The sequence below is a fragment of the Dehalococcoides sp. genome (assembly GCF_041654235.1).
Lineage (GTDB): Bacteria > Chloroflexota > Dehalococcoidia > Dehalococcoidales > Dehalococcoidaceae > Dehalococcoides > Dehalococcoides mccartyi_B.
Window position 1 is genome coordinate 1 of sequence record NZ_JBAZDW010000003.1, and the last position, 52,847, is coordinate 52,847.

48 protein-coding genes and 2 pseudogenes are annotated in these 52,847 nt (G+C 43.6%); 37 read left to right on the forward strand and 13 right to left on the reverse strand.

Translation table 11 applies throughout. The features are described 5' to 3' along the window. Positions 1-2,022 (reverse strand): PAS domain S-box protein (locus tag WC259_RS00645; RefSeq protein WP_372642778.1); only part of this gene is annotated, 2,022 nt, incomplete at its 3' end. Between the two features lie 332 nt (positions 2,023-2,354). Between WC259_RS00645 and WC259_RS00650 the strand changes: the two genes are divergently transcribed. From WC259_RS00650 to WC259_RS00675, 6 genes are all read left to right on the forward strand, one after another. Beyond that, the gene (locus WC259_RS00650; protein WP_372642783.1) at positions 2,355-3,959 is read left to right on the forward strand and encodes an ATP-binding protein; all 1,605 of its coding nucleotides are present in this window, start codon (positions 2,355-2,357) and stop codon (positions 3,957-3,959) included. Then, positions 3,934-4,611, forward strand: coding sequence for a response regulator transcription factor (locus WC259_RS00655; protein ID WP_322354556.1), 678 nt, complete (start codon positions 3,934-3,936; stop codon positions 4,609-4,611). Before WC259_RS00650 ends, WC259_RS00655 begins: the two co-directional genes overlap by 26 nt. Before the next feature lie 300 nt (positions 4,612-4,911). Continuing rightward, a complete protein-coding gene (locus WC259_RS00660) occupies positions 4,912-6,399 on the forward strand; it encodes a reductive dehalogenase (protein WP_011309950.1) in 1,488 nt (495 codons plus the stop codon). 29 nt (positions 6,400-6,428) lie between these two features. Then, on the forward strand, positions 6,429-6,698 hold the full coding sequence (locus tag WC259_RS00665; RefSeq protein WP_015407998.1) for a hypothetical protein: 270 nt from the start codon (positions 6,429-6,431) through the stop codon (positions 6,696-6,698). Between the two features lie 74 nt (positions 6,699-6,772). Continuing rightward, a complete protein-coding gene (locus WC259_RS00670; RefSeq protein ID WP_011309949.1) occupies positions 6,773-7,348 on the forward strand; it encodes a YkgJ family cysteine cluster protein in 576 nt (191 codons plus the stop codon). A 4-nt stretch (positions 7,349-7,352) separates the two neighbouring features. Continuing rightward, positions 7,353-7,802 carry a hypothetical protein gene (locus WC259_RS00675; RefSeq protein WP_011309948.1) on the forward strand — a complete coding sequence of 150 codons (450 nt, stop codon included), beginning with the start codon at positions 7,353-7,355 and terminating at the stop codon, positions 7,800-7,802. A 317-nt stretch (positions 7,803-8,119) separates the two neighbouring features. Here WC259_RS00675 and WC259_RS00680 read toward each other — a convergent pair whose 3' ends face one another. Continuing rightward, a complete protein-coding gene (locus tag WC259_RS00680) occupies positions 8,120-8,596 on the reverse strand; it encodes a MarR family winged helix-turn-helix transcriptional regulator (RefSeq protein ID WP_058316884.1) in 477 nt (158 codons plus the stop codon). A 231-nt stretch (positions 8,597-8,827) separates the two neighbouring features. On the opposite strand from WC259_RS00680, the gene WC259_RS00685 reads away from it, so the two are divergent. The 4 genes and pseudogenes from WC259_RS00685 to WC259_RS00700 form a co-directional block, all read left to right on the forward strand. Beyond that, positions 8,828-10,345: a reductive dehalogenase gene (locus tag WC259_RS00685; protein WP_011309940.1), complete on the forward strand. Its 1,518-nt coding sequence runs from the start codon at positions 8,828-8,830 to the stop codon at positions 10,343-10,345. A 27-nt stretch (positions 10,346-10,372) separates the two neighbouring features. Continuing rightward, positions 10,373-10,660: a hypothetical protein gene (locus WC259_RS00690; protein ID WP_010937193.1), complete on the forward strand. Its 288-nt coding sequence runs from the start codon at positions 10,373-10,375 to the stop codon at positions 10,658-10,660. Between the two features lie 377 nt (positions 10,661-11,037). Next, complete coding sequence (locus WC259_RS00695) at positions 11,038-11,892, forward strand: glycine zipper 2TM domain-containing protein (protein ID WP_061977541.1); 855 nt, start codon at positions 11,038-11,040, stop codon at positions 11,890-11,892. 114 nt (positions 11,893-12,006) lie between these two features. Then, positions 12,007-12,405, forward strand: a pseudogene (locus WC259_RS00700) (adenosylcobinamide amidohydrolase); the annotation flags it as partial. 132 nt (positions 12,406-12,537) lie between these two features. Here the strand turns inward: WC259_RS00700 and WC259_RS00705 are convergent. Then, the gene (locus WC259_RS00705) at positions 12,538-13,050 is read right to left on the reverse strand and encodes a MarR family winged helix-turn-helix transcriptional regulator (protein ID WP_011309920.1); all 513 of its coding nucleotides are present in this window, start codon (positions 13,048-13,050) and stop codon (positions 12,538-12,540) included. Positions 13,051-13,714: 664 nt separating this feature from the next. Here WC259_RS00705 and WC259_RS00710 point away from each other — a divergent pair. From WC259_RS00710 to WC259_RS00725, 4 genes are all read left to right on the forward strand, one after another. Beyond that, positions 13,715-14,407, forward strand: a complete 693-nt coding sequence (locus WC259_RS00710; RefSeq protein ID WP_011309919.1) for a winged helix-turn-helix domain-containing protein — start codon at positions 13,715-13,717, stop codon at positions 14,405-14,407. A 177-nt stretch (positions 14,408-14,584) separates the two neighbouring features. Then, a complete protein-coding gene (locus WC259_RS00715) occupies positions 14,585-15,226 on the forward strand; it encodes a response regulator transcription factor (RefSeq protein WP_011309918.1) in 642 nt (213 codons plus the stop codon). A 97-nt stretch (positions 15,227-15,323) separates the two neighbouring features. Beyond that, entirely contained in the window at positions 15,324-16,850 is a 1,527-nt protein-coding gene (locus WC259_RS00720; protein ID WP_011309917.1) for a reductive dehalogenase, read from the forward strand. 20 nt (positions 16,851-16,870) lie between these two features. Further along, on the forward strand, positions 16,871-17,140 hold the full coding sequence (locus WC259_RS00725; RefSeq protein WP_011309916.1) for a hypothetical protein: 270 nt from the start codon (positions 16,871-16,873) through the stop codon (positions 17,138-17,140). 564 nt (positions 17,141-17,704) lie between these two features. Here WC259_RS00725 and WC259_RS00730 read toward each other — a convergent pair. Both WC259_RS00730 and WC259_RS00735 read right to left on the reverse strand, forming a co-directional pair. After that, on the reverse strand, positions 17,705-18,370 hold the full coding sequence (locus tag WC259_RS00730) for a response regulator transcription factor (protein ID WP_059279984.1): 666 nt from the start codon (positions 18,368-18,370) through the stop codon (positions 17,705-17,707). Then, positions 18,363-19,448: an ATP-binding protein gene (locus WC259_RS00735; RefSeq protein ID WP_059279985.1), complete on the reverse strand. Its 1,086-nt coding sequence runs from the start codon at positions 19,446-19,448 to the stop codon at positions 18,363-18,365. Before WC259_RS00735 ends, WC259_RS00730 begins: the two co-directional genes overlap by 8 nt. 416 nt (positions 19,449-19,864) lie before the next feature. On the opposite strand from WC259_RS00735, the gene WC259_RS00740 reads away from it, so the two are divergent. From WC259_RS00740 to WC259_RS00795, 12 genes are all read left to right on the forward strand, one after another. Beyond that, positions 19,865-21,274: a reductive dehalogenase gene (locus WC259_RS00740; RefSeq protein ID WP_059279986.1), complete on the forward strand. Its 1,410-nt coding sequence runs from the start codon at positions 19,865-19,867 to the stop codon at positions 21,272-21,274. Between the two features lie 20 nt (positions 21,275-21,294). After that, positions 21,295-21,582 (forward strand): hypothetical protein, encoded by a 288-nt coding sequence (locus tag WC259_RS00745; protein WP_059279987.1) that lies wholly within the window; start codon positions 21,295-21,297, stop codon positions 21,580-21,582. A gap of 68 nt (positions 21,583-21,650) precedes the next feature. Then, positions 21,651-22,103: a hypothetical protein gene (locus WC259_RS00750; RefSeq protein ID WP_059279988.1), complete on the forward strand. Its 453-nt coding sequence runs from the start codon at positions 21,651-21,653 to the stop codon at positions 22,101-22,103. Between the two features lie 292 nt (positions 22,104-22,395). Next, positions 22,396-23,841, forward strand: a complete 1,446-nt coding sequence (locus WC259_RS00755) for a reductive dehalogenase (RefSeq protein WP_152638896.1) — start codon at positions 22,396-22,398, stop codon at positions 23,839-23,841. A 24-nt stretch (positions 23,842-23,865) separates the two neighbouring features. Next, a complete protein-coding gene (locus WC259_RS00760) occupies positions 23,866-24,138 on the forward strand; it encodes a hypothetical protein (RefSeq protein WP_059279990.1) in 273 nt (90 codons plus the stop codon). Between the two features lie 524 nt (positions 24,139-24,662). Next, positions 24,663-26,054: a reductive dehalogenase gene (locus WC259_RS00765; protein WP_015407327.1), complete on the forward strand. Its 1,392-nt coding sequence runs from the start codon at positions 24,663-24,665 to the stop codon at positions 26,052-26,054. Between the two features lie 13 nt (positions 26,055-26,067). Then, positions 26,068-26,346 (forward strand): hypothetical protein, encoded by a 279-nt coding sequence (locus WC259_RS00770; protein ID WP_015407326.1) that lies wholly within the window; start codon positions 26,068-26,070, stop codon positions 26,344-26,346. 1,006 nt (positions 26,347-27,352) lie between these two features. After that, complete coding sequence (locus WC259_RS00775; RefSeq protein WP_372642796.1) at positions 27,353-28,801, forward strand: reductive dehalogenase; 1,449 nt, start codon at positions 27,353-27,355, stop codon at positions 28,799-28,801. A 36-nt stretch (positions 28,802-28,837) separates the two neighbouring features. Continuing rightward, positions 28,838-29,110, forward strand: a complete 273-nt coding sequence (locus WC259_RS00780; protein WP_015407324.1) for a hypothetical protein — start codon at positions 28,838-28,840, stop codon at positions 29,108-29,110. A 337-nt stretch (positions 29,111-29,447) separates the two neighbouring features. Continuing rightward, positions 29,448-29,783, forward strand: coding sequence for a hypothetical protein (locus WC259_RS00785; protein ID WP_015407323.1), 336 nt, complete (start codon positions 29,448-29,450; stop codon positions 29,781-29,783). 93 nt (positions 29,784-29,876) lie between these two features. After that, positions 29,877-30,317: a MerR family transcriptional regulator gene (locus WC259_RS00790; protein ID WP_015407322.1), complete on the forward strand. Its 441-nt coding sequence runs from the start codon at positions 29,877-29,879 to the stop codon at positions 30,315-30,317. A gap of 139 nt (positions 30,318-30,456) precedes the next feature. Then, positions 30,457-31,860 carry a reductive dehalogenase domain-containing protein gene (locus WC259_RS00795; protein WP_015407321.1) on the forward strand — a complete coding sequence of 468 codons (1,404 nt, stop codon included), beginning with the start codon at positions 30,457-30,459 and terminating at the stop codon, positions 31,858-31,860. Positions 31,861-31,895: 35 nt separating this feature from the next. On the opposite strand, the gene WC259_RS00800 is transcribed toward WC259_RS00795, so the two are convergent. Then, a complete protein-coding gene (locus WC259_RS00800) occupies positions 31,896-32,834 on the reverse strand; it encodes a bile acid:sodium symporter family protein (protein WP_034376116.1) in 939 nt (312 codons plus the stop codon). Positions 32,835-33,123: 289 nt separating this feature from the next. On the opposite strand from WC259_RS00800, the gene WC259_RS00805 reads away from it, so the two are divergent. The 3 genes from WC259_RS00805 (at position 33,124) to WC259_RS00815 (ending at position 35,410) form a co-directional block, all read left to right on the forward strand. After that, complete coding sequence (locus tag WC259_RS00805; RefSeq protein ID WP_059279991.1) at positions 33,124-34,488, forward strand: reductive dehalogenase; 1,365 nt, start codon at positions 33,124-33,126, stop codon at positions 34,486-34,488. A 32-nt stretch (positions 34,489-34,520) separates the two neighbouring features. Beyond that, positions 34,521-34,829: a hypothetical protein gene (locus WC259_RS00810; RefSeq protein WP_152551318.1), complete on the forward strand. Its 309-nt coding sequence runs from the start codon at positions 34,521-34,523 to the stop codon at positions 34,827-34,829. A gap of 236 nt (positions 34,830-35,065) precedes the next feature. Further along, positions 35,066-35,410: an ATP-binding protein gene (locus WC259_RS00815; protein WP_227028558.1), complete on the forward strand. Its 345-nt coding sequence runs from the start codon at positions 35,066-35,068 to the stop codon at positions 35,408-35,410. Between the two features lie 117 nt (positions 35,411-35,527). On the opposite strand, the gene WC259_RS00820 is transcribed toward WC259_RS00815, so the two are convergent. The 3 genes from WC259_RS00820 to WC259_RS00830 are packed head-to-tail and all read right to left on the reverse strand — an operon-like array spanning position 35,528 to position 37,816. Further along, positions 35,528-35,776 (reverse strand): ATP-binding protein, encoded by a 249-nt coding sequence (locus tag WC259_RS00820; protein WP_081091218.1) that lies wholly within the window; start codon positions 35,774-35,776, stop codon positions 35,528-35,530. Further along, on the reverse strand, positions 35,767-36,513 hold the full coding sequence (locus WC259_RS00825; RefSeq protein WP_015407315.1) for a response regulator transcription factor: 747 nt from the start codon (positions 36,511-36,513) through the stop codon (positions 35,767-35,769). Before WC259_RS00825 ends, WC259_RS00820 begins: the two co-directional genes overlap by 10 nt. A 1-nt stretch (position 36,514) precedes the next feature. After that, complete coding sequence (locus tag WC259_RS00830; RefSeq protein ID WP_372642802.1) at positions 36,515-37,816, reverse strand: ATP-binding protein; 1,302 nt, start codon at positions 37,814-37,816, stop codon at positions 36,515-36,517. A gap of 613 nt (positions 37,817-38,429) precedes the next feature. Here WC259_RS00830 and WC259_RS00835 point away from each other — a divergent pair. After that, positions 38,430-38,701: pseudogene (locus WC259_RS00835) on the forward strand (dehalogenase). A 227-nt stretch (positions 38,702-38,928) separates the two neighbouring features. Here the strand turns inward: WC259_RS00835 and WC259_RS00840 are convergent. The 4 genes from WC259_RS00840 to WC259_RS00855 form a co-directional block, all read right to left on the reverse strand. Beyond that, positions 38,929-39,726, reverse strand: a complete 798-nt coding sequence (locus tag WC259_RS00840) for a hypothetical protein (RefSeq protein ID WP_015407312.1) — start codon at positions 39,724-39,726, stop codon at positions 38,929-38,931. A 138-nt stretch (positions 39,727-39,864) separates the two neighbouring features. Next, on the reverse strand, positions 39,865-42,030 hold the full coding sequence (locus WC259_RS00845; RefSeq protein ID WP_372642805.1) for a DEAD/DEAH box helicase: 2,166 nt from the start codon (positions 42,028-42,030) through the stop codon (positions 39,865-39,867). Between the two features lie 100 nt (positions 42,031-42,130). Continuing rightward, the gene (locus WC259_RS00850) at positions 42,131-43,111 is read right to left on the reverse strand and encodes a helix-turn-helix transcriptional regulator (protein WP_372642808.1); all 981 of its coding nucleotides are present in this window, start codon (positions 43,109-43,111) and stop codon (positions 42,131-42,133) included. Between the two features lie 113 nt (positions 43,112-43,224). Further along, complete coding sequence (locus tag WC259_RS00855) at positions 43,225-43,695, reverse strand: hypothetical protein (RefSeq protein ID WP_010937189.1); 471 nt, start codon at positions 43,693-43,695, stop codon at positions 43,225-43,227. A 147-nt stretch (positions 43,696-43,842) separates the two neighbouring features. On the opposite strand from WC259_RS00855, the gene WC259_RS00860 reads away from it, so the two are divergent. The 7 genes from WC259_RS00860 to cas3 form a co-directional block, all read left to right on the forward strand. After that, positions 43,843-45,165, forward strand: coding sequence for an AAA family ATPase (locus tag WC259_RS00860; protein WP_372642811.1), 1,323 nt, complete (start codon positions 43,843-43,845; stop codon positions 45,163-45,165). Beyond that, on the forward strand, positions 45,162-46,268 hold the full coding sequence (locus tag WC259_RS00865) for a zinc ribbon domain-containing protein (protein ID WP_015407308.1): 1,107 nt from the start codon (positions 45,162-45,164) through the stop codon (positions 46,266-46,268). Before WC259_RS00860 ends, WC259_RS00865 begins: the two co-directional genes overlap by 4 nt. A gap of 137 nt (positions 46,269-46,405) precedes the next feature. Further along, positions 46,406-47,884: a DUF2779 domain-containing protein gene (locus WC259_RS00870; RefSeq protein ID WP_015407307.1), complete on the forward strand. Its 1,479-nt coding sequence runs from the start codon at positions 46,406-46,408 to the stop codon at positions 47,882-47,884. A gap of 46 nt (positions 47,885-47,930) precedes the next feature. Continuing rightward, on the forward strand, positions 47,931-48,542 hold the full coding sequence (locus WC259_RS00875) for a hypothetical protein (protein ID WP_012984527.1): 612 nt from the start codon (positions 47,931-47,933) through the stop codon (positions 48,540-48,542). A 121-nt stretch (positions 48,543-48,663) separates the two neighbouring features. Next, a complete protein-coding gene (locus WC259_RS00880) occupies positions 48,664-49,002 on the forward strand; it encodes a hypothetical protein (RefSeq protein ID WP_011309892.1) in 339 nt (112 codons plus the stop codon). Positions 49,003-49,444: 442 nt separating this feature from the next. Next, positions 49,445-50,245, forward strand: coding sequence for a DUF4328 domain-containing protein (locus WC259_RS00885; protein ID WP_015407305.1), 801 nt, complete (start codon positions 49,445-49,447; stop codon positions 50,243-50,245). 221 nt (positions 50,246-50,466) lie between these two features. Further along, positions 50,467-52,847: CRISPR-associated helicase Cas3' (cas3, locus tag WC259_RS00890; protein WP_372642815.1), on the forward strand; the 2,381-nt coding region annotated here is incomplete at its 3' end.

Sequence of the window (52,847 nt, forward strand, 5' to 3'; positions counted from 1 at the left end):
ATAATATTCACTGGATTCCACGTGCCGGGATTCAAGTGTACGGGCATGGGGACACATCGGATGGGGCTGGTTCATGCCGTGTACAACCTGATAACAGTATTTACCCACAAGGTCATTGGGTTTGAGCCCCAGTGCGCTGGCAAAGGCCAGATTTACCCTGATGACCATATGTTTCGGGTCAACTATCGCTATCATGTCTTTAATGGAATCAAAGGTAGTGCGCCATTCTTCAGCGGAATGGGTGAGAGCAGCCTCTGCCTGTTTTCGGGTGGTTATATCATGGGCAATGGTAATGATAGTATCAGTCCCTTTGTATTTAAATAATCTGGCATTTATTTCCACCGGGATTTCATGGTGGTCTTTGTGAATAAATATGCGTTCGGCTTGAACTTTTCCGGTTCGCCGCAGGGATTCTATTGCTTTTATAACCGGGTGTTCACCATTTTCATCACGTTTCGTTATATCAAAAGGCGAGAGTTTTAGCAGTTCTTCCCGGCTGTAACCTAAGAGAGTGCTGGCGGCGTCATTGGCTTCCATAAAGGTCCCGGGTGTCAATTCCCCCTTCGGCTGATGGACCAGAATGGCGTCATTATTGGAATTGAATAGTGCCTGGTATCTTTCTTTGTGCTCTCTGGTTGCTTCTTCGGCCATATAGCGTTCGGTTATATCCTGAATAATGCAGTGGGTTTGTTTAAACTCACCTTTAGGCGTGTAGGCAATTCGGCCTTCAAAGGTAACAATGCTTATTTGCCCGTCTTTTCGTTTCATCTTAAAATCTACATGAGTAGATCCGGCTTTGACAAAAAGCGGGAAATTCTTTTTAAACTTATCTAAATCCTCGGGTGCTACAAATTCGCCAAACCAGTGCCCGATTACCTCTTCTTTCTGGTAGCCCAAAATATCCAGCCAGATTTGGTTGACCTCCACGAAAATCCCGTTTTGGTCAAGAGATTGGTATCCTGCGGGTGATTGTTCGTATAGTTCGCGGTAGTGTTTTTCATTTTCTGCAAGAGATATTTTAATCTGTTCGCGTTCGGTGGAATCTTCCACTTGAGACATTGTGGATATCATTTTGCCGTTGCTGGCGTATAGTGCTGAGTTATACCAGGTGCAGTAAATAACCCGCCTGTCTTTGGTATAGTTGCGATTAAGAAAAACAACTTGGCTGCTGATGCCTTCTTTGAGTGTTTTAATAGTTTGCTCAACAATGGGTGCATCAGGTTCGTAAATTATATTAAGGTCATAGATTGATTTGCCAATAGTTTCGTCAGAGTTCCAGCCGAATATATTAAGAGCCGCACCTTCCCAGCGGGTGATAATAAAATCAGCGTCCCATTCTATGGTTGCCAGAGGTGAATTTTGGGTATGCAGGCGCAATTTTTCGTTACCCTCTCGTATGGTATCCAGAGCCGTTGTTAATTTGCGTTCACTAAGTGACAATTTGGAGATTGTTGAATAATACGATTCCTGGTCAATGAACAACAAACAGACAACCAAACCGGCAAGGGGGAAGATAGTAAGCACCGGAAGTGCAATGTCACTGATGACTGTGGACGAGAGGCCGCCGGGAAGAGCCAACATCAAACTCAGCATTCCGGCATGTACAATAAGGCTGAAGGAGAGTAATAACAGGGGGTTTGTAACTTTGGGATAACGCTGTCTCAGGTAGTAGTAGGCCAGACCGGCCATGGCTGCCCAGACAATCACACTTGAGCCTACAAGTACGCCGTCACCCCCCAGTGAGATTCGGTAAATAATGGCGATAACTGAGGATATTAAGGCTATGACCGGGCCGCCTATAAATGCACCTGCGCTAATGAGTACGGAACGGCCGTCAAAGAAAACCCCGGGTGCCACGCTTACGGCATTCATCATACCCAGTACAGTAGCTGCCCCAATAACCGCACCTAGAATAATTTTACTGTTTCGGGTAAAGTGGCCGCTATGGCGCATTATCAAGTCTATTATGACAACTACAAATATCAGCAGGGCTATATTGTAAAATAAATCGATGTTGATCATATGGTAAATCCTTTATTGGTTCACCCAGAATAATATCGATTAGTCACTGTGAAATACTCTAATTCCATTATACACTCTTTGCTACCTGGCAGTAATGATATCAGCCGGTTTAAGATACTACCCTTTTATATAGAAAGGTTCAGGTGTATGCCCCGCTGTTTTGGCTGGATGTAGCTGGCTGTAGTGGCGAGAGGCTTGTCCTGTGCTCAAATCCTCTCCTTTCTTTTACACGGATATCTTCAGACAGGTTGGGGTTTTTGTCTGATTGTACTTGGGTTTTTGTATGGTAATATTAATACAAGTATTATGGTTTCGGCGGGGAAACTCTTTTAATGATTGATAGCTTGGATACAATCCAGATAGATGCTTTGCCTGTAGGCATTGTGGTTATAGATGTTTTATCCAGAAAAATTGTGAATATAAACAAGGCTGCCCAAAAGCTGATTGGGGCGGAAGCATCTGAGATTATAGGCCATTCCTGTCACAAGTTTATTTGCCCGGCGGCAGAAGGGAAGTGCCCTATACTGGATATGGGGCAATCAGTGGACAATGCCGAAAGGCAACTGCTGACCAGCAGCGGCAAGCTGATTACCATTTTAAAAACCGCCAACAAGGTAACCATAAACGGACAGATGTTTCTGTATGAAGTATTGCAGGATGTAACTGATCCGGTTAATCTTCGTAAACAACTTCAGATACAGGTAGCGGAGCGTACAAAAGAGCTGGCCGAAATAAACAGCAAGCTGGTTCGGGAAATAAAGAACCATGAGAAAACAGAACTGAAATTAAACGAACTGTTTACCCGGTATTCCATGTTTTTCAATAACTGCAATGATGGTTTAACTCTGATTGATTTTTCAGGTTCAATACCACCCGGTAAATATATTGAAGTAAATAAAGCCTTTTGCCAGATGGTAAATTACTCACGGGAGGAGCTTCTTCAGTTAACACCGCTTGACCTTACCGCTCCGGATATGAAAGATTATGCGCTGGCGAATACAAAGCTGGTGCTGGAGTCTGAATATGCGGTACTCCGTTTCCCGAACGTGTATATTACCAAAGATGGCAGAAGGCTGGATTGCGAAATAAATGCCAGCTTTGTTTATTTAGCCGGCAGGGAAGTGGCGGTGGTAGTTTACCGTGATATTTCAGAGACCAAGCGATTGGAACAGAGCCTTCGGGAAGCATATGAAAGTGAACTCCAAGCTCATGCAGAGGTTGAAGACCAGCTGAACCAGCGCAATTACTTTATGCGGGCACTGGTGCATGAACTCAAAACACCCCTGACACCCCTGCTGGCATCCAGTGAATATTTGGTATCCGAGCTTTCGGATAGTACCTTGCTCGGGTACGCCAGAAATATGCAAAACGGGGCTATCAATCTGAATAACAAGATTGATGACCTTATGAACTTGGCAAAGGGAGAAATCGGCCAGCTGCAAATAGACCCTGAGTATGCCGATATAAGAAAAGTAATTGGTGACTGTATAGATTACCTTCAGCCTCAGGCCCAGAAGATGCAAAAGCGGATAGTACTGAATTTTGACGGGGATATTCCCTTGACCTTATTTGATAAAACAATGATCCATCAGGTGGTGCTTAACCTGCTTAGCAACTCGCTTAAATTTTCACGTATTGGCAGTGAAATTTGTATTGCGGCCCTGAAATCAGGGGATAATATAAGGGTTTCGGTCAAAGACCAGGGTACGGGTATACCAAAGGGCAAACAGCAGGGGATTTTCACCCCTTACTATCGCATCAAGACCAAAAGGGACAGGTACGGCGGTTTGGGTTTGGGATTAGCCCTTTCCAAGATGATTGTGGAACTGCACCGGGGCGAGATATGGTTTACCAGCGAATATGGCCACGGCAGTACTTTTTACTTTACATTGCCGATAAGGAGCGAATGGGATGAAGACACTGATAATAGAGGATGATTTATCCATAATTGATCTGGTGGCCCTCACCTTTTCGGTAGCCTGGCCGGATATCCAGACAGTCAGAACCCAGCTGGGCAAAGAGGGCATAGAGCTGGCTGAAACTGAAGCACCGGATTTTATCATACTTGACCTTGGTCTGCCGGATATGAGCGGAGTAGAAGTCCTGCAGGAAATACGCAGTTTTTCCAAAGTGCCTATCATCGTGCTGACTGTGAAAAAAGACGAAATGGATGTGGTTGTAGCGCTCAGCAAAGGTGCTGATGAGTTTATCAGTAAACCCTTCCGCCAGATGGAGCTAATCTCCAGAGTAAAAAATGTTTTGAGGCGTTCACACCCTTCGGAGGGTGAAGTATATGCTATGGGCAATCTGACCTACTATCCCGCCCTGAACAAAATAGAATCCAACGGCCGTGAGCTTAAACTTTCGCCTACTGAGAATATTATATTCCTTCATCTGGCTAATCAACGGCCAAATTATGTCACCTACCGGAGTCTTGCTTCGGTTATCTGGGGTGACGAGTATCCGGGTTGCCATAAGGCTATCAGGGTACTCGTTAACCAATTGAGGGAAAAACTGGCGTTAGTTCTGAACCAGCCTGATTTGATAGTAACCAAGTACGGGTTAGGTTACTATCTTGGTAATGGCTGAATGCCCGCTTTAAAGCCTATTCCCCCGGTTTTACCCATGCAATACTTCGGTTTTATCTCCATATAAGTAAATTCTAATGCATTTATAAGTAAACTCTTATTTTTTCGGGCATTCGTTTATGCGAATGCTTACTTGTGTTCCCTTATTATTTAACTGTCATTCAGAGCCAAGTTTATTGGCTTTTCTCACGTGTACAAATGTCTTTATCCGCTGTGTTTGATTAAAAACTGAAAGGAGGAGGCAGAAACCCAAAACAGAAGTGAATACATTCCTGCCAAGTAATCATTAGAGGAGGAAAACATGTTGAATTTTCACAGTACACTTACCCGTAAGGATTTCCTGAAAGGAATAGGTCTGGCTGGAGCTGGATTGGGTGCCGCATCAGCTGTAACCCCCATGTTTCATGACCTTGATGAACTCGTAGCTTCAACACCCAGTACCCGCAATTTACCCTGGTTTGTTAAAGAGAGGGAGCATGGTGACCCTACCACCCCTATAGACTGGAGTATGATTCAAAGACGCCCTTACACTTGGGCGCGCATGGATCCCAGTCTACCGGTGTATGATAACCTGAAGGCCATCGGTGCGCCTGTGACCAGATGGCTGGACTGGGCTGACAAAAAGGCCGAAGATGAAATACTCTTTGCCAAAGCCCGTGAGGAATTCCCCGGTTTTGAACCGGGCATAGATGGTTTTGGAGATCTCAGAACCACTGCTCTCACCCATGCATCTGAAATGTTTGCCTTCGGGCAGTTTCCTCAAAAGATGAATCTGGGTGGCAATATGGTAGATCTGGTACCTGCAATCAGAGCCGCAGGCGGATATCTGGGTAGTACAGACAGTTATGCCGGCCCTAAAATAGTTCATACTCCGGAAGAAATGGGCGGCACCAAGTATCAGGGTACTCCCGAAGATAACCTCCGAACCCTGAAAGCCGGTATCCGCTACTTCGGCGGTGAAGACGTAGGTGCTCTGGAACTTGATGACAACCTTAAGAAATTAATCTTTACCGTTGACCAGTACGGGAAAACCCTTGAATTCGGGGACGTTGAGGAATGTGTAGAGACTCCCCGGCAGGTTATCATTCCTAACAAGTGCAAATATATTTTCCTGTGGACTATGCGTCAGCCATACGAATGGACCCGCCGCCAGTCCGGCAGGTTTGAAGGTGCGGCTACCGAAACCAGTTACGAACGGGCCTACAATACCAAAGCCCACTTCCAGGATTTTGCCCGCGGTTTGGGTTACCAGATGATAAGTGCCGGCAACAACAGCCTTTCTCCGGCTGGTGCCTGGGCAGTTCTGGGCGGCTTGGGTGAACTGTCCCGTGCTTCATATGTAAACCACCCGCTTTATGGCATTACTGTCAGAGTTACCTGGGGTTTCCTGACCGATATGCCACTTCCTCCCAGCCGCCCCATTGATTTTGGTGCCCGCAAGTTCTGTGAAACCTGCGGTATCTGTGCCGAGGCTTGTCCTTTCGGCGCTATCAACCCCGGTGAGCCCACCTGGAAAGATGATAATGCTTTCGGCAATGCTGGTTTCCTGGGCTGGCGCTGTGACTATACCAAGTGCCCCCACTGCCCCATCTGCCAGGGTACCTGTCCCTTCAATTCCCACCCCGGTTCGTTCATACACGACATAGTCAAGGGGACTGTTTCCACCACACCTGTATTTAACAGCTTTTTCAAGAATATGGAGAAGTCCTTCAAGTACGGACGGAAGAACCCTGCTACTTGGTGGGATGAAGTGGATGACTATCCTTACGGGGTCGATACCAGTTACTAAGAACAACTTTGGTATAGGAGATAAATAAAATGATTTATTGGATTGGCGTACTTTCGGGCGTAGGTTTAGCCCTTTTGGTAAACTGGCTCAAGAAAAAGACAACTGTCAGGTGGTATGAATGGCTGATAGGTGCACTGGGATTGCTGTCAGGTATTGGTGCAATCCAGCATTACTTCGGGTCTCTGGTTGAAAATGAACCCGAATCAGCCTGGATGGGCTTCCTGGTGTTTTTCATCCTGGCCGTAGTCTTATTGGCTACCTCCTGGGCGCTGTTAAGGCGTCACCCGCAATCTGGTTAATACCATTATTTGTGATAAGGGGGGATACTTTAGGGTATCCCCCCTTAGTTTAATATCTGACCCGGAGAAGAAATATGCAAGAGCCTCGCTCATTTATACATGGTCTTTCTTCCAGCGATGTTTCAAATTACCGTGCCCTGACGGCTGAATATGAAAAGTATTGCCGTGAGCAGATTGCCAAGCACTTCATGGCTTCCAAGTTCAACTTCAAAAAGTGCCAGTGCTGCGGATATTGCTGTATGTGTTATCCGTGTATGCCCCGCCCGGATGAGATACCCCCGGTAGCCAAATATCTGGCTATTTCGCTGAAAGAGCTGATTGACAGGTATATGGTGGCAGATACGGCAGACTGCCAGACCTTTTTTCTCAGGTGGGCTAAGGAAGGGCAGGAAGATATAACCGGTGCCCGCATACCGCCCAGGCGCACTTATGATAAGGGTTACTGTATTTTCTTTGATAAAGAGAAGAAAGGCTGCCGGATTCACCCGGCCAGACCGGACGAAGCCAAGATAATAAAATGCTGGGATGACCGCCAGAGCCGGGATAAGAAACTCTGGGGTATGAGTGCCTGGACGCAAGATGATATCTACCGGTTTTTACCGGACTTCAGCAAAGAATACTTCAGGAATTCCGGTGATACCAGGATATAGATATATGAAATCTGTCAGGTTTATAAATATAGGGTTAATGCCGGTACTACTTAGCGGGATAATGCTGTTTGGAAGTGGCTGCGGTGATACAGCTAAAGATACCGAGACAGTTCCCTACACACTGGATTACGCCAAGATATTTAATGCCTATACTTCATCTGCCATAGATGGTGAAGGCATAGCAGCAGACCGCTGTGATACGTTTACTTCCGATATACCGGTTATATATTTCAGCTGGCAGCCGCGTTCACTGGATGTGTGTTGTGCCGCAACCAGTGTGGTCTGGTTTTTTGAGGGAGAGGAGATATCAAGTATATCGCTTATTGATTCCTCTACCTGTGTGCATACGGCCTCTCTGGAAAGACCCGAAGGCGGATTTTTAAAAGGTAATTATCAGGTAGTGCTTTACATAGGCATAAGCGAATACTTTAAGCTGGACTTTACAGTGATGTAGTTTAGTGGATTTAATTGCGTTTAATCTCCCCTCCAAATTTCTACGTTCAAATGCCCCGCCCTATCAATTTCAAGTCACATTAGTTGCTTTGGCGAAGATCGGGGGGAGGGTTGGTCTCTGTCGAAACACGGAAACTGGTGTTTGTTAATAAGCCGATTAAGTGCGAATGATTTACCCCGCTCCTTTTCCAGTCTGACATGAAACGGGACTCATTTTAGGGGGGCAGGTCAAGGGCTGCTTCTGCTGATTAGTCATATCTTGTCTTAAATAGGCGGTACAATTCAATTCTGTAATCAAAAACGAGTATAAGGGAAATACTACAAATCAATTGTGTCTTTTATCTTTAATTTTTTCATACTTGATACCAAAAGTTTCTCCAAAATACCCTTAAACTGGTCAATTTCCTTTTCGTTCAGATCCTGAAATACTTCTTGGAAAAATTCAGGGTTAAAAGATTCCTCACAAATTTGCCGGCCTTTGTCAGTCAGATTAACTCTTATTCTGTTTTTCCATTCTGAATCCTGCTCCAGAGTAACCAGCCCCCTGCTTTGCATTCGTTTCAAATTTACAGCAATGGTGTGCGGTTCTCTAAGGAGCTGGCGGGATATTTGGATTGGAGTTGGAGCTACGGGACTATTTTTTACAACCATAAGAATAGTTGACTGTTCCGGGCTTATATCCAAACGATGCAGGTTTCGCTTAGAGAGTTTGTAGAGAATATTTCTGGTTCGCATGATTATGCCGAACAACTCAATATTTTTATCTTCAAAATCAAAAAGGAAAAAATTAGACATATTCTTAACTCCTTATGATTCTAATTTTAACTGTTAATTTTCTTATATTCAAACTCACTATCCTATTGACTAAGGTGATATAATTTATCTATATAGTAAAACCACATAGATAAACTGCTTCAAAGGTTTTACAGGCAGCCAAATTTGTGGCTGCCGATGCAGATAAGGAGGTGAAAATAAGCCAAATCAGTTTGGTATTTCCTACCTAAATAATATGAATGGAGTGTAAATATGAATCAATTCCATAGCACAGTAAGCAGACGTGACTTCATGAAGGGCCTTGGTCTTACAGGAGTAACCTTGGGTTCTGCCAGTGCCTTAAGTCCTCAATTTCGTGATCTGGATGAACTTGCGAACTCAGCTAAAGTAGTTAACAAACGTGGTTGGTGGGTCAAGGAAAGAGACTACGGTAATCCCACCATAGAAATAGACTGGAACTTGATGAAACGCCGTGATTTACGCGGTTTTTCAAACTGGGATTATGCAAGTTTGATGATGGCCTTTCCCGGAGGTCCGCCGGCGTTTAAAGCAAACACTCCGAAACAGGCAGCCGCTGTAACCGCAAAAGCAAAGGAAATCTGGCCTGACTATGCAGGTCCGACTATCCGGGATAAGGCTTTATCAAGTTCTTTTTGGGCATCCGCCTACGGTCATTCCGGATATTGCCGCAGTCAAAATCAGCACGGTATGCCAACGGAAATACCTGCACCCCGTCCCAGTGCAATAAACACACCTGCATGGGAGGGAACACCTGAAGAAAATGCAGCCATGCTCAGGGCTGTTTTCAGTCTTGTCGGGTTGGGGCCGGTAATAGGCACTACTATGCTGGACGAAAAATCCCAAAACTTTATCTGGGAGTATTCCGGTGTAAGCTGGACAGGTGATGAATCCGTTCCAGGCAATAAGCATATTGTTTTGGATTCAGGTATAACCGAATCCTATGTGGATGCGACCAGTTTCCACATCCCCACTTCGCAAAAGTACGTCATCGCAACTCACAATATTTCATGTGACGGGTTTCTGCGCCGCTCTATGGCGGGTGCAGGTTTTTCCAGCACCGAAGAAATGTCTTATGTCCGGGTTGCCTATGCAAAGAGTATTGTGGAGCAGTTTATCCGCGGGTTAGGGTACAACGTAACCTACGGGCATGATCTGCAATCAGCTGTGGCTTGGGATATGTGGAGCGGTGTTGGTGAACATTGCCGTATGGGTCAGGTTATCGGTTCTCCTGAGTATGGCGGTTTGCTGCGCACCCACGCTGTTTTTTATACTGATTTGCCGTTGCCGGTAACCAATCCGATAGATGCCGGGTTCGTCAAATTCTGCGAAACCTGCGGTATCTGTGCTGAAACCTGCCCTGTAGGTGCAATACAGGAACGTGGTATTGATCGTAGCTGGGATAATAATTGCGGCCAGAGCTGGGCTGATGACAAACAGGCCGGCGGCAGCAAGGTAATGTATAACATTCCCGGTTATAAAGGCTGGCGTTGCAACCTGTTCAGCTGTGCATTTACGCCTTGTGCCAGCGCCTGTAAGAGTAACTGCCCGTTCAACGCCATTGGCGACGGAAGCTTTGTACACAGCATAGTAAAATCAACTGTTGCCACCAGCCCGATATTTAATAGCTTCTTTACCAGCATGGAGGGTGTTCTGCACTATGGCAAGCAGGATAAAGATCCCGCATCATGGTGGAATAGCCCTGATGAATGGTTTATCTATGGCACTCATCCCAATCTGTTGAGACAGTAAGCTACTTAAAAAAAGGAGAAAATTGATATGGAGTATTTCATACCCCTTATGCTGGTCGGGGCTGTTGTTGCAGCGGCTCTTTTCGGTATTACCAACTGGCTGCGTAATCGGAATCTAAAGGTAAGCTGGTACGAATGGCTGATAGGCGGCATAGGATTTGCTCTGCTTCTACTGGCTATCCAGCACTTTTTTGGAGCTATGGAAGAGATCTTCCCGTTTGCAGCTTGGATGGGGCTTGCGATTATAGGTGTACCAGCCTTGATACTTATGCTGGTTGCCTGGCAGCTGGTAGCCAGAAGAGCTAAACAATCCTAGTTTAGGCAAATTGTATTCGGTATTTTGAGGGAGGGGAAGCTAAGCTTCCCCTCTCGTTTTATTTATCTCAGTGAGATAAGGATTTATGAAAATTTGGACGGGGAGTCCGAATTCTTACATACAAATGCCCCGCCCTATCAATTTCAAGTCACATTAGTTGCTTTGGCGAAGATCGGGGGGAGGGTTGGTCCCTCCTTGAAACAGAAGACTGGAGTGGATCTCTACAGATAATTCATTTTTTAGTCTAGCGTGAAACTGGTGGCACCAATGGGGGGCGGGCATTAATCAATCTAAATATAATAATATAAATGTATACAATATCTATCGTAAGTACAAAGAAGGGAATATAATAACCAAAAGTAACTTTAAGGAGCATTATGGCTGATATTAAAGGTTATATTATTGCTGCCAAAAACAACATTTCATCTCCAAATATTAAATATGGTGTAGTATTTCTTGCTGATAGAATGCTGTTCATCAAGATAGATCAGTCAATGCTGACAGAAGTTTTATCAAGTGAGAAATGGTTACAACTGATTATTTTCGGGGCAATGTTTGGGGCATCAGGCAGCATAATTGGTGCGCTTATTTTTGAAACGCCTGAATGGGCATTGCTTGGGCTAGCTATCGGGGCTTTGGTCGGGGTGTTTATCGGGAATAAGGTTAGTCAGTATATGAATAAGAAAGAAGGAATAACAGAAAATACAATTTTGCAAAGATTGATTGATTTGTCTCCGGAAGAACTGTTAAAACTGAATAAAAGAAACTTTGAAGTTTTATATGAAAAGATAAGAAGTGCTGATTATACCCGTTCGAATTTCCACCTTTTGTACGTGAATTCCCGAAGTGGAATACTCACACTGAATTTAGAGGGCTTTGAATCAGAAAGATACGATATATCTGCTAAGAGCAGTTTTGATGAAACTTTGGAACTGCTAAGGAAAATGCTTCCATGTAAGGTGTCTAAATGGGAGTATATAGGTATACCTAAAATACCTCTTGCAGTTGATATATTGGCAAAGATGGAGAGAGGAACCCCCAAAGAAAAAATCCTTGATTATATACGTAAAAAAGGCATAAACGAAGCTGATGCGGAAGATTTATTATCTGAGGCATCGACAAACCTTATTGAAATACGGAAAACAGTTAAGGCAGCAAATGCCAAAGTTCTACTACTTATTGGTGTGTGTTTTGCGATTATGATAGGCATTGCGCTTTATACCATTTCCTGACCGATAGCTAAGGGTTTTCCGGTATTTTGAGAATTTATTCAGTTTAATATAATAAGCTTTGGTATAGAGGTGAAAAGGAAGTTGATCCAAGCCTCGGTGAGGGTATCGGGATTCTTCTGGGTGCTGACCTTTGCCACCGCCGGGGTTAAGACCAATGCCATGCGGATAGGCTGTGACGAAGCCAGCGGCATGGAGCGTAACGGCAAGTTTGAGAGGATAGGCACGATTAATGTTATCCTGCTGACCGGCTCAAGCCTTGAGACACCCACTCTTGCTTCGTCGTACATTACCCTGACCGAAGCCAAGAACGTAGCCCTGCAGGAGCTGGATATACGGAGTGCAGCTCACCCAGACTGGCAGGCAACCGGTACGGGTACAGACCAGATAATCACTGTATCAGGCACAGGGGATAAGTACACTTATGCAGGCGGGCATACCAAACTGGGTGAGATGATGGCCAGAGCGACCACCAGAGCCGTCAAACAGGCTTTCAGGAACTGCTGGGGGTACTAAAGGAGTGGGCTAGCGAATGTGAAAATCAGAGTTTTGCTATCACTATAGAACACCAGTTGGTAAAGCCAGGGTATAAACAAGCAGAATTTATCAGAGGTCATTTGAATTGAAATGGATACTCAATTATATCTGTTATTCGTATTTAAAGGGTGTTAGATTTTTTCTCTTCGCTGCAGAAACAATTGAATAATCACGTAACCGGGATATCGATTCTAACAACCCAATCCCATCTTCTTCAGGGATATCTCCCATAATGTCCTTAAATAATTCTTGGCAGATCTTAATAGCCTTTGGGTAGAGTTCCCTTGATTTATCAGTCAGAGAAACCCTTACCATATTTTTTTTAGCTAAATCCTTTGTTTTTAATATGAACCCTTCACGTTCCATACGGCTAAGCAGTGCCGAAATGGAATGGGGTTCATATACGAATCGCTTTGAGAGCCTGTATGGAGTAGATTCTCCGCCCAGATATACTAACTCATGGATAACTGCCCATTTTTCCCGGGTCAAACCGATTTTCCTGAGTTCTTGAGAAAATGATTGCCCTACTATATGTTCAATCTGGGTTATCATTATCCAGAGCAGATGATGCTTCGTTAAATGACTGGATTTATCCATGTTATCTTCCCAATGAATTTTAATCATCTGATAATTCCTAACCGCTATATATTATCATAGAACATACATTTTATATAACTTTTGCTCACTTATTTGTGCGTGTCTAGCCCAGATATGAGACCAAGTTGAGATTGAAACTGTTTTATTTCATCTAATCCAGTCTGATATCTTGGGTCAGGTGAATCCTTCGTCTTCGGGGGGTCTTTGTTAGATTAATCCGAAAGCATACTCATTAATATTCACCGTACCAAATTTAAAAGGTATTGACATCCGTATTTGCAGGCCATAAACTATCAATATAAAGATAGTCTTAGTAGATAATCTCATTATATACTATTAATAGCTGATTATAAATACCGGAGGTGGGAAAATTAAAATAGCAAACTGACAATGTATCGTTAAACATTCACAATATTAAACTAGATTTCCAGTAGAATAAACCTTTTTAAGCACAATATTAACCTGTTTCTACACTTTTGTATGTTAAATTTAATTATTAAAAATCTTGAATCTTCCCGGCATTTTCAAAACTAATATTAGGATAACAGGAAGGAGTACCAGATAATCATGTGGACGACAAAATAAAGCTAATGACTACATGCTAATTTTATGTATCCCCCCGACATGCGGACTGATAGCTTTGCTTATTCCGTATTGGAGATTAATCTGAGATAAGGAAAATCAGCATGCAATGAAAATATTAATAATGTGCGGTGATCCCCAAGTATTAAAAGACCTGGTGTTGTGCCTCAAAATCCGTTACCAAAATCTGGAATACACAGTATCTGACAATATTACCGAAGGGACAGGGTTAATTGAAACACTATCGCCTGACCTTATCATTCTGGATTCCTATTTATTGGATTCAACAACCCAAAATATAATTATTAGTATTCGTGAATTCTCTGATATACCCATTATTATCCTTAATACGATTGGAGAAATCGGTAGTAAAGTCCAGTTTTTGGAAGATGGGGCAGATGAATGTATAGAAAAGCCAATTAACGGTATTGAGTGTCAAGCGGTTACCAATGCGCTTTTACGTCGTAATATGAATCTGGGATTTAAAGCTGAAAGCACCATCCCTATCAGCAATGGTCTGGAAGTAAATTTTAACAGGCGGGAACTTACTCAATCCGGTATCCCTGTTCATCTGACACCTATTGAATTTAGCTTATTAGCCCTGCTTGCTAGAAACAGCGGGCAGGTGCTCACCTACAGGATGCTATTAGAAAAGGTATGGGGAACAGAATATAGCGGAGATTTGAATCTCTTGAAAAAGCATATCCATAACCTGAGAGCCAAAATAGAGGTAAACCCGGAATATCCTAAAATTATTGTTACTGAAAGAGGATTAGGTTACAGCCTGATAAGGCAATTCTAATCTGGTATATTTCCCATTGGATCAAGTAGGTGAATTATTGATTGATACCTAAATTATATCGTCATAAGTTCACTAAATTAAACCGAATCTTCATTAAATATACTCACAAAAAGTATAGTCTCCACCTGTTTCGATACCTTGGCGTGATATGGTTTTGAAATAGGTTGGAGTTTGAAGATGGCAAAAGAATGTATCCTTTTAATAGATGATATAACTGACACAACTGCTATTGTTTCTTTGCTAAAAGCCGCTGAGTATCAAATTATTCTGGCCAAAAATGAAACTGACGGGCTTAAAAAAGCTTCTCAATTTCATGCGGATTTAGTAATAGTAAATCAGACTCATATCAAATTACTTCAACACGAATTATCACTTCTGATAAGGCAATTATCCTATATGCCAATACTGGTACTGGGGAGCCAAAATGAAGCTGCTGAAATTCTTGAACTTGGAGCAGATTCATTTATATCTTCACCCCCTAATCCAAGAGAGCTAAAAGCCAGGATAAATTCTATTCTCCGACCTAAACGTAAATTACCACCACATAAGATAGATGGCAGCAATAACGAAAGTAATAGCAATACGCTTAATCTCAAAACCTCATATAAGCTCACTCCTACCGAAAACCGGCTTGATTCTTGCTTAAAACAAAATCAAGGGCACTTAATAGAATACCAAAGCCTTATAAATGCAATATGGGGTGAAGATAAGATTAGGCTGGATACACTGCACTATTATATGCGACGGCTTAAGTCTAAAGTATCTTTTCCCCGGATTATTCAACAAAGGGGTATAGGTTATCTGCTCGATAGAAGTTAGTTTGTATGTTAGGAGGTGAACTTAAAAATGACGTTCGGGAGAGACCGGAAAATACCCTAGAGCCAGCTAAAAACAAGTAAAATAAGGAGAAGTCTGTATGTCAAAGCTTCACAGTACACTATCACGACGTGACTTTATGAAAGGCCTGGGTCTGGCCGGAGCCGGACTGGGCGCGGTTGCCGCATCAGCACCGGTATTTCATGACGTGGATGAATTAACATCCCTGGGTTCAAATGTTAATAGATACCCTTGGTATGTTAAAGAGAGGGAATTTAAGAATCCGACAGTAGAAATTGATTGGAACGTGCTGTCTCGTCAAAACGCCAACAATTTTAAATCCCATGCCAAGCCTACCCCGGCTGATTATGATGCGGCTGGTGTGGTTGGTCGCTATATGTACGACCTGGAAACACCTGCAGAAGCCTTGATCCTCTATGACTATTGTGAAAAAGAATTCCCCGGCTGGGACAAAGGTTGGGGCGGTTCAGGAGATGTTCGCACTACCGCTTTGGATAATGCCTGCAAATTTATGATGATGGGTATGTGGCCGGGAGATATGTATCAGGGCGGCAAACGCATAAACGTTCGCAATGCTATCATCGCCGCCGGCGGTACCGGTTCTTACAGTTCATTCCTGGGGCCGCAGTGTTTCTCAATCCGCCCGCAGGATGTGGGTGCTTCCCGTTGGCAGGGTACGCCGGAAGAGAACTACAAAACCGTGCGGAATGCCTTCCGTTTCCTGGGTGCCCAGGATGTAGGCTGTGCTGAAATAGACAGCGATACTGTTAAATTCTTCCACAGGGCCAAAGGCGGTGCCAGTGGCATGTTTGCCGGGCAGGGAGATGCAGGCGGTAAACAGGTTGCGTTCAAAGACATAGATGTACCCTACGAAACAGGCGACGAGTATGCCATACCCAACAAATGCAAATATATTATTACCTTTACTGCCCGCCAGAGTTTTGAAGGTACCCGCCGTCAGGCCGGCATTACAGAAGGTTTTGCGGTCTGGTATTCTTATGCCCGCTATATAAAGATGATGTGCCATATGCAGGAGTTTATTCGTGGCCTTGGTTACGATTGTCTGAATATGAGCGGTTTGTGTTTCTCAAATCCTCTGTCAGCCATAACCGGTTTGGGTGAGCATGGGCGGATGTCTTCTCCGACTATTCACCCCAAAAACGGCACTACTAACCGGGCCAATGGTTGGGCCTTCCTTACCGATATGCCTATAGCTCCCACCAAGCCCATAGACTTTGGGGCATACAAATTCTGTGAGACCTGCGGTATCTGTGCAGATTCCTGTCCCTTTGGCATTATCCAGAAGGGGCCTTCTACTTGGGAAAACCCTGATGCTGCCGGTAACGGTTTGGCGCAGGGTCAGTTTAGAGGTTGGCGTACTGACAATGTAAAATGTCCGCATTGTCCCACCTGTCAGGGTACCTGTCCCTTTAACTCCACATCGGAGTCCTTTATCCATGATATGGTCAAAGTTACTACTACCAATCTTCCCCTGTTTAACGGGTTCTTTGCCAACATGGAAAGGTTTATGGAATATGGCCGGAAACCGCAGTGGGAGTTCTGGGATATAGAACAGCCCACCTATGGTTTTGATACCACGGCCTAGTAAAGTGAAAGGATAAGAATATGTATTTTATAGGTTTAGCTGTTGGAGCTGTATTTGCCCTGTCTATTTACTGGCTCATCAAGCAAAATAAGAAGATTACCTGGTGGCAATGGCTGATTGCCCTTATCGCTACGATTGCCCTATTTGCGGCAGTCCAGCATTTCTACGGCTCGCTGGCCGAAAATGATACCAAAGCTGCTTGGGTAGGCATGGGTATCTTTGGCATTATTGCAGTGATTTTAGGAGTGGTTGACTGGCGTCTGATAGCCGGAAACAAAGAAAAAGTTTAATCAAAAGTCTTTCGGGTTCAATAAGCGGGGGTATTAATACCCCCGCTTATTTATTTGTAAAAAATGTAGCTTAGACACTGAGGCAAGAGTTTATCAGATACCTCGAACTCCCCGTCTAACTATTTACGTACAAATGGCCTGTCCTATTAAAGGCAAGCCACATTATTAACTTTGGTGGAGACGGGGGGAGGGTTGATCCCTCCTTGAAACGCGGAAACTAGAGTTTGCGAAAGGTTGATTGGTATTAATCCAGTATATTTGATGAAGTAAAGTTATCGCTGGGGATTAGAAGTAGGGATTGTGGTCAAGAATATTTTTATTATCGACTTCAATAATAGAGACATCTCATCCACCATTGGGGGGAAAAGATTGGATCAATACGCTGCGTTGATCTTTTTATAATCGGTTAGTATATTTTCTCTCGATCTTTTGTATGGTATTTGTATAGTCTAAAAAAATACGTAGCAAGTAATCGATGCTTACATTTTGGTGAGAGGTATCACGGATGGGGGGGCAGGTCAGAATAGGCTTTGCACTCCATGCATAGCAGAAAATATTATGCTTCTATTCTAAACTAAGTCTGCTTATGACCATTGCCAGTTTCATTCGGTTATCAACATGCAGTTTATTCATAATATTTTTAAGGCTCTTTTTTACGGTAACATCAGATAATCCCAGTTCATGAGCGATGGCTTTGTTGGTATTGCCTTTCAGCAGGAATTTAATTATCTCTTTTTCCCGGGGCGTGAAGTTGGGAATAGCCATAGCGGTGTCTATACTTGTGGTTGAGGAGTAATGTGATATCGCCAGACTGTCATAGGTGTTTTTCAACAGTTCCATGGGCCAAACGCTATGACCGTCAAAAGTCAGGCGGATGGAATTTACAATCACTCTGCCGGGGCTTTCTTTGGATAAAAGACCCGCTGCCCCATTTTCTATTGCCTTGGATAAATAAAACTCATTGTGAAAGCCTGTAATCATAATGAATGGTATTTCAAATCCTGCCTGACAGCTTTGTTTTATCAGGTCAAAACCGCTTTCGTCTCCAAGGCGTATATCCGCCAGTACAACATCCGGGTTTAGTTTTTTTATCAGGGTCAAAGCGGAATCCAGATTTGTAGCACACCCTACTATTTCCATGTCCGGTTCGTCAGAAACAATATTTACCAGCCCCTGGCAAACTATGTCATGGTCATCGCATATCAGTACTTTTATCTTTTTCTCAAGCATGATTTTTGTACCCCACCGAAAACGGGATAAAAGCTTCAATAGATGTACCCTTGTCTAGCTCACTTTCAATATTAAAACTGCCGTTCATCAGTTCGGCCCGTCTACGCATGCTCTTAAGCCCGCCAAACTTGCCTGATTGCAGAACTTTATATGGGTTGAACCCGTACCCGTTATCAATCACCACCAGCCTCACACCGTCTTCCACCAATTTCAGTATAACATCAATATGACTGGCCTTGGAATGTCTCTGGGCGTTCCACACAGCCTCATGAAATATCCGGTAGATTACCTCGGCAATGGGCTTGGATATCTTGTCAACCTTATCTGTTATCAATTCGGTGGAGATACCGTTTGGTTTTAATGCATTCAGCTCCTCTGTGATAACCGATACTAAGCCGCCTTCTGATAAAACAGACGGATATAGCTGTTTGGTTATCAAGCGGCATTCTGCGATGGTTTTTAATATAATATCGTTGATTTCGGTCAGGGATTTACGGGTTTTTTCTGAATTCGTATCATCCTGTTTGGCATTTTCAACCAGTTGGCATGATCTCATTAGAAGCTGGATTACTCGGTCATGCACTTCACAGGCAATCAGTTCTCTTTCGTTTTCTTGGGAACTTACATAGGCTGAAGCGAGCTCTTTTAGCCGGATTTTATTGCTTTTGAATTCCCGCTCAAGTTTATATTGGTCAGTGATATCCATTACGATAATCCCCAAGCCATCTCGTACAGGGAAACGCATTGAATTTATATATTTGTTTCCCCCTGCAGTTGGCCAAGCCTTGATATTGAGGCTTATCTTGGGTATGCCAGTCTTCAGTACCTGTTTATAGCTATGTATATGAATGGGGGGTATACCGGGGGCAATATCTATTATGTTTTTGTTCAGGACTTCTGCACGGGACTTTTTACCCAGCAATTGAATCCCTTTGGTATTTGCCTCGATGACCCTTAGATTTTTATCCAGTAGATAAAAGGCAATCGGAGCTGCATCCAGCAGTTCCTTAGCGCAGTCATCTAAAATAGGCGGACTAGCACTATTATCTGTGTCAATGTTGCTTTCTTCTCTCAGCATAAACCAACCTAACTAATAATATTATACTCGAAAATAATAGCTTTGGTAGATACCGCTGTAAATCCGCTTTAACAACTAATATGCTTATTTCTGTCTACGCATTTTGGGTGCACCTGTCGGGCAAAGTGAGTACCTAAAAGTCCAGTAAAGATACGTGTTCTGTACAATTACGCAATAGATTGGGGAGTGTTAGCCTAAGTTGCCAATGGAATCGGGATCATACCTTTAGGGTTGCTCATCTTTTTAATGGGTGAGTATTCTATCCGTCTGAATAAACCGGTGGCCTATTAGACAGGCCGCCTGAAAGGTGGGTGGTCAAAGCATATAAGATTGGCAACCAATCTATTCTCGCCTTCCTCGGTACAATTTATCAGAATCCTTGTTAGTATCAAATATATGTTCAGGAGGTAATACACATGCATAGTTTTCATTCAACAGTAAGCAGAAGAGATTTTATGAAAACTCTCGGTTTGGCTAGTGCCGGTATTGGTGCAACGGCAGCAATATCCCCGGTGTTTCATGACATGGATGAAGTTATAGCGTCTCCTACCGCAGGTTGGAAGCGGGCCTGGTTTGTAAAAGAAGTTGATGAGCCCACTTTGGAGATTGATTGGAATCAGATCCACAGGATGGACAGACGCGGGCAACCCGGCCGTGATGTAATGGCCGGCAGGTCAGACGGATATTACAGTTACTATCTGGAAATTGAAGAATTTGTTAAGAAAGAATTTCCTGACTGGAAAGGTACTACTCTGCGTGACCGTGCCCTTAACGAAGCCTGGTACTCTACCTGGATGGGTACCCAAACTGTCAGAACCCCTGCACCTACACCTGACCAACTTTCCGGCAACACCTCAATAGGTCCTATGCCTAAATGGCAAGGTACCCCGGAGGAAAACCTGCGTACCATTCGTGCTGCTTTCCGCAGCTTTGGTGTTAGCTCTGTAACTGTTGCTCCGGTGGATGAAAAGACTCGTAAATTGTTTTACTCTTATGTGGGAAAGCAAAAAGTTACGTTTGAGGATATAGATTTATTTGAGTCAACTGCGGACAGATTTGCTATTCCCAACAATTGTCAGTGGGTAATTCACTGGACAAACTTGCAGGATACCGAGCTTACCTCCCGCATGCCAAGCCATGTGGGCAGGGCGGGTTTCCCCATGGCTTATACCCATGTAAAGAGGATAGATCTGCTTATTGAACAGTTCCTGCGTGGTTTGGGTTATCAAAGCATAAATGCCGGTAACTATTGCCCGTCAGCCGCTTTTGGCATTATGACCGGCGTTGGTGAGCATACACGCATGGGCACTACCCTCAATTCTCCCGAATACGGTTCACATCTTAGGGGACAGTATCGTGTGGTTACCGACCTTCCATTGGCCATTACCAAACCTATAGATGCCGGCATGGAACGCTTCTGCGAAACCTGCGGTGTTTGCGGAACCCAATGTCCGTTCGGGGCTATTGCTATGGGTGATAAATCATGGGATAACGCCTGTGGTCAAGACTGGGCTTCCGACCAGAGTGTTGGTGGTGATACTTGTATGTGGAACATCCCCGGCTATAACGGCTGGAGATTGGATTACCGTAAGTGCATGGGTAACTGTTGTTCCTGTATGGGTGCGTGTCCTTTTGGCACGGCTGGTGCTTCCATAATTCATGAAGTTGTTAAGGGCACTATGTCTGTTACACCTGTTTTTAACAGCTTTTTTAGGAGCATGTCTGAAACTTTTAACTATGGTCACAAAGAGCCTGAATCGTGGTGGGATCTTCCGCTGGAGCAGATTCCTGCTTACGGCGTCAATCCGGCATTGCTGGTCAAATAAACTTAAGGGGTGCGTGAATAATGTTTGATTTTACTGCAGTTTTGATTACCGGAGCCATTTTGGGAGCGGCAATAACTTTGTTGGTAAACTGGCTTCGCTCCAAGAATATCGGGCTAAAATGGTATGAGTGGCTAATGAGTCTGATTGGTTTGGCATTTGTGATCATGGCCATACAGCACTTCATGGGGTCACAGATTGAAATGTACATGACAGCCGGTTGGTTTGGTTCACTGGCTCTGGGTGCTCCGGCTATTATTCTTTTTGTTATAGTCTGGCGTTTGATTGCAGGCAGGCAGAAAGCCAGTTAACAGACTAAAACCAATATTTGGGGGGGCGTGATTCCCCCCCCCTCTATTTTTAATGAATGGGGCAACTAATGAAAAGCAGGGTGGTTAGTTTAGTAGGCATATTTGTTGGGTTAAACCTGCTGATTACTGGGTGTACGAATGAACCAAGTGTCAAGCCGCCTATTGATGATATATGTCCTGATACTTATGTAAGGATAATTAAAGGTGAGGTATCTGCCGAAATAGCTGATAGCGGTTTACCTGTCAACCCTACTGATACCTTCGGAGCCGGGACTGAGGTAATAATCTTGACTTACTGGATAACCGATGAAATATGCTGTCATGACCTGGCTATAGTTTTGGAATGCAACGGCGAAATAATCTTTACTTATACTCAAACTGTGGGTGAGAGTGATTTGAAAAACCCGGATAATATTGCATTTTATCCGCAACAGGAAAGCGGCTTTTCAGCCGGCAGCTATACCGCAATTGTCTATCTGGATATCTCCGAATTGATACGGGTTTCTTTTAGGGTAATCTGATTTTTATTTTGCTTCCCTAATATTCAAAATATTAGACAATTACAATGTTTAAAGGGGCTTATTGTATTAATTCCAAATCTTAAACTATTATCCCTGAAATAGTACGGTGATGATATTTTATGTAAATAGGTTATCCATGCGAGTTTGTCTGCTTTTCCCTAAGTAGTTTGGGTGCACCTGTATGTGCTAAAAGATATCCAAAAGTCCCAAAAGATTAACTATTGGGTACGATGTAGGTTTTTGTTTTTGTACTTATAATGCAAATCAATACTTGGGAAGGGGGTACATAATTGTGGGAAAATTTCATAGCTCGGTAAGTAGGCGGGACTTCATGAAAGGACTGGGGCTGGCAGGTGCTGGTTTGGGAGTTGCCAGTTCGGCCTCTCCGGTATTTCACGACATGGATGAGGTGATATCCTCTGTTACTTTGCGCAAACTGCCCTGGTATGTCAATGAGCGGGAGGCTGAAAACCTCACAGTTGAAGTGGACTGGGACAAGAAAGAGCGTTATGACAAACGCAAATTCACGGTAGTCAGTCCTACCGAAGCCGAAAGGCGGGTTCAGATTCAGCTGGAGAATATAAAGGCCAAATGGACAACTCCTAATACCGGCATGACAGCCAAGGATTACGCCTTCTTTGCGGGGTCGGCTTCAGATGCCATCGGGGCTAGTGTGCCGCTGACTAAGGGAGATGCCACCCTGATGTATACCTTTGGCGGTACTACCCAGCCGGGCGGGTATAACTACAAGCAACTGGGGCTGCCGCGCTGGTCAGCCACTCCCGAAGAAAACCTGAAAATGGTTACGGCTGTGCTCCGCTTCTGGGGAGCGCAGGATGTGGGTGCTCATGAAATTAATGAAAAAACCCAGAAAGTATTCTATTCAGCAGATACCGGCGGCCGTCCTTATACCTTTGCTGACGTGGATAATGCTTCTTCAGACAGCAGTCATGCTTGCCTTATTCCTAATAAGGCTAAAACCGTTTTGACATGGGTAGTACCGATGTCTAGAGTGGGTCAGTACAGTGCCCCCGATGGTTTCAATATCCTTAACAAGGTTAGCATGGGTATTGGATATTCCATGGGAGATATTATCCAGAACCGGATCCTTTCCTTTCTGGGGGCTTTGGGGTATCTATCTATAAGCCGTAACTGTGGCGGGATGAATGTAGCTCACGGCAATCTGGCCGGGCTGGGTGAACACGGGCGCTTAGATTATCTGGTGAATATGGATTATGGAGCTAATGTGCGATACACAGATTTTGTGGTTACTGACCTGCCTATAGCTTCTACCAAACCTATAGATGCGGGTATTTGGAAGTTTTGCCAGACCTGTAAAAAATGTGCTGAAATGTGCCCGTCCGGAGCTATTCCCATTGAGGGGGATCCGTCTTATACCATTGAGCATCCGGAGTCTAACGGGTACGGATTGAAATCGTACCATGTTAATTACGATAACTGCCATCCTTACCGGGGTAACCCCGGCAGTGTGGTAAACGGCGGATGCGGTATCTGCCAGAATGTTTGTGTTTTCTCCAAGATGGAGGGCGGGAATATTCATGAGGTTATCAAGGCTACTGTAGGTACTACTGACGTGTTCAATTCCTTCTTCCGTCAGATGGACGATTTCTTTGGCTACGGGGAATTCAAACAGGCGGACGAATTTTGGGACACTATGCCTAATACCTATGGTACTTTTGTGCCTTGGGGTCGGGGCAATTCCATGCCGGGTAAATAGGTGTAGGAAAGGAAGTACTAAAATATGTGGTTTATAATCGGTTTAATAGTAGGCGGGTTGGTACTGGGGTTTCTGTGGTTGATGAACCGCAACAACTTTAGCCTTAAATGGTACGAATGGCTTATCGGCCTTGCCGGGGTGGTACTGCTGCTTTTCACCATTCAGAATTTCTTTGGCAGTTTGGCCGAAATAGAAAGCAAAGCAGCCAGTATGTTTTTGCTGGTAACCGGACTTCCTTCAGTTATATTGCTGGCATTAACCTGGCAATTGGCCAGTAGGAGGCTAAAGAAAGCCTAAGGTAAACTTGATAATAGGTTTAATTAAGGGGGAGATGCATCTCCCCCTTAATTAATTTCATCCGGTCATTACCGGTGCTTTGCGTATAAATGCTTCATCAAATACAGGCCATACTTACCGGGCTAAGAGCATTCTACCCGGAGATAATAGCTCTGTAGGCGCGATTGCAGATACATCTTTGTAACTTACCTGTTTATTTCTGTCTACGCATTTTGGGTGCACCTGCCGGGTAAAGTGTGTACCTGAAAGTACAGCAAAGATACGTGTTCTGTACGATTACGTAACAAATACAGGCGTGTTAACCTTAATTATCAATAAAATCTAGCTTATACCTTTAAGAATACTCACCTCTTTGCTGGGTGAGTATTCTATGTTGTTTGAGTAAATTGGTGGTCTATTTGTAGGTTACCTGAAAGGCGGGTGGTTAAAGCACATAATACAGGTAGCAATCTATTCTTACCTTCCCCGGTCTATTTTATCGGGATTATTGTTAGCATCAAATATATATTCAGGAGGTAATACCCATGCACGGTTTTCATTCAACAGTAAGCAGAAGAGATTTCATGAAAACTCTTGGCTTGGCTGGTGCTGGTATTGGTGCAGCGGCAGCAACACTTCCAGTCTTTCATGACCTGGATGAACTTATGTCTGCATCGCAAGCTCAACATAAACAACCTTGGTTTGTTAAGGATGTTGATAAGCCAACTATAGATATTGACTGGAGCCAAGTTGTCCGTTCCGACAAGAGGATAAATGGCCATGATGGTATACCCTACCTTGCCCCTAGTGGTGGTTGGCATGCCACAGGTGACAGAATTGCATCGTATCCCGGCGGAGATGCCAATAGAAAACCAGCCGAGGATTATATCAAGAGCAAATTTCCCGATTGGAAGGGTGACACCCTTAGAGACCAGGCACTGCGCCAAACGGTCTGGACAGTCAAAAGAACCCCGACCCCGTTTGTGTGCAGTAAGCTGACTTACTCTCCGGAAGAATATGGTCTGCCCCGCTATGAGGGTACTCCCGAAGAGAACTATATCATGATACGAAACCTGCTTCGGTTTTGGGGTGGTGGCAAGATTGGTGTTATCAAGTTAGACCAGGACACCCGTAAAGTGTTCAATGCCAATTCAAGTAATAAAGATATTGTCTTTGAAGATGTTGATGAGGCTTATGAGACCACTACTAAAACAGTGGTACCGAACAAGAATGAATATCTCATAGTCGCCCTTTTTACCGCTCAAACTGTTTTAGGCCGCCGCTGGCCTTCACTCCAGAGTAATGCAGCTGTAATGGGGGTCTATAACTTCCTGAGCTGGGCAGAAGGGAATTTGCAGGAGTTCCTCCATGGCATTGGCTATGAGGCTAATATCGTGGATAACATTACGAATTCCGAACCCTGCGGCTTAATGGCCGGAGTAGGGGAAAATGTCCGTATGGGATATACTGTAGTATCTCCTGAAACTGGTGCTATGGCAAGGTGTGTTTTGCGAGTAATTACCGATCTGCCTCTAGCTACAACTAAGCCGGTAGATGCGGGTCTCAACCGCTTCTGCAATACCTGTAAGATATGCGCTGAAGCCTGCCCCTATAATGCTATTGTACTTGATGATGCTCCCTCTTGGGACAACGCGGCTATCCCGGGAAGCCCTCCCGGATTTAATGGTTGGCGCTTGAAGGCGATGTCATGTGCCCACTGCGGTTCAGCCTGTCAGGCAGTCTGTCCGTTTAATGCACCCAGAGAGACTTGGATTCACTCTCTTGTGGCGCCGACCGTAACCGTTACGCCCGTGTTCAATAAATTCTTCGCCGATATGGAAAGAACATTCGGATTTGGAATGTGGGAACCTGAGTCCTTCTGGACTGAAGAAGAACAGCCTATATTTGGTTATATAGGCGGAATACTAGGTAATTAAAGGAGGTCATAATATGCTTTGGTTTTTTGTTGGATTTATTGTGGCGGTAGTGGTATTGCTGCTTGTTTCCTGGCTAAAGAATAAAAATATCAAATTAGTTTGGTATGAGTGGGTCATCGGTATAGTTGGGTTACTATTAATCTTAGCAGCAATTCAGCATTATGCCGGCGCATTACGTGAAGGTTTTGCCAAGGCGGCATTGTTGGGTAGTTTGTCTTTTGGTATACCGGCAATAGTCTTGTTTGTTGTAGTTTGGCAGCTTATTTCTAGAAGACGGCGCGCTCAGACCTAAAGCTACCACATTTCTGCTGACTTTTTGGTTACTAGCCTTATGCCAGCGGCTGTTATTTGATAGATGATAGCTAGGAGAACCGAGTAGTAGCAATTTAGGTAGTACTACTGGGGGTTTATTAAGGGGGAGATGCATCTCCCCCTTAATTTTATTTCCCCTAGCTTTGTTGGAGACGTGGGAGGGTTGATTAGGGCCTGAGTGGTGGCTGGAGTTTATATAATCATGACGGATTCTTATACTACTTGTGTTTTAAAATTATTCCCATTCCTTTCCATCAATTGCTCTATCAATATCCTCTGCAGCATCAATCTTAACGTTGCCGGTTATAACTCTTGTATCAAATCGTTTGGATCCTCGGATTGAATATTTAGATTTTTTAATATATTCAGTCAAATAAAAATTATCAACGAAGTAAAAAGTGTGTTTTTTGCCTACCGCCCAACCATGTTTCAGACCATGTTTGCAGGCTCACGCTCACTTTTCGGACCATATCCCCTATTTGATAAAATTCTTGTATATTCGTATAAGTACTTTCCATAAGTGCAATTATAATACCATCAAAATGATAAAATAACTAACATTACGTAATAGAATAACATGACAGATAGTATTGACAGTTACGTAATAATATTTTACACTTAATTTGTAGTTTAGATCTTTAGAAAACCTTATTAACTCTGCCGTATTGACTAAGGCAGCTTGTTTATTGGATAGCACTTTATTATCTCTGGGTATGACCAAAAAGTGAATGGTTTTAGTTCTGAATATTATGAATAGTTAAAAATGCATGATTAATGTTTAGTGGCAATTTGGTGTCTGACTGGTTTGAGCATTTTCATAGAAAAGTATCCATGAATATTGCCTTTACTATATCTGTTTAATCTAAGGTGATATTGCCGTAAAAGGAGGTGACCGGGCTGGGGATTTAAATAACAGTTTCCTTTAAACTTTCTGAATAGCGTTGTCATTATTAATCAGTTTTAAAATTGTATAAAGAGGTAACACAATGTCTAGATTTCACTCTTCGGTGAGTCGCCGGGATTTCATGAAAGCCTTAGGTATAACAGGTGCCGGGATAGGTACAGCGGCCGTAGCCTCTGCCACATTTAATGATATCGACGGGATGATAACTTCTGGTGCTGCGCCTAAAAGACCTTGGTGGGTTAAAGAAGCAGATAAAGCAACTGTCGAATATGACTGGAGTCAGATTGAGCGGTTTGACGCCCGTAAGGTTATGAACAGTCCCATGGGACCGCCCCAATGGGTAAGCACTGAAGAATGGGCACGGGTACAGAAAATTGCGGCGGATAATCAGGCTGACTGGATAAAAGCCGGCAAGCCGGGTTATACCCTGCGTGACCATGCCTTGTATAAGGGAGCGATAGGTGGCGAAGGAAGCCCCGGGGTTACAAATTACTCTTGGTTGGGTCCTCAGAAATCTCCTACCCCCGAAAAACTGGGTACAACATCCTGGCAGGGTACTCCTGAAGAAAATACCGCCATGCTCCGCACAGCCTTGCGCTTTTTCGGGGCGGCTGATATAGGTATACTGGAGCTGGATGAAAACGTAAGGAAGCTGGTTTATACCTATCCGAGAGTAGCCCCTTACAAGCGTTATGAATTTGAAGAAGTAGACAAGGGATATGAAGATGACGAGAAGTGGGTTATTCCCAGCAAGAAAAAATTATATGTGGTGACCATAATAAGCCAGTCATCTATAGATGGCTATACCACTACTCCTTCATGGATTCAACGAGCTGCTTCAGATAATACTGTCAGACTCAATGCCGGCATACTGGCCGCCACTCAGGAATTTTTAAGGACTTTGGGTTATCAGGCTATGGCTGGGCATGAACGAAATGCCATTGGGCCTGCTCCGGCTTTTGCGGCTCTTTCCGGCTTGGGTGAGCTATGCCGCAATACTCAGGTGCTTACTCCTGATTATGGCCTTATGATTAGGGCAGTCAGACTGATAACTGATCTCCCCTTAGCCCCGACCAAACCTATTGATGCCGGTATCTGGCGGTTCTGCCATGACTGCGCTAAATGCTCTGAAGCTTGTGTCTCACAGGCTATACCTCACGACAAAGAGCCCTCATGGGATGTTCCGGGCGGCTGGAATAATCCCGGCAAGAAAGTTTGGTATGTTAATGCGGTGAAATGCCAGAGTACCCGTGAAATGTTAACCCGTGACTGTGGTTTATGCATGACTGCCTGTGTGTACACCAAGAAGGATTATGCCGGTATCCATAAGATTGTTAAGAGTACCATTTCTACCACTGGGCTTTTCAATGGTTTCTTCAAAAACATGGATGACCAATTTGGTTATGGTACTGAATTCGGGCCTGACCATAATCCCCTGCAGGGTGATTTTAACGAAGGTGCCGAAGATTTCTGGGTTAAAAATATGCCCCAGTTTGGTGTTAACAGCATGATAGGTCTTAAGAATAGGTAATAGCTGTTCTGAGAGAATAAAGGAGTTTAAAAGTCTATGTGGTTTATTATTGGTTTAATCGTGGGCGCTCTAATTTTGGGCTTAATCTGGCTCTTTCGGAAGAGTAATTTTAACCTTAATTGGTACGAATGGATTATTGGGCTTATTGGTTTGGCTTTAATTCTTTTCACCATCCAGAATTTCTTCGGGAGTCTGGCCGAGATGGAAAGTAAGGCAGCTGCCATGTTCTGGCTGGTAACCGGCTTGCCCGGCCTTATCCTGTTGGCGGTAACATGGCAACTGACCGCCCGAAGGGCTAAGAAGGCCTAGAAGCAGATTAAGTTCAGTCTTCAGAAGGGGGGAAGAGTCAAACTCTTACCCCCTTCCTTTAGCTAAGATCTTGCTGTTTTTTGTCTGTCTCTTGAGTAATATTACGTAAGTGTATATATTGATAGTCACGTAACGATATGTAATACTGCAATACTAATCAGGGTTATCGGTAGTTAATTTTTCTGGTCGTTTTACTGCTTTGGGTTAAGGTAACAAATTATTAGGGAGGACAGAAATGGCTAGGTTGTTAGTAGTTTACCAGAGTTTCGGCGGTCATACTAAGGCTTTGGCTGAAGCAGTGGCTGAAGGTGTGGCTGCTTAGGGAGTCAGGATAGTAGTGAAAGATGTAAATTCGGCCAGTGCGGCTGATCTGTTTGGTATCGACGGCTTTGTTTTGGCCACTACTCAAACCTTCCAATCCGTGGCCGGTGCTACCAAGAAATTTTTGGAAAAGCTTTGGATAAACAAAGATAGAATCGCCAAGGGTGAGCTTTTTGCTTCGATGATATGTTATAAAAATGACCCCAGTGCCACCCAGACCAGCCTCAAGAATATTGCCGGTTACCTTGGCTTTACTGATGCTATTAGCGGTGTTAATATAAATCTGGATGAATTTGAAGCCGGCCAAATAAAAGCTCGTCAGCTGGGTCTCAGTTTGGCAAAGGTGCTTTAGTCCGGCCGGGAACGGTTATTCATAGCTAAGACGAAAGAATATGGAAGTCGTATTTGTCGGCAATACCAGTATTCTGTTAGAATATTAAGCAAAATGGAAAAAGAAAACATAACATCCTTTCTTCAAATAGGGGAAGTTGCCAAGCGGATTGGTATCAGCCAGCGTTCGGTGCGTTATTACGAGGAAGAAGGGTTGATAATCCCTTCGGGCAGTACTTCTGGTGGTTTGCGGCTTTATAACGAGGCTGATGTTACCCGTTTGCTTTTTATCAACCGCCTGCGCCTGCTGGGGGTAAGTTTAGACGATATTAAAATCTGCTTAGGTATTGAGAAACCACCCCCGGGTAACCGCCATGAACGGATAGAGCGGACTTTGCAAGCCCTTGTTTTTACCCAGACGAAAATTGACGAACATTTGAATTTATTCCAGCAAATGTATTCTGATAACAAGTGCGTGTTGGAGACGGTACAGGCCTGTCTGAAGTGTGATAAACCTAACTGCGCCGGTTGTCTAAAGAAGAAATATCTAATCTAAATAACAGGGTTTGGGAGGTCAACTTTGATGTTCCCAATTCATTTTTGGCGGTTTTGCCTTCGTTTAATCCCCTTTCCCCTTTTTTGCTTGATCTCCACCGGTAAGTTTAAAAACTAAGACATCAAATGTGAAACAGAATGTGCCAAGATTCCATACAATTGTTGACCGCCGAGATTACCTGAAAAATCTGGGCTTATGGGCTTTCGGCTACTCGGATAACGCTCTTAGTCTTTCCCTCTTTCATGACATAGACGAACTAATTTCCTACAGGGATTCTCATGTTTGTGACTGGCCTTGGTGGGTACGGGAATTGGATTACAATAAACCAACCACCGAAATAGACTGGAATAAGGCAAGCAGGTTTGATTTTCGCCATCTGCCCCAGTGCATCTGGCAAGGGGAGAGGGAAACGGCGGCCTGGGTTGACCTTAGGGATGGTGATGGTACTTCAGACCGATTGATGCGGGATTTTGGCCGGCGGCTGAAGTATGTGGCTCATCAGAACAGCCAGCGTTATGTCTTAAGAAACAGGGCATTGACTGAGGCTCTGTTTAATCCTTCGGTAGGCAAATTCGGCCAGCCGGAGGTGGGTTTCAAAGGCCCGGCAGTGCCTGTACTTGCCCAAGCCAGAGTTAACAAGTGGAGCGGTACTCTGGAAGAGGCCTCTACCATGCTCTGGCAAGTTTGTATTTTATTTGGGGCTTCAGATGTTTCCTTGGTTGAATTAAACCCGGCTACTACCCGTAAACTGGTGGCCAGCCATGAGTTTCATGACGGTAAGCCCTATGTGTTTGAAGATGTGCCCCAGGCCTATGAAACAGGCGCTACCAGCGTGGAACGCAAACCCCAGGAAGGCAAAAGAGTTATCCCCGAACGCTGTCGCTGGCTGATCCATTTCTCGTTGAACGAAGTGTATGAATGGCCTTATGTCTTTTCGGGTGATAGCTGGCTCAGATACGCTGAAGCCAGGCAGATTCAGTACCGTCTCCAGGCCTTCATCAAGGGGCTTGGTTATCAGGCTATAGGCCCATGTAATTTTACCAATAATATGACAGAAAACATAGCTTTAGCCGTTTTGGGTGGGGAAGCCGAATTGGGCCGAAATAACATGGCCATATCTCCCTTGCTAGGCACGTCTTGTGGACAGTATTCCAGCATCATAACAGACTTACCCTTGGCCCCTTCCAAGCCGGTAGATGCCGGAATCCACCATTTTTGTCATACCTGCCAGCAGTGTGCCGAAGCCTGTCCGGGTGGGGCAATTTCCCGGGCTGGACAGCCAGGCGGGGAAATCAAAAAATCCCCTGCCTGGGAAGGTTTTGGCCCTTTTCATCGTTGGAATAAACGTTCAGAATTTGAATCTAAAACTGGAAATGTTTCTCGTTGGACGAAAGGGCTTGATCAGGACACTTTTTACAGGCACTGGTACTTTTCCGCCCCGGATTGCAAATCTGCCTCTGATCTTTGCGGTACTTGGGGCTGCAGCCAGTCTTGCGTTTTCTGGAAGGGGATTAAAGGGACATTACTGGCTGGAATTCAGTAGGAAGGGACAGCGAATGGCAATCTGATAACCAGAGATCAAAACCCGGCGTTTTTTCCCGGGACGGCCTTATCCCCCCAGCGGATAACCAGCCAGCAATAGTATAAAAAGCCCACGCTGATAGCTATCGCCCCAGGCAGTGATGCCTTTGCCCCAAAGACTACTAGGGCCACCGCACTAGCTCCTGCCCATTTCTTCATAGTACCGAAGAGTATGTAATTAACAATTTCCGAGTGATGAATTCCTCTGCGTTTGCAAACTAGATATATCACTTCTCCCAGGCCGAAAATTGTCACAATAGCTACAATTAGCGGCACTATCATATCCTGGTCAGAACTAACTATTGAAGCGTGGTTTAAACCAACTAAGGTAAAAGCCACCACTGCAATACACCAGTTGATTATATACCCGTGGTATTTCTCCGCTTGCCGGGAGATTTTGGTTGTCCGGTATATCTGGGAAAGCAGCAGAGGTAAAAAGATAATTTGGAAAATGGTAATCAGTAACTTACTGATATCATATTCATGTCCAAATATTCCCACCGCCAGCGGCATAATAGCCATTGAAGCCAGATACCCCATGGTTGTGCCTACTAAAGAGGCGTTTATATTCCCTTTCAGGTTATAAGCAAAAGCAGGAATTGCCAAGGATGGTGGGGCGGAAGCTAGGAGTATAAAACCGGCTCGCAGCAGGGAGTCTTTAGTAAGCAGATAGCCCAGCAGCACATTAGCCCCACCCAGAAGTATGAAATTGAAGACCAGCATAATCAGGGTTGGCCTTATAATCTGGGCAGGAGAAAACATCTGTTTTATATCCACCCTGCTCATGGACAAAGTCATGGCTACAATCAGCAAAGGTACAATAAAGTGCTGTGAATATTGGCTGACCGAGTAAAAAAAGAATCCCGCCCCTACGCCAACTATCAGGATAAAATTATGCTGATTCAGCAGCAGGTTAGCCAGCGTTTTAAAATTCATATTCGCATGCACATAGTTAATGGAATACGCCCGTTTTATTAAACTCGGACAGAACTGCTTGAAGCTATATCTTTAACACTATACTCATATCTAAACGTTGTCAATCCTTTTGGCTTTATGTTGTGAATTGTACTAGTAGTTTGTTTAAACAATTATATAGCGTTAACTATTGACATTAACGTAATGGTATATTATTCTATCTACAGATAGGCTGCTCGAGCAAGTTCGGTGATATTTACGGTAACTGAGGGGAGAGTTTGTCTGTCAGAATATTTTTTAAGGAGGTAATATGTCTAAATCAAAAGCTGATTGGAGTCGCCGGAAGTTTCTTAAAACCCTTGGGACAGGAGGAGCTATAGCCTTGGGTACGGCCGCGGCCACTGCAGTACGGGTAGCCGCTGCTGACGGGGTTGATCCGGAGGGCCGAGCCCGGAGTTCACATTCACATGAATACCCCGATGTTCTACCCGGTTTTGTAAAACACCTGGAGCCGAGGAATGGATACTTAGGTACGACCCAATTGCTGGGCGGGCTGGAACTTTTTGATGAACGTGAGCATGGGTTTGCCCAGACTGTCCGCCGGACATCACAGAAGGATTGGTCCGGCAAATGGGGTGAGACTATTTTGGCAGCTGTCCAGGAGAAAAATGCCTATGTAGCTGCTATGTCTTCGGAAGAAAAAGAGGATCTTACCTGGGCTACGGCCATTGTAAACGCTAGTGACCAGATTCACGTTAATATGCGTTACCAGCATTGGGAACAGATACCTATTGCCGCAAGTAAACTGGAATTGCCGGCTGCTGAGATGACGGCCAAGATAAAAAAGGTGGCCAAGTGGTATGGTGCGGAAATGGTAGGGGTAGCCGAGATTAACGAGGCTATGCGGCCATTTGTGTATAAAATCGGCCGGACTCAGGGTACTTATCGGGGCGGCTGGCCCGGTTACGAAGACCCCGGCCGGGATATACCCTGGCCTTACCCCTATAAATACTGCATAGTCTGCGGCAACTTTGAAGACCTGCAGACTGCCAAAGCTAACACCGGAGGATTGAATAATATCAGTGTTGCTACCGAATGCAGTGACAATGATATATATCCAATCTACCTGGAGACTGTAATCCGCCAACTTGGCTGGGACGCCAAAGCCCAGCCTTTTGCTAATAAGGACATTATGGAAGGGCCTTTTGCGGTGGCGGCCGGTTTGGGTGAACAGGGCAGAAGCGGGCTGGTTGTTTCGCCTTGGGGTTCTCATGTCCGTTTTTACGAGGTTTTGACCAATATGCCTCTGGTGCCGGATAAACCCATAGATTTTGGTTTGAGGGATTTCTGCAGGGTCTGCAAAAAGTGTGCCGACAACTGTCCGTCGGGGGCTATCTCTAAGGAAACTGAACCCGCCGAAGTAATGACTACTACCAAGAGAATGGGCTGGGAATGGAACGCCTACAAATGTATGGCCTATCGCATAAGTTACGGCTGTTCTACCTGTGCAGTCGTCTGTCCCTTTAGCAAGCCAGATTCCTCTCTTCATACTATTGGCCGTTTCTTAGCTACCCAGAAACCTATCCAATCTGCCCTGGTTAAAGTTGACGATACTTTCTATGGCAGATTCCCCAAGCCCCGGCAGATGGATAAATGGGCACCATGGAGAGTCTGAAAAAATAATTTATGCTAAGGAGATAAATGCAAATGGATTTAGCGATGTTTCTAACCGGAATATTCATCACCGCTCTTGCCTTGTGGCTCTGGCAGCTTAAGAAGGATAAGGGCTGGGTAATTGGCCGGTGGCATTACTTACTGATTGCTATCTGGGCTAGTTGGACGGCTTTCGGGGCCTGGTTGACTGTAAACATCATGGCTGATGCGGAATTCGTTATGGGAGAAGGCGAAATGGCTGGGGCGGCCTTGGCTGCGGGTATTTTCGGCGGAGTTTCGGTGATTCTTGGTCTTATTATCACCCGACTGATTCACTCTAAAAATTCCCTAAAAACCGGATAACCGGCTTTGCTATATTGTTTGGTCTGGGGGGCAGTTTTTTAAAACTGCTCCCTTTGGTTTTTAGAGGTGTCTTTAATTTTCTGTATATGCTGCGGGATAAGATTTCGGTGGAAAAATCTGGCTGTGTCTGTTGTACGTTGACGGTTACTGGTACTGATATCTAATGCATGGGCTAGGTTTTTAATAACCTGCGTGAAAATACTATAGCCCATTCGTAATATGGGAATACTGTTACTATACGGTTTGGATATTTAGCTGGGTCTATAGAAATAAGCGTTGAGGATACAGGAGGGAAAATAATGGAAATGAAGTTGACGTATACATTTGAATATTTTTGCTGGCTGGATAAATCACGCACACGTTATACTGGGGGTAGCGGCTTAGGTGTGAGTATTGTAAAAAGGCTGGTCAAAGCTTATGGCGGAACAATCTTGATGAATAGTTCTTTAGGTAATGATACTCGCTTGGGTCAAATATACCGGTTTAAAAGTGGTAAGAATATTTATTGTGCGTGGGGGTGGAATCATCACTTCCTCCAGCCTGGACTTAGGCAGTTATTTGTCAGGTATGTCCCTGGGTAAGGAGAAGGCTACACTAGTCCCCTTCCCTGTCACAGCTAGTTAATTAGTAACTGCCCTTGTTGGAGTATTACAACCTCCCTAGCAAGTTTAAGGCCCAAATATAAACCTCCGCTGTCATTACTGGGAGAACTTAGATAGTATGGGCTTAAAATTTTTTTGTATCTGTTTATCATTCATGTCTATGCCGGTATCGGAGATGCAAGCAAACACTTGGTTTTTGTCCAGCCGGCTTTTTATCTTAAGTTTACCTTCATCAGCCGTATAGCGCAAAGCGTTGTTAATGATATTAATAATTATCTGCTGCTTAAAAAACTGCTGCAGGAACAGGTTATAGAAAATTTTTAAAAAGGATAACTCTAGCGGCAGGAATTGGTGTCAATATTCTTTAGTATTGATAGATTCGGGGGAGTAAGTGGTTTGGTCTGAACCGAGTAACCTACCCCTTGTTTAGTTTGAATCAGGTATAATATTCCACCCTTCTTCTCCAGCTTATTCCTGAGTCTTTTAATATGTATACGGACATTTCTCACTGTATTGGGGTGAGTGTCTCCCCATATCTGTTCAGCCAAGGCGGTATGGCTGACTACATGCCCTGCGCGGTTAAAAAGGGTCTCCATGACTATAGATTCAATTCGGGTAAGGCTGATACTCTGATTATCAATGGAAAGTACTCGTTCAGCTAAATCAAGGGAATAATCCCCCAGAACTAAACATTCCCCTTCCCCGACCTCTCCATGCCTTAGCTGGGCGTTTACCCTGGAAGTCAGCTCAAGCTGATGAAAAGGCTTAAGGATATAATCATCTGCCCCCAATTCCAAAGCTCGGACAATATCTGCTTCGCTATTTTTGATAGATAAGACTATAACCGGTACTTTTGAAAAAGTACGTATTTCCTTGATCACCTCAAAGCCGTTTATATCCGTCAGATTCAAGTCCACTATGACAAAACTGGGGTTGTTATCTTCTACTTTCAGCACCCCTTCTTCTCCGCTGGCGGTGGAAAAAATAGTTATACTGGGCCAACGTATCTGGAAGGCTAGCGAAACCGCCTGCACAATGTCTTCATTGTCTTCTATTATCAAAGCTGATTTAGGCTTAGTCATCTTATTTCCCAGAAGTCCGGCCAGTGTTTGAAAATACCGGCAAGGTAAATATAACCGTAGTTCCTTTACCTCTAACACTCCTGATATATATTTCTCCTGAGTGAAGTTCTACCAATTGTTTTGAGAGCGCTAACCCTATTCCCAGTCCGTCGGTCCTTGCCCTATCCTGCGAGCAGCGGAAGTAGGGTTTAAACAAATTTAGTTGGTCTTTCTGAGCGATTTTCCTACCCTGGTCATGGACTGAAATGGTTATAAGAGGGTCTCTTTCTCCGGCTTTTAGGGTGATACGACCTTTTTCCCTGTTATACTTTACCGCATTATTTAGCAGATTACGCAGCACTTGTTTAATCCTTTCGGGGTCTGCCAGAACAGCAGGTAATTGCTCGGGCAGGTCTAAAATCAGTTCCTGTCTGTGGGATTGGATATAAGGGGTGAGCTCTCCGGCTATTTCGCTCAGGAGGGGGTTAAGAAGCAAGGATGTTCTCTGCAAGGTTAGCCCGGATATTTCGCTTTTAGCCAGGTCAAGCAATTCAGATATGCAGGCATTCAGGCTTTTTGCCCCGTGGTATATATTCCGAGCCAGTTCTGCATTTAGGCTGTCGGGCTCTTCCCTGCTGAGTAATGCTTCGCTGGACGAAAGTATCGGAGTCAGGGGTGATTTTAGTTCATGTATCAAGGCCAAGGTGAAGTCTATCCGGTTTGCGATCTCTTTTTGAAGCACCTGTCGGCAATGTTTCTCCAGTCTGTATGATTTCAGTATTTCTTTTTCCAGCTTTTTACGGTCACTGATATCTCTGGACAGAGAAGCTATATACTTTATCCCTCCAATGTTTACTGCCTGACCTTTGATTTCAACCTCTATCTTGTTTCCTCGGCGGTCTATGTGGTCCCGTTCTATGCTAAACATTTGACCTTTCTCTATCGGGTTCACCAGTTCCTTTATAATGGACCGTGTCTGTTTTGATTTGGGGGCATTATGGGTGGCAATATCACCAAGGCTCAGGGAAGTAAGCTGTTTTTTTGAATAACCCATAATTTGGGTGGCAGTGTTATTCACTTCAATAATTTTCCATTGTTTAAGATAGTCTCGAGGATTGGGATAGTTTTCGGTTGGCGGGCCGGGATAGGTCGTAATGTAAAAGGGATCTGAGCTTATTTCAAAGAACGCATGATAGCGCAGGTATTTTTTGCGGTAGCTATTAGCTTTACTTTCCAGCTGATAGTTTTTCCGCTTCAGGCGTTTAATTTCAGATTGAAGCCTTTCCAGTTCTGAAAAAGTTTCAAGGGTATTAGAATTTATCATTATCTTGCTCCTATCTATTAATAATTACCATGTGGTGCTGGGCATCAGGAAGTAAAATAAAGTGCGGGCAGGTTACTTAGTTATTTTTGTTTAAGTTTTCCTCGTGCTTATTTTATTTTTGGGGGAATTTCGGCATGTGGCTGAACTTAGTAAGTCCGGTTGAACTATAAAATAGCCCAGGCCGGACAAGGATATTATATAGGACTAATGTGCTTTTTTGATGCTTAATACCCAAATGAAACCCTATTTTAACCACAATGTTACTTCTTCGCGGTAGGTTGTATTCTAACTATTGCTAGGATATCCCAATCCCTAGGGCGTTTGGGAAAGAACTAATATTCGAGCCGAAATTTCTTCTGGAGAATAACTGCTTTGCAACATTTTTGGCCCCCCAAATATCATTTTGGGAAGCCTGATATTCACCGTAATGTAACTGTCCCCATGCATAATTGTTCTTATGCATGGGGAGAAGCATCTTCAGCCCCCCTATTCAGGTGAAGTGCGGAAAGGAGTAGTTTAAATAGAGAATTAATATCAAGGTATGTATGTAATATCTGTGTTTGGGTACTCAAGTATAATATTGCACTAATTAGTTATTGAAGGAGGCTTTGCTATGTGGTTTTTCATAGGCATAGTGGCGGGTGCCTTTATTTTTGGGTTAATTTGGTTTCTGCAGAAGAACCACCCCGTCTTACCTGGTATTAATGGCTCATTGGGATAGTCGGGTTTGGTTTGGTCCTTTTCACTCTTCAAAATTTCGTAAGTTCTTTTGTGGAAATTGAACCTCAGGCAGCCTATATATTCTTATTAATTACGGGTTTGCCGACATTAATTTTGCTCGTGCTGGCTTGGCAATTAGCCATTCGAAGAACTAGGAAAGCTTAAGGGTATCGTTGAGTGATCTAGAAAAAGCGGGGGTGTACACCCCCGCTTTTTCTATTCCCAAGCTTTCCTCAGGTGTAGAGATGAGGTTGTTATAATATCCCCAACTCCTTTCCGATATTTTGCGTACATATGTCCTCGATTTAACAAGTGCGAGCATGTTTTTAGCTTTGGTGGAGACGGGGGGTGGCTGCGATCTGAAAGGTGGAGATTAGTCAATTTGTTTGGCATTAATTATTCCTTTGCCAAAGTTCAAGGGGTAGACCATCTGGCTGGTTTAGCTCCTTGAACCACGAGTAAAATTTTTCGGCATTTCGAAAGAATGGCAAAGCCCCGCTACGTTGGAGATATAACTTCTCAACGCATTTGTCTCCAAACTGAACCCCGCCCCACTTATGGAATAGGTCCGACTTTAAAAAGTATCGTTTCGCTCCCGTGTTACCTGACGGAATCAATTCTCCAATTGGAATACAACGGCTTAATCTGCCAGAGATGCTATGTTTGGCTGTGGCGATAATATCTGCTTCAGTGTAAGTTACCCTAGTGTGCGCATTTTCATCCCCAAGGCGGTGGTCCGGGAATAGATCGACTGCTCTCCTAGGTTTCATTGCTAGAATATAGATGCCAATGATTGCGTAGATCAACTCAGATTTTTCAAAGCCTTGAGTTTTTCGTGGGTCTAGGCTTGAATAAAAAACAATTAAATCATCTTCATTTAAAGCTAGAAGTGGTGAGCCTCTATAGCTTATTTTGCCATTTAACTGCTGACCGCAGATATCGCCATACGTAAGATACGAGAAATCCGGATCGAGGTGAGCAGTTTCACCCTTGGTGAACGGTCTCAAAGGTTTACCAAGTTTCTGGCAGGGTTCAACGAAATCAGCAAAATCCTTTTTTAAGATGGATTGATTTAGCTCGATAATCGGAACATAAGCAAACTCGTTGGTAAGTGGATTAACCGGAGCTACCCATGAGCCACTTTCTTTACTTGAATCGATACCAACTCGTATTAAGAGCCCTTTGCGCATTACTTCTCCGTTTAAGCTACCTCAGATTCGAGTATTGTTCCATTCAGGTTGATTGAAACTTTGTTATCTCTATTGCAAAGTTGAATTATTTGAAGTTTAGCCAAATTCTAGTTTTAAGAGAGAGATACAGATTCTTCCCTATTGCCCTTTAATAAGGTTTTTAATTTCCCTGATTATATTCTTATTTTCTGATAAAACCTTGCCTATTTCGGGTTCATCCAAAATTAAGCAGCTTGCCTGATATATATTAGGCAAAATATATTTTATATTGCCTTCAACCTTCTTTTCGCCCTGTCTCTTCCGAAAATTAATTATTTGTAAAATATTTTTAATACCAGTTTCGAAATAATTACAATATGCCTTAATGTCTTCTTTATTAGAGCTATCTGGGCACATCTGATTTAAGCACTCGATCCTATAATTATCTATCTGACTGGGGTCGCCTTCGTAACCTAAAGTTTCTAGTAGTTCTTTCTGCAGGTTTTCCAATTTTAATTTTTCTGAGTATTTAATATACGTAAAGACTGAAAGTTTCAATAACCATTTCACTTCTTTATACAATTCCGGTTTGTACTTTCGATAATTATAACTGCCGGTCTGTTGATTTCTAGACTTAGATTCAAGTTGTTCTAGTTGAATGATGAGCTTCTGAATCTCTCTGGCATTTCCTATAGTATTAGGCCGTAAAGTTAAAGCAGCCCGCATCAATTGACGGGTTTCCTTCTCAAGTTTCCCTTCGTATTTATTTTCAATGATGTCCATCAAATTGTAAAAGTGTTTTATTCTGAGGTTAATGGGTGGTATTTCGACCGGAGATAGACTGTAACTATCTCCGTGTTGTGCAAATTTAAGATCAGAAATATGTATCCCAGCCTTTTGCAACGGCATGTCTTTGTGGGCTTTTGTATTATTATCCTCGATCAATAAGTCAGCTAATTTATTTTCCGTGTAGAGCATATTTATGCGCTCAAGATTATTACCTTCAAAGACATTCTCTTTAAAAATATTATAGAGGCAGTCTATATTATCTGAAATTTCGAATATATTACCTTGTGTTTTTTCAGAATTAATCGATGGCAATCTTAAGACTCTGCCAATTTGTTGTTCGAACAATCGCATGCTTAAAGTAGGCCTAAGTAGAATTAAGTTTTCTAAATCCGGATAGTCAAATCCTTCAGTTAGCATACCGACTGTACACAAAACAAAAGGTGGTTTACCAGCAGTCTTAAAAGCTTTCAGTATTTCATTCTGTTCTCTGTTGGGTATTTCTGAGCACAGATAAACCGTATCTTTGAAAAAACCATTATTTTTATAATTAGAAAATGAAAAGGTACAATCAATTTTATCAACAACTTCTTTGTTAAAGATAGCAGCGCAAATTTTCGCATGAAAGGAAGCTACTTTATCAGGGCTTTCTCTGTCTCGAGAGGTAATATTTTTGGTCGGAGCGCAAAATATCAACGTTTTAGATGAGTGGGTATTTATCTGCTCATCGCATATTCTTTTAGCTAAATTCGTTCTTCTAATGATTCTGTCAATATGTTCGTCTGATGCACAATTTATATAAAGATCATTTTGTTCTAAAGCTTTAAGACCTTCTGTAAAATCAAAAAGATCCAAGATGCTTTCATTATTGCGGATAATTGTATAGTTTAATTCAGCAAGCTGACCCTCTGCGATACACATACTCAGATTTTTACTGAATATTTCGTTCATTTCGGCTGAAATATCCTCAACAAATTTAAGGTGCCCGATTACTCCTTGAAATGGGGTAGCCGTCATACCGAATATTTTTGTCTGTCTATTGTTTTTATCAATCTCTTCGATGAAGGTGTTGCCTTTATTCTCAATGAAATTATGAATCTCATCGATGATAACTATATCAGCTTTTCGACTTAAATATCCTCGGAGCTCTTCGTTCTTATTGATAGATTGAAGTGAAGCAAAGATTATTTTTCCGCTTTTTGAAGGGTTATTATCCGGCTCAACAAATCTTTTTAAATCGTTTATACCAGCTTTAGCATGTTTTGAGGACAAAGCTATACTGTTAGGGAATAATGGCAACTGGTTATCCACGTTCTTGTAAAATGTTTGATCTAGCAATTGGTTATTTGCTGAAACTACGAATAGAACAACTTTGCCCTGTTCATAATATTTTTTCATTATGTGTTTAGCTAAAAATGTTTTTCCCCATCCAGTTGGCACCTTGATATATCCCATTTTATTATCTTCGAGATATTCAATAATCAAAGAAATTATCTGTTTTTTCTCTTCATTCAATTTAGGTAATTCAATTTTGTCCAATTTACTTATCCGTTTCTTCCACGAGATCTTAAATGTTAGCAACTGAATATAGCAGCTTAGCTTACGGAATGTTTTTATACATAAAATATGGTGCTACTTATTAATTACCGTATCGTTTAAGCATCTCCCTGGCGGTTTCTATCACTTTTACCCTTAGTTCTCTCGGTTCCAAAACCTCCACCCGTTCCCCCCAGCTTAGCACCCAGGACACAAAATCAGGCGTATCGGCTAGCCGAAAGCTGACCAGTACAGACTGGTCCGGCAGGGTTTCGTTTACCTGAGAGGGATGGAAAATGGTCTCAGTCATTATCCGGCCCACTTCCGGGGTAAAGCTGAGCTTTATATCTTTCACTTCGCCGTCTACTAGTATTCCCCAATAGGGAGAGTGGTATTTATCAATGTCAAAATCCCGGGGTATTGCATACTTATCATCCAGTATCTTTATGGACTGAATACGCTCTAGTTTAAAGGTGCGCATTTCGTTGCTTTTACCGCAGTGGCCGATCAGGTAAGCAGAATGTCCGGCGGCTGCCGGTTCTATAAAATAGGGAGAGACTTCCCGGGTGGAGCAGTCTTTCTTACCCAGCGTCCAATAAGAAATCTGTACTTTTCGTTGTTCCGCCCAGGCCCGGCAAAGTAGAGCCATAGTTTGTATATTCTCTTTATCAGCTGCTTTGTCGTGCATTTTATCCAGTGTTTGGCTTATCTGATGCTGAAAGGGAGCAGGCATTACGGAGTTGAGCTTGGTAAAGGTGGACTCAATATCCGGGTTATAGGTGCAACTGTAACCGAAAAGCAGGCGGGTAGCCAGAAAGACAGATAGTCCTTCGGTCAGGGTAAAATGAATCGGGGGCAGGAAATAGTTATCTGCTATATGGTAGCCGTTTTTGTCGGTGATAAGGGGTATTTTGAGAGTGGTTTCAAGTTCGTTCAAGTCACGGTAGGAAGTTCTCTTGGAAACTTGGCATAAGCGGGCGATATCTTTGACCTGAATGCCGTTAGGGTTCTGGTAAAGCAGGTGTTCAACCTTTAAAAGCCTAGCTGAACAATTCTGTTTTCCGTCTTCATTGACCAGACTCATGTTCGCCTCACATTTCTGTTGATTATATAACTCCGGGTTGGGTTTGGATAGATACATCTGTGGTTAATGCAAGTAAATTTTGGTTTTAATGGGTAAATTAAAGAAGCCAGTGTCTACTCGCTATCCGCCGGGGTTATCTTAAGGCTAAAGGCGTATTTTCGCATAAACAGGTTTGGACAAGCGTTAGCCGCACACAAAGAAGCTTCGCTGAAAGAGTGGGCCAGCATAATTCCCTGTATCTTGGCAAGCTTTTTAAATGAGCCGGACCGGTACCAGTTAGGCTGGCCGGATAATTCCTGCTGAACCGGGATATTTAAGAGGGTTTTTCCCAGCCATTCCACGTAGGCAAGCAGACGGCCCACATCTTCAGCTGTGGCTTCAGCCGGGACAATTTCCAATACAAAAAGTTCAGTTTCCTGCTCATTAACAAGCATCAACTGGGCCTGACCAACTGCCAAATTAGCTTCGCGGGCGTGGAATTTCAAGGGTTGATTCAAGCCGGTATTCAGCAGTTCAGGCTGTTTCTCCAAGATGTTTATTATCTGTTCTATTTGCCTATCGGTTTCGTTATCATTCCAGACCATTTAATCCTCCTTTGGGGATGGTAAATACTTATATTAAACCAAAGTTGTGACAGCTGTCTGTCACAGAAAAATTCTTTAAAAAAGTGTGACATATACCTGTCACAGGCTATGGTTATAATCTGCTTTATTTGGATAAAGGTGATAAATATGGAAGAAATACTGGATGAGGAGGAAATGCTGGAAGCGGCCTTGGATGGAGATGACTGGCAGCCGATGTCAAAACAACTTCATCTTAAACGCCAGAAGAAAAACCAGACGGATATAGACCAGTTCTTTAGCGAGGCTCATCGTTGTTATGCCACTGTTGCTCTTGAAAACTACTATGGTGATTTGCTGGCTTGGACAGTAGAAACTTATTTAAAGAGAGCCGGCTGGGATATTTACTGCAAACTGGGTTACCGGGAAGACCAGCCCAGCTACGCCAATATTCAGATTTCCCCCGAAACCACTCTGAATCTGATGACAAATGGTCAGATACTTATATCCCGGAATGAAACCCGTCTGGTTTTAACTCTGGATGGCAACTGTCGGGGTGCTACTTTGCAACTGGAGGCGGAACGTGGTAACCAAGCCCTGCTGGATGACTTTGCCGTCCAGGTTGAGGCTTTAGCCAAAAAGGAGAACTTTTACAAAGGGAAGTGTATCAGTTTTGGGGGTGTACTTCGCTTTCTCAAGCCCGGTTCTCAAAGTTGGGACAGTATTATCCTTGAGGAATCTGTAAAGGATGATATTTACCTGAACTCGGTTCAGTTTCTGAAACAACAGGACAGGCTTTCCCGTTTGGGCATACCCAAGAAAAGAGGTCTGCTGCTGGCTGGTGAGCCTGGCACCGGCAAAACAATAGTGTGCAAAGCCCTTATGTCTGGAGCCAAAGATATTACCTGCATAACCACCGACTGCTACCAGTTGCGGGAAGCTTGGTATGTAGATGAATTATACGAAATTGCCCGCGAACTCAGTCCGTCGATTGTGTTTATAGAAGACTTGGATTTAATAGGCAAAAGCAGGGACGAATACGGGAATGAAGCTGCTACACCCTTGAGTGCTTTGCTGGCGGCACTGGACGGGTTGGAAACCAACCTCGGGGTAGTCACCATCGCCACCACCAATTTTCTGGATTCACTGGATAATGCCCTGATAAGGCGCCCTTCCCGTTTTGACCGGGTTATTACCTTGAAGCGGCCTGACCTGTCCCAGCGGCAGGAGATTATAAACCGGCTCTGCCGCAAGATTCGTTTATCACCGGATGCCAGGCTTTATCTGGCTCGCCATAGCGAATGTTATACCCCCGCCCAGTTGCAGGAGGTCGTTTTCAGTCTGGCTATTGAATGCCAAACCAAAAGTAATACACAGAATAACCTCTTGCAGATTGGTCAGGCCGATATTGATAAAGCCCTGCGGCATATCTACGGGATAAAAAACAGCCATTTAGGCTTTATTCAGGCAACTAGAAGAAAGGAAAACGAATGAACTGGTTTAAAAGACACCTCCACTGGAGTTTGGTGCTGGGTTGGGTGATTCCTATAGCTCTCTGGTATCTGGCTATTTTTATCACCTCTCAGGTCGCTTCGGCTCAGCAACAGGTACTGGACGAAACCGTTTGGCTGGATATCTACTATGTTTTTGTAATGGCATATGTTGTCTGGCTGTTGGTTTTGGTGGGCTGGGTACTCAGGCAGAAAGGGCGGAGCCTGGTCTGGTTATTATTACTATTTGTCCCGTTCGGCTGGCTAGCCCCTTTCATGCTTGATAACCGAAGAAACTCTGTATTGTTTTCCACACAAACTGCGGGTAAAAATACCCTTTCAGCTTTGAAGAAAACGCCAGAAATAAATAAAAAGGGAAATCAGATGTCTTTTTGTGCCAAATGCGGTAACAAACTGGGAGAAGGTGATGCTTTTTGCAGAAATTGCGGCAGCTCGAGGCGGAATACTCCGCTAACCGAAAGCCCTATAATGGAAAGTCACTTGGCCGAATCTGCCCCGTCTGATGTAATTCCACTATCGGGGGAGCAGGTGGTTTTGCCGGATATGCTCCAGACCAAACAGAACTGGTTTAGAAGGGGGTTTATTGGCTTGTGCATACTAAGCGGCTTGCTGGTGGCTACCGCCGGTTTCCTGGGCTACCAGTGGAACAATACCGCTTCCGCAAAAGATAATCTCCAAAGTTCTTATAATACCCTTTCGGCCGAAAAGGAAGGCCTGATAACTGAAAATATATCCCTTTACTCACAGGTAAACACCCTTAACTCCCAGAATAGCCAGAAATCCAGCCAGATTATCAATCTGACTAACCAGATAAACGAGCTTAATGCCAAATACCCTCAGAAGTATTTTACGTCTGTAACTGTACTAAAAAACTGGTTGAACACTGCCGTAAACAAGGTTAGCTGGAGTCTGTCCGGTTGGGACCGAAGTTTGGCACTTCAGAAGCTGGCTCTGGCAGATGGCTATATCTGGAATATATCTTATGATGATTATACCAATACCTATATAAACGTTGTTTTTGTTGAGCCTGAATATATTTACTATGTCTGGCATGACGGGGACTATGAACTGAGAGGGTATTATTAGTATTGATTGGGCAGGTTGCTGAAATATTAGCTGAAGCACGGGTTGTTTATCCCAGATGCATTGGCTTAGTATACAGATAGCCTGCTTGGAAGTGCTGTAAATATACTAGTTTATCTGTACCGATAAACCGGGGGAGAATGAAACTGATTTATCAAAAAAGCCTGTCAAAATCTAAATATATAACCGGCCTGCAGTGTTTAAAATTACTCTGGAAATCCGCTAATGATTCTGTAAATATGCCGGAGGTCAGCCCTGCTACCCAGCACACCTTTGACCAAGGGCATCAGGTAGGCGAACTGGCCAAACTTCTTTATCCTGAAGGTATCAGCCTGCAAACTGAAAACTTCAGCCAAAACCTGAAGGATACACGGGAGGCTCTTTTAGTGCGCCTTCCCCTGTTTGAAGCCGGATTTTTAACCAACCGGCTCTATTCCAGGGTGGATATACTTAACCCTGCAGGTGCCGATGAATGGGATATTATAGAAGTTAAAAGCACCACCGAAGTTAAAGAAGAGCATTTCTATGATATTGCCTTTCAAAGGCTTTGCTGTCAGCTTTCCGGGCTTAAGGTGCGGGATTGTTATCTTATGCACCTTAATAAAGATTACATTAAAAGCGGAGAGATAGACTCAGCCGGATTGTTCGTTACGGAAAATCTAACCGACAAGCTGGCTGAATATACCTGTGATTTAGAGGCAAATATTAGCGCCATGCTGGATACTATGGATTCGGAAACCTGCCCCGAAGCAACTATTGGAAAGCATTGTGATTCGCCTTATCCCTGCCCGCTTAAGGATGACTGCTGGCTGGATTTACCGGAACATAATATCTTTACTCTTTATTACGGCAACAAAATCTGTCCGGAACTTCAGCAGATGGGCATTTTAGAAATCAGCCAAATACCCGCAGGCATAAAGCTGAATGCCAAACAACAAATCCAGAAAGATTGCGTTACCAGTGCCACACCTTATGTAAAGTCTGCTGAAATAACGTCATTCTTGAATAAACTGGAGTATCCCCTGCATTACTTGGACTTTGAAACCTTTGCCACTGCTGTGCCCATATATGATGGCACTAGGCCATATCAGAATATCCCTTTCCAGTTTTCACTCCATATCCAAGATAGTATAGATTCCGGAGTTAAACACTATTCTTATCTGGCCGAAGATAAGGGCGACCCCCGCCCGGGTTTTCTGGCAGAGCTTAAGAAGGATATTGGGCTGAAAGGGAGCATCTTGGTTTATTACGAAAGCTTTGAGAAAACCAGGTTAAAAGAGCTCTCGGTTGCTTTTCCCGAATATAGTGAGTGGATAAACAGTATTTTGGAGCGGATTAAAGACCTTATCGTACCCTTCAAGGATTTCAGCTATTATCACCCCAAGCAGAAAGGGAGCACGTCCCTCAAATACGTCATGCCGGCACTTGCCCAAATCAGCTACGATAATCTGGAAATAGCGGAAGGCCAGACAGCCAGCCTTAAGTTTATGGAATCTGTTTTTGGCAATCTTACCCGGGAGGAAATCCAGAAAATACGGATTGATTTAGAAGTGTATTGCGGACAGGATACCGGGGGCATGGTGGAAATAGTGAAGAAACTGAGAGAGTTCCTGAGTTAGGTATTTTAGTTTATTAGTTTATTTTTGCATGTAGGAGTTGAGTTCAGTGAAAGATAAGTGGTACGGGGATAAACGTGATTTGGTAAAGTGGGGGGTACTTCTTACGCTGGCTAAAATGTTCTCAGCCAGACGGATTCTTCAGGTAGCCTATTACAGGCCTGATCTGCCAGAAGAATTTCTCCAGCTTGAGATAGATGGTAAAGAATATACGCTTCCAGAAGAAGTGAAGAATCATTTCCTCAATATATCAAATATCAGGCATATGCTAAGTGAAACTCCGATAGATGTTTTAGCTGATGAATTCAAAAATAACGACCGGGATCTTTATCATCAAAACGTTATTAATAATATTACTAATGGTGCACATCCCTGTCTGGTTTTTCTAGATCCGGATACCGGGCTAGCCCCGCCCAGTAGTAAATGCAAGTTGGAATATGTGTCGGAGGATGAGATAAAAGCTATCTGGAGCAAACTAAACCGTGGGGATATTCTAGCCTGTTACCAGCACCGCACGAATCGAGATGGGAATGAAACTTGGGCAGATGCAAAGAAAAAGCAGTTTGAGAAAGCCTTGGATCTTCCTTATGGCAGTTCAAAACTAGTTCAAGGGACGAAAATAGCTGGAGACGCGGTTATCTTATATTGTCAGAAAACGTAGGTATGTCAGTTAACTATAATGTAAATTTGATAGCTTAATTGCCATGTAGTATTGCAACTGTTTTTGGTAAAATTCCGATGTATAATATGAGAAAATATTCACAAATAAGGGGAGTAGGACTATGGATGACCTTATATTTCCCTTTGGGCAAAAAATAAAAAGCCTTTGGCAGGTAGTCCGCGCTCCCAGGAAAGTGTTTATATTGGGAGTATATGCCAGTGCCGTTCATGCTAAATGGCTGAATGCTAAGGGTAAAGTGCTGGCCAATGCATTGGCGGTGGCCAGTGAACAGTATATTTTTTGGCGGGGCGAAAATGCCGAGGAAATAATAAGCAGAATACCGCTACCTGAAGGAGCAGGCGGGTTGATTTCAGCCGGCGAGAAATTTAACAGACCATCCGGCAGGGCGCTGGATAAATACCCTTCTACAACTGCAAACCGAAATTATGAATGGCGGTAAATTTGTGTGCTATCAGTATTGCGTATCTCTATTAATAATAACTTTACGCCGTTCTTCCAGTATATATTTTATCCGGAAAACTCAGAACTAGGTTGTAAAAGGTCTAGGATACTCAATTTGCTCTTTATTTTTAGGGTGGTGGAGACTTCCTTGGGGGCCTATTTATACTATCACCAGTTTGTGGACTAATTTTACTGGAGGACGTGATATTACTGAGGAGATATTTACTTCATTGTATAGTGAATTTAGCTTATCCCCCTAAAGCGGGTCTGTTTTTATAATATCTGTCAGCAAGGAAAGTTTTGTATTAAGTATTGCCCGAAATGTGGCACTGATTTCGCAATGAATTCAGTCTTATGTGAACTGCGGGGAACGACTTGATAATGGCAATCCCTGATAGTTGGTAACCTCATAGTAGTGTGGTTCAAGATAAGGAGATGTCATGTATTGTACAAAATGCGGTGAGGTATTGAGTGAATCAGATAACTTCTGTCCGAAATGTGGCAAAGATCTGTCTCAAATATCAAATAACACCAGGGGATATGCATTAGCTAAACCCATACCTAAATATGCTGATATTCATGGCTTGTCTTTGGCTGTATTAGTCACGTTCGGTTTACTATTGATTATTACTATAGGCTCGATAATTTCAGACTATATGCAAGTTGAGTTTATAAATCATGCCATGACCGGTTCTTCTATAAGTGAAGCTGACGCTGTAGCAAATGATAATCGGCAGGCTATATTTGGAATGTTGTCTTTTATTGCGATTATTGTAGTTGATGTCTTATTCCTTATCTGGATTCATCGAGCCCACAAAAACTTAGCTCCTTTAGGCGCTACGGAACTTCAATACTCACCGGGATGGGCGGTGGGGGGATTTTTTATTCCCGTAGCGAATATTTTCATTCCTTATCAGGTCACGAGGGAAATTTGGAAAGCAAGCGCTCCTGATTATCCGAATTATAAAGAGAGCAATTGGAAGAATGTAAGGTTGTCTTCGGTGTTGGGCTGGTGGTGGGCGCTATATTTGATTAATAATTTTGTTTCTTGGGTCATGATCAGAAGCTCTGGTAATTTGGATACTCTGGCTGATATTCAGGCTTATACAGTAATCGTACTAATCTCCGATGTTATTCTTGTTCCGGCCATTATCTCAGCTATGGGTCTTGTTTGGGAGATTAATAATAGGCAAACTCAGAGGTGTAAAGCAAAAAATCTGCTTGAATATAATCTGATGTGATAACGGCATGGGTAGAGAGGTTTAAATTTTAATTTACAGGTCATTTATATAAACAAAAGGATTAAACTGTGGATGGCTTAAAACTCTCCCTCGGATAGAAAAACATTCCTCTGATAAGAATCTGAGGACGGATGTAGAGGGGTTGTAACCGGGTAGTCTGCGGATTGAATTTGCAAACTGTATCGGGCAATTGATTGAAAAATATCAACCGCATGTAGTCAATGAAGGAAATGATCATGACGAATGACCCAAACTTGAAATTATGGGCAAAGACAGGGAGAGGTGGCGATTTATACTATCATCCGCTACTTTATCACATGCTTGATGTGGCCGCAGTGGCAACACATATGTGGGAACTTTTGAGTGAAGACCAACGTAAGAGAATAGGTTATACACTTGGCAATGAAGCACGAGCCATCACTCTGTTGCTTGCAGGAGGACATGACATTGGGAAAGCTAGCCCGGGATTTCAGCAACAGGTACCTCAGCTATCTGAATTAACGGATCTGCAGGTCTCAGTAAATGATCAGAATAGACCACATGGTTTTGTAAGCGCTTGCGTTTTGAACCGATTTTTCACGACGGTGTTAGGACAAATTGCAGGGGGGCATCATGGTATTTTCCCACGTTCATTAGATTTACGCATGGGCCGTGACATTCTCGGAAACCGCGAATGGGAAATTGCACGGAATGGTTTATTACAAGAGCTGGCAAAGGTGCTGAAAATAGATATAAGTGATGATACCAAATGTAAGCCTAAAATTATCGATCCATTTATCATCCCTTTGCTTGCCGGACTTATCTCAGTTGCTGATTGGATAGGCTCAAATCAGGATTTCTTCCCATGTCTGACCAAACCGGGACAACTGCCTGAATTAGTGGGCGATAAATATTTTGAGGTTGCAAAGGACAGAGCGGATAAGGCGCTTCATGAATTAGGCTGGATGCCGGGAGTGATCTTTGCCAAAGAAGCACCATTTACTCATGTTTTTTCGGGTTTTATACCTAATAGTTTGCAGAACTCTATCGAGGATATCGCAATAAAACAGACCTCTCCGTATCTTATGATCATTGAAGCTCCGACAGGTCAGGGGAAGACAGAAGCGGCTCTCTATGCAGCCGATTTGGCTCTTTGCCGCGGATTTGCCAGAGGTATCTACATTGCCATGCCGACTCAGGCAACCAGCAATGCCATGTTCAAACGGGTTCAAGTGGATTATTTAAAGAATCGCAGGCATAAGGGTAAGCTGAATTTACAGCTTGTTCACGGCAATGCGTTACTTGCCGGAATGGGAGAAGTCCGAGAAGGTGAGATCTCTGATTTTAAAATTGCTGATACAGACACTGGGGATACAAATACCGATATGGAAGCTCAGTCATGGTTTACCGCAAAGAAGCGACCGCTGCTTTCCCCGTTTGGGGTGGGTACTATTGACCAGAGTCTGCTGAGTGTACTCCAGACCAGACACTGGTTTGTAAGGCTTTTCGGGCTCGCTGGTAAGGTAGTTATATTTGATGAAATACATGCCTATGATGCGTACATGATTACCATACTTGAACGGCTTTTACAATGGTTGGCGGAGATTGACTGCACAGTGATTCTTCTGTCTGCGACACTACCGGAAGCAAGGCGAAAAGCGCTTATCTATGCGTATTCCGGTCAGAATAGCTCGGAGAATAAATGTTATCCGCGCATAACACTCGCTCAATCACGGCATTATATCAACCAGGAAACTAACGAACTGATAGTTTGTAAGGAAGTTTCTGTGGAAGATAGCCACTGCATATATCTGAATTTTTCTAGGAATGACTTGGAAATACTGGCTGGAGAATTAACACGTAAATTGGAACACGGTGGGTGTGCAGCGGTGATTTGTGATACGGTCGACCGCTCGATAGAGGTATTTCGATACCTGCAAGCCAATATGCATGAAACAGAGTGCTTGTTGTTCCATGCCCGCACATTACAGGTATGGCGGCGCGAGCGTGAGGATGAGGTGTTGCGTAAGTTTGGCAAAGGAACTAAACAGCACGATGGATCTTACACAAACCCTGACCGCCCTTTTCGGGCTGTATTGGTTGCGACTCAGGTAATAGAGCAAAGTCTAGACCTAGACTTTGATCTGATGTTTTCTGAGATTGCTCCTGTCGACTTGCTTCTCCAGCGGATAGGGAGACTTCATCGCCATTCACGTACTCGTCCGGAAGGCTTAGAGATGCCGCAATTCACCATCCTTTGTGATGGAAACCGGGGAGGAGCACCGCCTGATACTTTTGGCAAAAATATAGAGCATATCTATGACCGCTATATACTTCTCCGAACGTGGCTGGTGGTGCGGGGAAAGGCCATGATTGAAGTCCCTGCCGAAACTGAAAAATTGATAGAGAAGGTATATGGCACAGATGAAGAGATCTGCGGTCCGGACTGGATCGAAGCGTTGGAAAAGGCGAAAAGAAACTTAGTACATGAGCAAGAAGAATCGCAAAAGGCTGCTTCAAGGTTATTGATTTGTCCGCCATGTGATTCGGAAGATATTGTCAGGCAGTTTAACTGTGAGTTATTTGATGATGATGATCCTGAAGTTCATACGGCTATAAGAGC

Excerpts from the sequence above, each read along its gene's own strand:
- WC259_RS00650 (WP_372642783.1), top strand. The coding sequence starts at position 2,355 with ATGATTGATAGCTTGGATACAATCCAGATAGATGCTTTGCCTGTAGGC.
- WC259_RS00655 (WP_322354556.1), top strand. The coding sequence starts at position 3,934 with ATGAAGACACTGATAATAGAGGATGATTTATCCATAATTGATCTGGTG.
- WC259_RS00660 (WP_011309950.1), top strand. The coding sequence starts at position 4,912 with ATGTTGAATTTTCACAGTACACTTACCCGTAAGGATTTCCTGAAAGGA.
- WC259_RS00665 (WP_015407998.1), top strand. The coding sequence starts at position 6,429 with ATGATTTATTGGATTGGCGTACTTTCGGGCGTAGGTTTAGCCCTTTTG.
- WC259_RS00670 (WP_011309949.1), top strand. The coding sequence starts at position 6,773 with ATGCAAGAGCCTCGCTCATTTATACATGGTCTTTCTTCCAGCGATGTT.
- WC259_RS00675 (WP_011309948.1), top strand. The coding sequence starts at position 7,353 with ATGAAATCTGTCAGGTTTATAAATATAGGGTTAATGCCGGTACTACTT.
- WC259_RS00680 (WP_058316884.1), bottom strand. The coding sequence starts at position 8,596 with ATGTCTAATTTTTTCCTTTTTGATTTTGAAGATAAAAATATTGAGTTG.
- WC259_RS00685 (WP_011309940.1), top strand. The coding sequence starts at position 8,828 with ATGAATCAATTCCATAGCACAGTAAGCAGACGTGACTTCATGAAGGGC.
- WC259_RS00690 (WP_010937193.1), top strand. The coding sequence starts at position 10,373 with ATGGAGTATTTCATACCCCTTATGCTGGTCGGGGCTGTTGTTGCAGCG.
- WC259_RS00695 (WP_061977541.1), top strand. The coding sequence starts at position 11,038 with ATGGCTGATATTAAAGGTTATATTATTGCTGCCAAAAACAACATTTCA.
- WC259_RS00705 (WP_011309920.1), bottom strand. The coding sequence starts at position 13,050 with ATGATTAAAATTCATTGGGAAGATAACATGGATAAATCCAGTCATTTA.
- WC259_RS00710 (WP_011309919.1), top strand. The coding sequence starts at position 13,715 with ATGAAAATATTAATAATGTGCGGTGATCCCCAAGTATTAAAAGACCTG.
- WC259_RS00715 (WP_011309918.1), top strand. The coding sequence starts at position 14,585 with ATGGCAAAAGAATGTATCCTTTTAATAGATGATATAACTGACACAACT.
- WC259_RS00720 (WP_011309917.1), top strand. The coding sequence starts at position 15,324 with ATGTCAAAGCTTCACAGTACACTATCACGACGTGACTTTATGAAAGGC.
- WC259_RS00725 (WP_011309916.1), top strand. The coding sequence starts at position 16,871 with ATGTATTTTATAGGTTTAGCTGTTGGAGCTGTATTTGCCCTGTCTATT.
- WC259_RS00730 (WP_059279984.1), bottom strand. The coding sequence starts at position 18,370 with ATGCTTGAGAAAAAGATAAAAGTACTGATATGCGATGACCATGACATA.
- WC259_RS00735 (WP_059279985.1), bottom strand. The coding sequence starts at position 19,448 with ATGCTGAGAGAAGAAAGCAACATTGACACAGATAATAGTGCTAGTCCG.
- WC259_RS00740 (WP_059279986.1), top strand. The coding sequence starts at position 19,865 with ATGCATAGTTTTCATTCAACAGTAAGCAGAAGAGATTTTATGAAAACT.
- WC259_RS00745 (WP_059279987.1), top strand. The coding sequence starts at position 21,295 with ATGTTTGATTTTACTGCAGTTTTGATTACCGGAGCCATTTTGGGAGCG.
- WC259_RS00750 (WP_059279988.1), top strand. The coding sequence starts at position 21,651 with ATGAAAAGCAGGGTGGTTAGTTTAGTAGGCATATTTGTTGGGTTAAAC.
- WC259_RS00760 (WP_059279990.1), top strand. The coding sequence starts at position 23,866 with ATGTGGTTTATAATCGGTTTAATAGTAGGCGGGTTGGTACTGGGGTTT.
- WC259_RS00765 (WP_015407327.1), top strand. The coding sequence starts at position 24,663 with ATGCACGGTTTTCATTCAACAGTAAGCAGAAGAGATTTCATGAAAACT.
- WC259_RS00770 (WP_015407326.1), top strand. The coding sequence starts at position 26,068 with ATGCTTTGGTTTTTTGTTGGATTTATTGTGGCGGTAGTGGTATTGCTG.
- WC259_RS00775 (WP_372642796.1), top strand. The coding sequence starts at position 27,353 with ATGTCTAGATTTCACTCTTCGGTGAGTCGCCGGGATTTCATGAAAGCC.
- WC259_RS00780 (WP_015407324.1), top strand. The coding sequence starts at position 28,838 with ATGTGGTTTATTATTGGTTTAATCGTGGGCGCTCTAATTTTGGGCTTA.
- WC259_RS00790 (WP_015407322.1), top strand. The coding sequence starts at position 29,877 with ATGGAAAAAGAAAACATAACATCCTTTCTTCAAATAGGGGAAGTTGCC.
- WC259_RS00800 (WP_034376116.1), bottom strand. The coding sequence starts at position 32,834 with ATGAATTTTAAAACGCTGGCTAACCTGCTGCTGAATCAGCATAATTTT.
- WC259_RS00805 (WP_059279991.1), top strand. The coding sequence starts at position 33,124 with ATGTCTAAATCAAAAGCTGATTGGAGTCGCCGGAAGTTTCTTAAAACC.
- WC259_RS00810 (WP_152551318.1), top strand. The coding sequence starts at position 34,521 with ATGGATTTAGCGATGTTTCTAACCGGAATATTCATCACCGCTCTTGCC.
- WC259_RS00825 (WP_015407315.1), bottom strand. The coding sequence starts at position 36,513 with ATGACTAAGCCTAAATCAGCTTTGATAATAGAAGACAATGAAGACATT.
- WC259_RS00830 (WP_372642802.1), bottom strand. The coding sequence starts at position 37,816 with ATGATAAATTCTAATACCCTTGAAACTTTTTCAGAACTGGAAAGGCTT.
- WC259_RS00840 (WP_015407312.1), bottom strand. The coding sequence starts at position 39,726 with ATGCGCAAAGGGCTCTTAATACGAGTTGGTATCGATTCAAGTAAAGAA.
- WC259_RS00850 (WP_372642808.1), bottom strand. The coding sequence starts at position 43,111 with ATGAGTCTGGTCAATGAAGACGGAAAACAGAATTGTTCAGCTAGGCTT.
- WC259_RS00855 (WP_010937189.1), bottom strand. The coding sequence starts at position 43,695 with ATGGTCTGGAATGATAACGAAACCGATAGGCAAATAGAACAGATAATA.
- WC259_RS00860 (WP_372642811.1), top strand. The coding sequence starts at position 43,843 with ATGGAAGAAATACTGGATGAGGAGGAAATGCTGGAAGCGGCCTTGGAT.
- WC259_RS00865 (WP_015407308.1), top strand. The coding sequence starts at position 45,162 with ATGAACTGGTTTAAAAGACACCTCCACTGGAGTTTGGTGCTGGGTTGG.
- WC259_RS00870 (WP_015407307.1), top strand. The coding sequence starts at position 46,406 with ATGAAACTGATTTATCAAAAAAGCCTGTCAAAATCTAAATATATAACC.
- WC259_RS00880 (WP_011309892.1), top strand. The coding sequence starts at position 48,664 with ATGGATGACCTTATATTTCCCTTTGGGCAAAAAATAAAAAGCCTTTGG.
- WC259_RS00885 (WP_015407305.1), top strand. The coding sequence starts at position 49,445 with ATGTATTGTACAAAATGCGGTGAGGTATTGAGTGAATCAGATAACTTC.